Source organism: Sphingosinicella microcystinivorans (genome assembly GCF_003634215.1).
GTDB classification, from domain to species: Bacteria; Pseudomonadota; Alphaproteobacteria; order Sphingomonadales; family Sphingomonadaceae; genus Sphingosinicella; species Sphingosinicella microcystinivorans.
The window spans coordinates 115,343-173,013 of sequence record NZ_RBWX01000008.1 but is presented as its reverse complement, the minus strand read 5'-3'; the positions used below and the strand labels follow the sequence as shown (position 1 = coordinate 173,013).

Sequence of the window (57,671 nt, the reverse complement as noted above, 5' to 3'; positions counted from 1 at the left end):
CCGCCGCTCGCGAATCCAGGTGCCAACCGTGACGCCGAATTCCTCGAACAGGCGGTGGAGATAGCGCGGGCTGAATCGGAATGCCGCCGCGATCGTTGCGGCGGAGAGCGCGGGATCGCCGAGATGGGCCAGGATGTGTTCCTGCACACGGCCGAGCAGCGCGCGCCGGAAGGCGCTGCCCGCGATGCGGTCCGGCTCCGGGCGGAACGCAGCGGCGAGCAGTTCGACCGTCGCGCGCAGCACGGCGGTTCGGTCCTGCGGGTCCACGGTCTCGACCGTTTTGTGGATCTGGCGCAGGTGCGAAAGCAGGATGGAACCGAGCCCGACGCTGCCGTCCACGGAGAGGCCGCACATGTCCTCGATGCCCGGAACGATGGTCGTCGCCATGCGATGCGGGATCAGGATCGAAAGCTGGTGTAGCGCGCGTGTGTTTTCAAACATCGCAGGGCGGGTGCTATCCCACACTGAAATGATATCGGGGCGCACCACCGATTCGTTTCGTCCCTGCTGCAGCAGGCATTCGCCTTCCTCGAAATAGAGAAGGCAGAAATAATCGTCCTCGCCGCGCTTCACGTCGTCGATCGTGCGGAAACCGGCGATGGGGTCGCAGACGACCTGCGTGAACACGAAATCGTTGATCGCGCGGCGGCGGACCTTCGCGCCGTAACGTTCCTTGTCCGCACCCGCGAGGCTCCAGTGGAAATGCGTTCGGTCCAGCACCTCCTGAAAGCCAGGGAGCTGCCGTGGCGGCGGCAGCGACGCAGAACTCCACCGCTCTTCGCTCAGAAGCATATGTCCGACCCTCCCCGACTTGGCAGGCTATGCCTGTCCGTTGCGCGATGCAATCGGCATGGTACGCGGGTTCGCGCTCACCCAAGAGTTGCTTCCTTCCCGCGCAAGTCGCTTGCGGGCTTTCCGGGAATCCGCCGCTTTCCCGCGTGCAATCCGGTTCACAGCCAGCCAAATTTTGCGGCACTCAGGTGCATGATCGAAGCGCGGTACGCCGCCTAAAAGAAAGGTATGAACATGGCGCTCCCATGCAGGGCGCCCGCATAACCTTGAGGGGGAGTTTTTATGAAAAGCCGTTTCCGTTCGTCGCTTCATGCCGCCGTTGCCGTCTCCGCGCTTGCGGCGAGCGCTCCGGCGCTGGGGCAGGAGACAGATGCGGCCACCCCGACCGGCGGCATCGAAGAGATCGTCGTCACCGCCCAGAAACGCGCGCAGAACCTTCAGGACGTGCCGGTTTCGGTGACGGCGTTCAATGACACGGCGATCCGCGAGGCGGGTTTCACCAATAGCCTTTCGATCGGCGATCAGGTGCCCAACCTCGAAATCAAGACGTTCGGCGGCGTGCCGAACATCTTCATCCGCGGCGTCGGCAACAACGATTTCAACGCCTCCTCGATCGGCCCGATCAGCATCTACCGCGACGATGTGGTCGTGGCGTCCACGGGCAGTCAGATCTTCTCGCTGTTCGATCTCGAACGCATCGAGGTTGTGCGCGGTCCGCAGGGGACGCTGTTCGGCAAGAACACGACAGGCGGCGCGATCCAGTTCTTCTCGAAGCTGCCGGGCGACGAATTCGAAGGCAACGCCCGCTTCGGCTATGGGCGCTTCGATCTGTTCGAAGCCGAAGCCGCCGCCAGCCTCCCGCTCGGCGAAGGCCTGTCGCTGCGCGTCGCGGGCGTCGTCCGCCGCCGCGACGGGGAGAAGACGAACCTCTACACCGGCGACGCCACGATCAACGTCGATGAAGCCGCCGCGCGCGCGATTCTGCGCTGGCACCCAAGTGCCGACACTGACGTGCGTCTCTCCATCGGCGGTGGTCGCGATCGCAGCGACTATCTTGAAAACAAGCCCCTCGGCACGATCAACGGCGCGGATCTTTTCGGCTATACCGACCCCTATGCGGATGACGCCAACTTATTGAATTTCAATGGGCAGTCACGCAATCACAGCGACAACCTGTTCATCAATCTCAACATCACGCAGAGTATCGGTGATCTCACTTTCAAATCGATCACCGGCTACGACAAGAGTGACGTCGACAACCGAGTCGACGTCGACGGCGGCCCGTTCCGCATCGATGAGATCACCTTCCTCACCGACGCCAAGCAGTTTACCCAGGAATTCCAGCTCGCCTACGACAGCGGGCCCCTCAACGCGATCGGTGGGCTCTTCTACTTCCAGGAAAATCTGGATGCCGACAGCAATGCCGACCTCCTCGGCGAACTCAGCTTCGCCGACGGCGCACTCCCGCTCATCACGCGCGCAACGCGCAAGAACAAGGCGTACGCGATCTTCGGCCAGGCGACGTATGAGGTCGCTCCCGCGTTCCGCGTTACGCTCGGTGGGCGCTACACGATCGACAAGGTTCGCGTGACGCATCAGGCCGACCTCGTGCCAGGCTTCTTCGACGCAGACATCCCGGACGGCGCGCCCGTGCCGCTGGTGCCGTTCGCGCGGTTGAAGGATACGTTCAAATCGTTCTCATGGCGCGTTTCCGCCGACTATAACGTCACCGATGACGTGCTCGCCTACGCGAGCATCGACAAGGGTTTCAAGGCGGGTGGGTTCAACATCGGCATCATCACCAGCGTCGCCGAACGCACGCAGGTCGATCCCGAATATCTGACCTCCTACGAGATCGGCATCAAGAGCACGCTGTTCGACCGCCGCCTGCGGCTCAACCTGTCGGCGTTCTACTATGATTACACCGATCTGCAGGTGCTCTCGGTGAACCGGCAGGCGGGTAGCACGGTGCCGACGCTCGGGCTCGACAACGCGGCGGACGCGGAGATCAAGGGCATCGAGCTGGAAGCGACGGCGCTGCCGACCGACTGGCTCGATCTTGGTCTCAACCTCGGTATCCTTGATGCGAAGTATAAGAACTATCTGTCCGGGGCGATTGATCCGGAGACGGGGGAGCCGCGGGATTTCTCGGGCAATCGGCTTCCCGGCGCGCCGAAGTTAACGCTTTCCACCTTTGCGCAGATAACGATCCCGGTGGGTGATTTCGAAACGCGCTGGCGCGCCGAATACAACTACACGGGCAAGAAATATTACAACAACGCGCAGAGCGATCTCATCAGCTCGGGCGAGGGCTACGGCCTGCTCAACCTCCGCGCCACGCTCGCCGATCGGGCGAAAGGGTGGGAGCTTGCGGCCTGGGCCAAGAACGTGACCGGCAAGGCCTATATCGTCGACGCAACGGATACGAGCGGCTTCGGTTTCGTGCCGCGCTACTACGGCGAGCGCGCCACCTACGGCGTCGAACTGTCCCTCCGCTTCTGACAACCGGGAAAGGGTAATCCAAAGCCATGATCGACGAACACCTGATCACGCCCTCCGAAATGAAGTGGGCGCCGATGACCGAGGGGATCGATGTCTGCCTCCTCTATTCGAGCGCTGAAACTGGCCGCTGGACCGTGCTGTTCCGTGCCCAGCCGGGCAGCTTCTTCGGGCCGCATCGGCACCTCGGCGCTGGCGAATACTACGTGATCAAGGGGCGTATGTGCTACCGGATGGGTGAAGCCGCGGCCGGGACATACGGCTACGAACCGCTCGATGTGGTGCATGATTACACCAACTTCCCGGAGTACACCGAGCTGCTGTTCACCAACTTTGGTCCAATTGCTTTTCTGGACGATAAGGGTGATGTGGCATCCATTCTCGATCACAAACTGCTCGAGGACATGACCGCAACAGCCGTTTGAGACCATGAGCCGAACTTACAGCGACGCCTACGCCCAAAGTGTCTCCGATCCCGAAGCCTTCTGGCTGAAGGCCGCAGAAGCGCTGGATTGGGACACGCCGCCACCGCAGGGCTGGACGGGGCAGGGCTGGTTCGCGGGCGGGCGGCTCAACACGTGCCACAACGCGGTCGATCGCCACGTGGCGGCGGGGCGCGGCGACGATGTCGCGGTCATCTACGAAAGCCCGGTGACGGGTACGCGCCGCAGCACAAGCTATGCCGAGCTTCAGGATTCGGTCGCGCGCACGGCGGGTATGCTTGCCGCGCACGGCGTGGCGAAGGGCGACCGCGTCGTCATCTACATGCCGATGATCCCCGAAACGCTGTTTGCCATGCTGGCGTGCGCGCGGATCGGCGCGGTGCATTCGGTGGTGTTCGGCGGCTTCGCGGCGCCAGAGCTTGCCAAGCGCATCGACGATGCGAAGCCGAAGCTGCTGCTGACGGCCTCGTGCGGCATCGAAGGGCAGAAGGTCGTTCCCTACAAGCCGCTTGTTGACCACGCGCTCGAACTTGCCGCGCACGATGTGGAGCATGTCGTGCTCCTGCAGCGCCCGCAGGTTGAGGCGCCTATGCAGGCTGGGCGCGATCTCGACTGGTCGAGTGAATATGCCAAGGCGGCGCCGGTTGCCTGCGTTTCCGTGGATGCGGCGGACCCGCTCTATATTCTTTACACCTCGGGCACGACGGGCGTTCCCAAGGGCGTCGTACGCCAGAACGGCGGCCATGCCGTCGCGCTCGCATGGAGCATGGTGAACATCTACGGGATGAAGCCGGGCGAGGTGTTCTGGGCGGCGTCGGACGTAGGCTGGGTCGTCGGACACAGTTACATTGTTTACGGGCCGCTGATCGCCGGCTGCACGACGGTTCTGTTCGAAGGCAAGCCCGTGGGCACGCCCGACGCGGGCACGTTCTGGCGGACGATCGAGGCGCACGGGGTCGACGTGTTCTTCACAGCGCCGACAGCGATCCGCGCGATCCGCAAGGAAGACCCCGAAGGCCGCTTCATCCGCGAAACCGGCACCGGCCGCCTGCGCGCGCTGTTCCTGGCCGGTGAACGCGCCGATCCCGATACGGTGCATTGGGCGGAGACGCAGCTTGCGATGCCGGTGATCGATCACTGGTGGCAAACCGAACTCGGCTGGCCCGCTGCTGCGACCTGCCTTGGCCTAGGCGACACGCGGCGGCAGGCGGGCAGCGCCGGTTTTCCGGTGCCCGGCTTCACTTTCGCGGTGCTCGACGATCACGGCGATCCGGTAGCGCCCGGCGGTACGGGTCATGTCGTGATCGCCGCGCCGCTGCCGCCCGGTTGCTATTCGACGCTGTGGAACAACGAGACCGGTTTCCGGCGCGCATTCGAAACCTTTGCGGGCTATTATGAAACGGGCGATGCCGGGCACATCGACGAAGGCGGTTTCGTCAACATCATGGGCCGCACGGACGACCTGATCAACGTCGCCGGGCACCGGCTTTCCACCGGGCAGATCGAACAGATCATCGCCACGCATCCTGCCGTGGCCGAATGTGCCGTCATCGGCGCCGATGACGCCGTAAAGGGCATGGTGCCGGTCGCCTTCGCGGTTCTGAAAGCCGGACGGCAGGACGACGGCAATCTCGCGCACGAGATCATCACGCTGGTACGCGAGGAACTCGGTCCGGTCGCGGCGTTGAAGAATGTCCACATCGTCGCCGCGCTGCCCAAGACACGGTCCGGCAAGATCCTGCGCGCCGTGATCCGCCGCCTTGCAAACGGCGAGGACGTCCCCGTGCCGCCGACGATCGAAAACCCGGACACGATCGAGATCATCAAGCGCGAACTTCGCGGAGAATAACAACAAGGACCACGATCAGTCGCCGGACGTTTCGGCAGGCGGTGCGTCAACTTTATGCCTGCGCGCCGCCCGCCGACGGACGTTCATATGGCGTGTCAGCCGGCCCGGTTGACGAGTGGAAACGCAACGTGTCTCAGCAGCCAGTTGGCGGCACTGCTCGCCGGTAGCGGCTTTGCATCCTCCACCCGAAAATTTATCGCATCCTTACCCACGCCGAGCGCAAGTTTCGCGAGCTCGCGCGCAGCGGAAATGCCGAGGGTGTGGCCGAGGCCGTTGCAGCCGGTCGCGGCAAAGGCATTGTCGGCAAGGCGCAGAAGTCGCGGGGCACCGTCCGGTGTGATCGTAAATTTGCCCGCCCATATTCGCTTGAATTCCGGCGGGGATAACTGAGGAAACGCCTTTGCGATCCGGGGCGCGCATATCTTCAAGGCCTTGCGCATTTCAAGATCGCCGGGCCCGATCAGGAAGCTGATGGCGAGGCATCCTTCCGCATCGATCGCGGGGCTGAACACGGCCTTGTCGTCCAGGTCCGCGACCGGAACGCGGCCCGGCAGGGTCGACGTCCCCTTGTCGGGCAGGGGATCGGTGGCGATGACGCCGCAATGTACAGTGTAGGCGGCTTTGCGGAGTACGGGAAACAGTGCATCGGCATAGCCGCCGGCGGCGACAAGAAGTGTTCGGCTCCTCACGGCGCCCTGTGTGGTTTGGATGCGCCACACTTCGCCGTCCTTCACGGCACTGACCGCGCGTGAATTTCCGAACACTTGCACCCCTTCGCGCACGGCTGCCGCGGCAAGGCCGCGAGACAGAGCGAGCGGATTGACGAGGCCGCCGTTCGGGAGCCACACGCCGCCCGCATAGTTCGGCGAGGTCACATGGCGTGCGAGTTCGGTGCAGTCGATTGCTTCGAAGACACCGCCGAACTCGCTCCACTCTTCAAAGGTTTCGCGATGTTTCGCCAGTGAGGCTTCGGTTCGGGCCAAATAAAGATAGCCCCGGCGCGCGTCGCACGCGATGCCATGCCTGTCGATCAGGTCGAACAGCCACCGCCCCGAATCCGCGACCATCCTGTTCATGCGCGCGCCCATGTCGTCGCCGTAGGCGGCAACGATCTGACGCGGCGTTTTCTTTGCGCCCCAGAACAGAGGTGCGACATGCCCGGCGTTGCGCCCGGACGCGGCCCAGCCGGGGGCTTCGGCATCAAGAACCACGACGCTGCGCCCCGCGGCGGCAAGCTCCAGTGCCATGATGAGCCCGGAATAGCCCGCGCCGATGATCGTGCAGTCGACCGCTATCGTGCCTTCGAGGGCAGGGCAGGGCGGTGCTGCCGGTGCAGTGCGGCTCCAGTGGCTCGTGGAGATGGGTTCGTGGCCGAGGGGCGTTTGTATACTGTTCACGCCGCGAACCCGTCTGCGAGTGAACCCTGCATGGTCGCCCTCCCTTGGCCTCTACAGGCTTGCCGTTTGGCGCATCGACCGTCGAGCAGGTCTTCTGGAGCAGATAAACGTTCAGCGCCGCCGGAAACTGGAAGTCCTGGAAGGACTGCCAGCCCTGCGCATTGAAATCGACGCGCGCTTTTTCAGTCAACCTGTCCGAAAGATCGTGTGCGTACTGCGCGCCCAGGTTCAGCGAGCGCGGAGGCCTGGACGGCTATCTTGCGCGCGTCACCACCGCACAAGCCGTGGAACCAACACCCTGCCGAGCAGGGCGCTGATGATAACGGGCGCGCTGTGCCATAGCCCGACATGATAGATCGTGTTCGACGAACAATGAAATGCGAACGCGAAAATCCCGATACACCCCGACGCAACTCCCACGAGAAGTCCCGCGCGTTCGGGTGAGGTCGGCGCACCCCGCCGCAACCAGAATACCAGAACTACGGCTGTGAGCAGCCCGAGGCCGACACCCGCAAAGATACAATCCATCTCGTGAACGGATATCAGTGAGCCGGGAGGGGCTTCGGTCCCCGACACGAGGATGATGATCGCGGACAGAGGCAGCAAACAGGTGGCTGCGGCCACCCAACGCCATCCGAAGTGCCGGCTCCCGACCTGCGGATTCCCCATCGCGATCACCGTTGCCGCGCAGGCGACACCCAGGATCAGGAACAGGCCGTTGGCGATCAGGAACAGGGTTTCGAAGTGCCCTGCGGAAATGTCTCCCCGGAACCCGAAAATGACCGCGACGATGGCCAGCGTGGCGGCCGCCGCTGCTGCTGTCAGGCCCAGCCCATAGCGTCGGCGCAGGACGCGTGCCGGACGCAGGTCATCCACCAGCGAAGCGATGAGCGTGTCGGTATCAGGATCCATGGTTATTCCGCTTCCTCGATCAGGGCGCTGAGTTTCCTGAGACCCCTGTGTACATTGACCTTGACGAGCGCCTCGCTCTGGCCTGACCGCGAAGCGGCTTCCGCCACGGAGAGCCCCTCGATCCTGACCAGCTCTATCACCTGCGCCTGGGAAGGTGGCAGACAGGCCAGCAGGCCGTCGAGGCTGAGCCTTGCCGCGACACTCTCCTGACCGCCGGCGACGGACACGTCTTCATCGAGTCCGACTTCGGCGGCGCGATATACCCTCCGAAGATGATCGACCCAGCGATATCGTGCGATCGCTGCAAGCCAGGGCAGGAACGGACGCGAGGGATCGTAACTTGCCAGCTTGCCGTGCATCGACATCAGCGTTTCCTGCACGAGATCGTCAAGATGGCAAGGCGCGGTGCGCCGCGCGAAATAGCGGCCGAGCCAGGCCGAGCAAGCCTTCAGGAGCGCAGCGTAAGCCGGGCGATCACCCCGCTGCGCCAGCGCCATCAGGCGCGACAGGCTGGCGTCGTCCGCCTTCACCGCGCGCGTCGGCTGAAAAGCGCGTCAAGCGACAGCACGCCGCCGCCCCTCGCGATGAGGACGAGCGCGAGCGCGGCCCACAGGGAATGCACCGGCCACCAAGCTTCCGGGTAGACGAACAGCTGGATCACCATCGTCATGCCGAGCAGCCCGAGCGCGGACAGGCGAACACCGAGGCCGACAACGAGCAGCACGGGAAAGATATGCTCGGCCGATGCCGCCGCAATGGCCGCAAGATCGGATGGCAGCGGGACGCGGGTATATTCCTCACGAAACAGATAATAGGTCGCATCGCTGATCGAAAACCAGCTTCCGTCTTCAATTTTCGCGCGCCCGGATCGCCAGAATACGCCGGCAAGCGCGAAACGCGCGAGCAGCAGCGGCGCCGCTTCCGCCGCGCGGCTGGAGAGCAGGGCCGTGACCCGCTCCCAGCCTGTGTGAAGCGCGACCATGGGTTTACGCCTTGGGCGTCAGCGAGCCGCTGCCCTTTGGTGTCTTGATCGTCAGGCACGTTCCCGCCTTCACCAGCTTCCATGCATTTCCCTGATAATCGACGCTCGACGTGCCTGCGCAGCTCGTGCCGGGTCCGGCGGCGCAATCGTTCTGGCCGGCTTTCGCGACGCCATAGCACTTTTCCATCGCGGGCTTCTTCGTTTCCGCCTGCGCAGCATTCGTCATTCCGGCCGTCACGGCTGCTGCAAGCAAGGTTGCGAGCAGGGGGGTAAGGGTTTCGCGTGCCATCAACTTGTCTCCCATAAGGGTTGAAATCAGCGCCGCCTTCCATGTGGCGGTCTGACTGCAAGTTCGGGCAAAGCGCGCCGAGCGTTACACCCGACCAAAAATAAAAAATTGGCGGGCGCCACTGTAACCTTTCGGAGCGGGCGCGCGAATGAACGATAGCCAATCCGGCGCACCTCATTGGGAGATTTGTCTGATGTCCATCGCACTGAAGGGGGCCGGCATCGCATCGGCTGCCGCCCTGTTCGCTCTTTCAACGCTGGCCTCCGCCGCGACCGCGCCTACCGGCAGCAGCGGCGCGGCCGTCTCGGGCGCCGACATGGTGCACTGCTACGGTGTCAACAGCTGCAAAGGCAGCGCTGACTGCAAAACCACAGTGCACGAATGCAAGGGCCACAACAGCTGCAAGGGCCAGGGCTTCAAGGCAATGAAGGCCGACCAGTGCCTGAGCAAGGGCGGCACGATCGGCGATATCGGCTGACGCGCCCTCCGGGGCGATCCGGCGCACGCCCCCCGCGACCGGATCGCCCCATCCTCTTTGTTTCAGGACGCCCATCGTGACGACAATCCAACCCTTCAATGGCTTTGGCCTCGGTCTTCGCAGGGATCACTACGCGGATTATATGGCCGGGGCCGTTCCGGTCGATTTCGTCGAGATCATTTCCGAGAACTTCATGGTGGACGGCGGCCGCCCGCTCTTCACGCTCGATGCCATTCGCGAGCGCTATCCGGTGGCGATGCACGGCGTATCGATGTCGATCGGGTCGACCGAAGGCCTCGACGCTGAATATCTTGCGCGCCTCAAACGGTTGGCCGACCGGGTGAAGCCCCTCTGGGTGTCCGATCACCTGTGCTGGACTGGCGTGAACGGCCGCAACACGCACGACCTGTTGCCGCTGCCCTACACTGAAGAGGCGCTGGACGTCGTGTGCCGCAACATTCTGCATGCGCAGGACGTGCTTGAACGTCCACTGCTGTTCGAAAACCCGTCCAGCTATGTCGCCTTCGACGCCGGTATGACGGAGTGGCAGTTTCTCGATGCGATGTACGAACGCACCGGCTGCTTCCTGCTGCTCGACGTCAACAATATCTACGTCAGCAGCGTCAATCACGGATTCGATCCGATCGCGTATCTCGAAGGGATTCCCGCCGCCACGGTACGCCAGATCCATCTTGCGGGTCATAGCGAGGGCCAGGACATACTGATCGACACGCACGACACGCCGGTGTGCGCCGACGTGTGGGCGCTCTATCAGCTTGCCTGCGCACGCTTCCCCTCGCTTGCCACCATGATCGAGCGCGATGATGCGATACCGCCGATAGACGTGCTGCTGAGCGAACTCGATATCGCGCGCCGGCTTTCAGGGCACGACGCGCGGTACGCCGCGTGACTCTGATCGATCTCCAACGGCGTTTCTACGCCGCCGTGACGGGCGCCGGGGAGGTGACGTTCGAGGATTGGGATCCGGCCCAGCGAGCGGGTCTTGCGGTCTACCGGAATGCTTATCGGTCGCGGCTGATCGAGTGCCTGCGCACGAGTTTTGAAAAGACGTGGACGTGGATCGGAGACGAGAGTTTCGATGCCGCCGCGGCGCATCACCTCATTGTAAAGCCGCCGCGAAGCTGGACGCTCGATGACGCCGGCGCGGGTTTCGATGAAACACTGGAACAGCTCTTTCCCAACGACCCCGAGGTCGCGGAGCTGGCCTGGCTCGAATGGCAAATGCAGCAGGTCTTCACCGCCGCTGACGAGCCGGTCCTCGATGCGGCAGGCTTTGCCGCGCTCTCGAACGACTTCACGGAGGAGGCATGGACCTCACTCCGCCTTTCATTTGTGAGCGGAATGCGTTCAAGGCGGATACAGACCGATTGCGGGGCGATCTGGGCCGCAATCACCGCCGAGGAGAACCTGTCAGCCGATGTTCTGTTGAATGAACCGCGGACCCTCCTTGTCTGGCGACAGGGAATTGCTCCACGGTTTCGACTACTGACGGCTGAGGAGGCCGCCGGTTTTCAGCTGATGGGGAACGGCGGCACTTTCGGCGATATGTGCGAGGCGTTCGTCCAGCGGCTTGGTGCTCGCGGCATCGAGGAGGCCGGACGTACACTCGGCTTTTGGATCGCACAGGGGATCGTCAGTCGCATGCCCGCAGCTCCTGCACCCCAGCCACCTCTCTGATCGCGCCACTTCCGCACGCGGCCCGATGGCTATAGCCCGTGGCTATGGTGAATAGCGGATTTTGAGGAAGCCAGCATCTGTCCGGGCTCTAGAATGTTCTGGCGAATGTCCGGGGCAGGGGAAATGGGACAGCGATGAACATGGGCGGAAACAAACAGCGGCTGCGCGTCTTGGGCGCGATCCTTTCGGTGGTCCTGGTCGGCGCGTTGCCCGCGTCGTCGCTCGTTGCAAACCCTGCATACGATGTCGTTATCCGCGGCGGGCGGGTCATCGATCCCGAAAGTGGCCTCGATGCGGTTCGGAACGTGGCGATTGCCGATGGGCGTGTTGTGGCCGTGTCAGCGGAAAAGCTTGCAGGCCGTATCACGATCAACGCTGACGGGCTGGTCGTGGCGCCTGGCTTCATCGACGTCCACTCGCACGGCATGACCATTCCGAACGGGTGGCTTCAAGCCTTCGATGGTGTCACGACCGCGCTGGAACTCGAAACCGGCGCGTGGCCGGTCGCGAACGCTTATCGTACTGCTGCACACGAGGGGCGACCGATCAATTACGGGTATTCGGTTGCATGGTCGGGAATCCGGCAGGAGCTGATGGGCGCCCGTGCGAAGGATCTTGCGACGGATGCGGAAATCGGAACGATTCTGCATCGGGTATCCGAAGGTCTCGATGCCGGTGGCCTCGGCGTCGGGACGCCGGTTGGCTATTCCACCCAAACCAATAGAACCGAATACTGGGAGGTTGCGTCCCTTGCGGCAAAGCGCGGCGTGCCGGTATTCACCCATGTTCGCACCAAGAACGGGCGCGACCCGGACAGTGCGCTCGAAGCGTTCGGGGAAGTGATCGCCACGGCCGCCACGACCGGCGCGCACATGCATCTTTGCCATATCAACAGCTCGGGCCTGCGCGACATTCCGCGTCTCACCGGCATGATTGCCAAGGCGCGCGCCTATGGCATTCCCGTGACAAGCGAGGCCTACCCCTGGGGCGCGGGCTCGACGTCCATCGGCGCCCCATTTCTTGCACCTGAAAATCTGCCTCTGCTCGATATTGGGCCGCAAAACATAGAGGTCATCGCCACCGGCGAGCGCCCCGCAACGAACGCGCGTCTTGCGGAACTGCGCAAAGCAAATCCACAGGAACGGATCATCGTCCATTATCTGAACGAGGCAATCGATGCGGAGCGAAAGCTGATCGAGCAGGCGCTTGTTCCCGAAGACGGGATCATCGCAAGTGACGCGGTCCGCTATTCCGTGAAGGATCGGATTCTGACCGAAGCGGTCTGGCCGCTGCCGGCGGGTGTTGCGGGTCATCCCCGTTCTGCCGCGACGTTCACGAAGGTTCTTGGCGAATATGTTCGTGACCGGCATCTGCTCAGCCTTGCCGATGCAATCCGCCGTTCGACGCTTCTCCCAGCGCAGCTTCTGGAGCCCGTTGCGCCCGGCATGAAACGCAAGGGGCGTATCGGTGTCGGCATGGATGCGGATATCGTTGTCTTTGACCCCGCGACGGTGGGCGCGGCCGCGACCTATGAAAAGCCTGCTGAACCTGCAAAGGGAATGCGCCAGGTTCTGGTGGGCGGAACATTCGTTATCCGGGACGGCAAGCTGATCGCGTCGGCCCGTCCCGGCCAGGCAATTCGCGGAGGAACAGCCCAATGAAGACAATAGCCGCCGTGCTTTCGGTTTCGATGACAGCCGTTCCAGCGCTGGCGCGGCCGAGCGACAGTATCGATGCGATCTTCGCACGCTACTCCGGGGAGACTGTTCCGGGATGCGCGGTCAGCGCAGAGAAGGACGGCAAGACCGTTCTGGAGCGCGCCTACGGTATGGCGAATATCGAGGATCGCGTTCGCGCGCAGCCCGGCAGCATTTACGAGGCCGGGTCGGTCTCCAAACAGTTCACGGCAGCGGCGATCGTTCTGTTGGCGCGGGACGGCAAGCTGGCGCTTTCGGATGATATCCGCAAATACCTGCCGGAGATGCCCGATTATGGCACGCCGATTACGATAGAGCACCTGATCCAGCACACGAGCGGCCTCAGGGACTGGGGATCGATCGGCGCCATCGAAGGCTGGCCGCGCAACAGTCGCAGCGCCAACAACGATGATGTGCTGGCCACGGCTATGCGTCAAAAAGGGCTGAATTATGCGCCCGGCACCCATTACAGCTATTCCAACACCAACTTCAATCTGGCCGCGATCATCGTGACCCGCGTGAGCGGCCAGAGTTTTGCCGCGTTCACCAAGGCGCGTATCTTCGATCCTCTGGGGATGACGAGCACGCAGTGGCGCGAACGCTATCGGACTCTGGTTCCGGGTCGGGCCACGGCCTATGCGCGCGAAGGCGATTCCTATGTAATCGATCAGCCGATAGAGGATGCGCACGGCAATGGCGGCCTGCTGACAACGGTGAAGGATCTGCTCGCCTGGAATGCCGCGCTGGATACGGATCGGCTGGGAGCGGGCTTCCGCACGGCGATGGAGCGCACGGGCGTTCTTACGGACGGCACGCGGATCGTCTATGCATCGGGGCTGCGTGTCACGAAGCATCGCGGGGTCAGGGAGGTCGCCCATTCGGGAGCGACAGGTGGCTACCGGGCATGGCTCGCGCGCTATCCGGCCCAGCACCTCTCAATTGCCCTTTTGTGCAACGCCGGCGATGTCGATTCAGTCGCGATCGGCCAGAGCGTTGCCGAACATTATCTCTCTGACTTGACTCCCGTTCCCGTCCATAAACCCTCGGGCAAGCTACCTGAAGGCCTGTACGTAAGTGAGGTCACTGGCGCACCGATCACGATTGCCGCGCGTGCGGACAGAACTTTGTGGGTTGATGATACTGCACTCGATCCCGTCGGACCTGGCCGTTGGAGCCTGTCCGGCACGGATTTCGTGTTCGGGCGGGACAACGATCTCGTGGTTGAGGCCAATGGTGAAAAGCTGCGCTACCGGCGTGCGGAGCCGATCGAGACCGTCGATCCCGCACCCTTTGTTGGCGAATACTGCGGCGACGACAATCCATTCTGCATGGTGGTTCGCCGTACGACAGAAGGCGGGCTGGCGATTGCGACAACGGGACGGCCCGGCCTTGCAGCGCAGCCGTTGAAGCCGGTGTCCACAGACCTCTTCACCAGCAAGTATGCGACCATCCGCTTCCTGCGCGATGCGTCTGGAAAGGTGAGCGGCCTGACTTATGGTGATAGCCGTGCGTGGGCCGTGGAATTCACGCGCGCACCATGAACGGGAGTGGCTGCTATTGCTGTTGTAGCGGCGCTTCTGCCCAGCCAAGCGGGTGCGCGCGCGTATAGAGCCTGAGGTACAGGCGGCCGGCGGCGATGTCGGCACGGGCGCGAGTGTCGAGTTGCAGATCACCGCTCGCCTTTCGCTGGCCGGGCCGCAGCAGGTTGGCGATGATGGCGCCGGGCTTCCCGTCTTCGGTGCGTTGCAGCGTAAGCGCGACAGGCTCGTCGCTTCCGAGACGATCTAGACGGGCGGTATAGCGCAGCGTGGCGTTTAGCGGGTCGTAGATGAAGGCAACATCGGCGCGCGGTCCCTCTGCCGGAGTTTGCACCTTGAAACGCGATGGTGCCGGTGCCTTTCCATTCGCAAGCGGAGGCGTGCTGAACGGCGGCGTGCGCGGGTGGGCAGCCTGTTCCCAGCCATAGGCGAGGTTCAGCAGTTTCGCCTCCTCAAACGGCTTGCCCAGCAAGTCGAGCCCAACGGGAAGCGCATTGATGCTGAGCCCGAGCGGAACCGAGAGAGCCGGGAGACCGGTGACTGCGCTTATCGTGCAGGTGCCCACGCCGAACATCTCGGCGCCCCGAAGCGGCGGCGGCTGCAGGGATGTGGGATAGGCAAGCGCATCGACACCCGCCGCCGCCATCGCATCCAGAATCACGCGTCGCGCAACGGCCCGTTTGGCCAGAGCCTCGGCGTAGGCCTTTTCGTCTTGTGTCGCGGCTGCGCTGCGCTGTTTTACCCTTGCATCCACGGCTTCGTGAACGAGGCCCTTGCCAGCGATGTCCGAGGCCGAGGTGATCGGTGCGCCCGGGTGCCGCGCAAGATAGGCGGCAAAGTCGCGCGCGAATTCATACGCAATCACGCTCGCCGCCCTCATCGTGGGCTCGAAATCCGGAATCGTGACATCGATGATCTCGGCGCCTTCCGCCTTCATGGCTTCAAGCGCTGCGAGCGTCTTGTCGCGCATGGCCGCGTCCATCTTCTCGGGTGCTAACAGGGTCTGTAGAACCCCGATGCGTGCGCCCTTCAATCCTCCCGGCTTTAGCCCCTCCCGATAGGCGGGAGCGGGCCTTTCAGCCATCGCCTTCGTGATGGGATCATCCGGATCGGCGCCGACGGTGGCATCGAGCATGATCGCGAGATCGGTGACCGTTCGCGCGAGCGGCCCGGCTTCATCCTGTGTCGATGAAAGGGGGACGACGCCTGATCGGCTCGAAAGCCCGGCCGTTCCACGTATCCCGAACAGGCTCTGATAGGCCGCCGGGATGCGGATCGACCCGCAGGTATCGCTTCCCATGCCCGCTGCCGCAAAACTCGCGCCGATGCTTGCACCCGTGCCACCGCTCGATCCCCCGGGGGTGCGGCGGGGATCATAGGGGTTGCGGGTTTCGCCGCTCAGCGAAGAGACGGTGATCACGCTCATGGCAAGTTCGTGCATCGTCGTTTTGCCGAGAATGATCGCGCCCGCATCGCGCAGGCGGCGCACCTGAAAGGCGTCGGCGGTGGCTTTGTAGGTGGCGAGCGCCAGCGTGCCATCCGATGTAGGAAGGCCGGCGACGGCGAAATTGTCCTTGATCAGTACGGGTATGCCGTGAAGGGGACCGCGGGGACCTTTTTCGGTGCGTTCGCGATCCAGGCGGGAAGCGTCTTCCAGTGCGTCAGGGTTGAGCGTGATCACCGCATTCAGCCGGGGGCCTTGCTGATCATAGGCCGCAATGCGTGCAAGGTAGGCCTCTACGAGTTGCCGGGACGTGACCTTGCCCGTGGTCATGGCCTCCTGCAATTCCGGGATCGACTTTTCGAAAACGAAGCGATCCGTTACTGCCTCGGCAGGCAGCGTCGTCCCCAGCAGCAAAAGACCGGCGCAGGTAAGCGCCTTCAGATTGGCGATCGTCAAGTTGCAGGTCCCCCTTTTGGTGACGCCCGAAAGGCGCTTGACGATACCGCGCCCCGCCCGCTTGTCACGCCCCGACGCCCATGCTTATTGGCCAGGTGGATCGACGATCGCGGATTTCATCAGGCGGCTGAATTCATCGAATGGTTCCAGATCCGATGGCTGCGGATTGCCGAGAAACAGGGCGCGCCACCAGAAGATTGCCAGAAACCGGGCGACCTCGTCTTCCGACTTGAAAGTTTGAGCCAGCGACGGTTTCCTGATCACATAAATATCCGTCAGAAACGACTTCACGCATCCGTTCAGGAGCTCCGCAAGGGCGCGGGCGAATTCAGGTTGCATCTTGTTCGCGGAAAAACGCAGGAGAATGTCCTCGGCGATCAGTTCCGTCCACATCTGGTCGCGCTTGTAGAGAATCTCGGCAAGGCCCGGCTCGTCGTCCGCGAGTTGTGCGATGCTGCGCATAAGCCCCGGGTGCTGCGAATAGGCCATTGTCTGGCCCTTTGTGGTTTCGAAGATGATCCCGAAGAGCTCGTCGATCGCAACGCTCTTACTGCGATATTCGGCAACAAGCGAATCGTGGGGGAAGAGATCCTGGATGACCTCGCGGACGATGCTCTGCTTGTCTTTGAAATAGTAATAGAAGGTCGCAATGTTGAACTTCGCGGCACGGACGATGTCCGCGAGCGTCAGATCGCGGTAGCTCTTGCTTTCAAGGAGTTTTGCGGTCGCCTTCTTGAACTTCTCGCGCGCGATCTTGCCGCGCTCCGTGCTGGGAGGTTCGGGGTGCGTCTTGCGTGCGTTTTTGCGCTTCTTGCGCTGGGCGAGGGGCGGTGTTGCCGTCGTGGTGCCCGTTTTTCCCATAATCGCCTGTTCTGCCTTAAAGCTCGTGATCGCCGGGCGTGGCCCGTTCCGGCGCCTGCCTCAATACGCAACGTGCCGCCAAAATCAAAATAAGCGCGTAGCGGCCGGGGGCCGTCCTTTCGGCTCTAGTATGGCTTGTTTTATGACGTCGCTCTTAGCGTGTGCGGTGGTATTTTCCATATAATATATTGAAAAATCATGAAAAATTCATGTCTTTGATTGATTCAAAAAATCAAGTATAAACTTGAAATCAAGTATAAACTTGATTCGATAGATGATGGTACGCGATCCACAGAGATCGCAGCGAAAGGGGGGTTAAACGTATGCAGAAGCTGAAAATGGGTGTGTGCGGGACGCTGCTGGCAACGAGTATGCTAGGTATGCCTGTCGTATCGGCGTATGCTGCGGAAGCAGCGGCCAATCAGGACGACGTGCTGATTGTCACCGCCCGCAAGCGCGAGGAAACGCTGCTCGAGGTGCCGATGTCCATCGCGGCATTTTCCGAAAAGTTTCTCGAAGATTTGCGCGTCAACAGTCTTGAGGATGCCCTGCAGTATGCGGCGAACGTCGATTTCGACGATTTCCAGAACGATTCCTTCTCGGGCAGCATCGCCATTCGCGGCGTCGTGCGTCTTACCGACGTGGAAGAGCCGGGATACGGCCTCTATAAGGATGGCGTCTATATCGGGTCGTCCGTCGTCGGCCTCGACGAATTCACCGATCTCGCACGTCTCGAAATCCTGAAGGGGCCGCAGGGCGGTCTTTATGGCCGAAACGCGATCGGCGGGGCGATCAACGTCATCACCAATCAACCGGTGAACAAGATCGAAGGGCGCTTCGCGGTTACCGCGGCGAACTTCGATCGGCAGGAATATCGCGGCACGATCAACGTGCCGATCATCGCGGACAAGTTCTTCGTCCGGATCAACGGATTCCTTATCGATCAGGACGGTGGCAAGGCCGTCTCGTCGGTGACTGGCGACCAGCTCGATGCCGTGCATTCAGCGGGGCTGCGCGGTCAGGCCAAGCTGCTGATAAACGATGATGTCGACGTGACGTGGACGGCCGAATGGCTCGATGCGGATCAGCCTGCGGCGATCATCCTCAGCTCCCGAACGACGCCTCCCGGCGAAAATGAAGGCGCGCTCGTCTATTCAAGCGAGCACGGCGTCAAGCGTGATGTCCTTCATCTCTATCAGACGCTTAACTGGCGTGTTGGGGAGGGGACATTCACCAATATTGTCAGCTTCCGGTCGATGGACGTCGATTCACGCACCGGGTTTGCGCCCTTCGTGGGAACCGGCGGTGCTGTTCGCCAGAGCGAGCAGGACAACTGGTTCGTTGAAGCGCGGTACGTATCCGACCGCGGCGAAGATTTCGACTATGTGGTCGGCCTCAATTACATAAATGAGTCCAACGATTTCTATCGTATCCTCAACCTCCCCATCGGTGTGGTGCCCGACAACCCTCCGGCGCTGCCGCCGAACTTCATCAATCTCGGCACACTGTCTCCGATCACCTCGGCGACCACCGATACGCGGTCGTGGGCGGGCTTTGTCGAAGCGACATGGCATGTGTCGGACAAGATCGATCTCACCGGCTCCGCACGCTACACGAACGAGCGCAAGACCTACGATTTCTTCGTGGAGACACCGAGCGCGATACCGTTCTTTGGAACCGGCGCGGATATCGGCGTTGGGGCACCCATCTTCTTCCCGGGCTTCCAGCTTCAGGGCGCGCCCTGGTTCATGGATCGCAACGTGAAGAAGAGCTGGAACAACTTCTCGCCGCAGGGAACGCTTTCCTATCGTCCGGACGACAAGAACAACATTTATGCCCGCATCGCCACGGGCTTCAAGGCGGGCGGCTTCAACAACGAGGCGAGCCGGGCGGAGGATATTCCGTTCGATCCGGAAAAGTCGCTGACCTACGAGCTCGGCTACAAGGGGCTGTGGCTGGATGATCTGCTGCAGGTGAATCTTTCGGCCTTCGTGACGAAGCGCAAGGACGCTGCGATTCTGGTTGCCGACCCGGCTCCGATCTTCCAGTTCCTCGGCGTCTCGATTGTCGCGAACGGCGGCAAGACGATCACCAAGGGCGTGGAATTCGATTTCCTCGCGAAGCCGATCAAGGGCCTCGAGCTCTATGGCGCGCTCGGTTATCTGAATGCCAAGTTCGATGGTTCGCAGCTGATCAGCGGTGTGAACGTGGACGGGAATTTCGTACCGCAGACCGCGAAATGGTCGTACAGCACGGTCGCGACCTATCGTACGCCCGTGTCCGATGCACTCGGGCTCTTCACGCAGGCTTCGTATTCGTCGAAATCGGGCGGGTACGAGCGGCCAGACAACGCGCTTCGGCTTGAACATGCGGATCTCGTCAATTTCCGGCTTGGTATCGAAGCGGATGCGTGGCGGATCACGGGGTATGTCGACAACGTATTCGACGACCGTGTGAAGCTCTCCCAGCGCACGAACGGCATGTACATCCTGAGCGCGCCGCGGCGCTTCGGCGTGCAGCTTGAGTACAGCTGGTAAAGCCGTCGGCGCTCTTGCCTCAAGAAAGGTGGGAGCGCCGCGCTTTCTCTACACGTGGTCATTGTCCAGGGATTGTAATCCAGTGTCTAAAGTAGCGGCGCCGCCTCGATCGCCGAGGTCCGAACAACTGTATCGCGAAGCGATCGAAGTCATGCCGGGTGGGTCGAGCCGGGCAACGATCTTCTACGCACCCTATCCGCTATATGCGGCTTCGGCACAGGGATGCAGGGTCACGGATGTCGACGGCGTGGAACGCATCGACTTCGTCAACAACATGTCTTCGCTCATTCATGGTCACAACCATCCGGTCGTGAACGCGGCAGTAAAGGCGCAGCTCGATCGACTGACGGCCGTTGCGATGCCGACGGAGAGCGAGATCGCGCTGGCGCAGGAGCTTTGCCAACGGCTTGCCTCGGTCGATCGAGTCGTCTTCACGAATTCCGGAACGGAAGCCGTGATGATGGCGATCCGTGCCGCGAGGGCCTATTCGGGACGCAGCGCCGTCGCCAAGGCGGAGGGGGCCTATCATGGCGCCTATGATTTCGCCGAAGTGAGCGTCAATTCCTCTCCCGAGACGTGGGGACGCGCCGAGGCCCCAAGCGCAGTGAGCGCGACGGAAGGCATTCCCGGCTATGTGAACGAAGACGTGATCGTCATTCCCTATAACGATCTGGAGGCGACCGAGGCGCTGATCGAGGCAAACAGGGATCGCCTTGCCTGCATCGTCATCGATCCCGTCGTCTCGCGCGCAGGGCTGATCCGTGGCCGTCCGGAATATCTGGCGCGGCTGCGGGAGCTGTGCGACGCCTACGGCATCGTCCTTATCTTTGACGAGGTGCTGAGCTTCCGCCTCGGTTACAACGGTGCGCAGGGCCAGTCCGGCATCCGCCCGGATCTTACGGCGCTCGGCAAGATCATCGGCGGCGGTTTCCCTGTCGGCGCGGTCGCGGGCAGCGCCAAAGTGATGTCTGTCTTCGATGTGCGGATGCCGCATGTGAAGATCCATCATGGCGGCACCTACAATGCCAATCCGATCACCATGACGGCGGGCCTAAAGACGCTCGAGTTGCTTCCTCCCGCTGCCTATGCGCGCCTGGACGCGCTTGGGTGCCGCACGAAGACGGTGCTGACGGAAGCGCTCGCCGAGGCCAAGCTACATGGCTTCGTTCGTGCGGATGGGTCACTCCTCAGCATCTTTTTCGGCGGGCAGGACTCCGACCGATTCCGTGAGCTGCCCCGGAGTGATCGTCAGACCGCGATGCAGCGATACCTGCACAGTGCGCTTCTTGATGAAGGCATCATTTCGACGCCATTTTCGGCCTTCATTCTGTCCACGGCGATGACCGAAGCAGATATCGACAGCCTCGGCGAGGCCGCGGCGCGTTGCTTCGGGGCGCTGAAGCGCCAGTTTGGTTGAACCGGAACAGACAGGAGAGACACGTGCTCATCGCAAGAATTCTCGCCGTATCCCTGCTGATTTCGACAGCCGCGGCTGCCGAGCCCAGTGCGCTTGATGAGGCTACGATCGGAGAGGTGCAGGCGCGTCTCGACAAAGCGATCACTGAGCATGCACTTCCCGGCGCGACCGCCGCGATTGTCACGGATGATGGGCAGCGTGTCTCGTTCTCGACCGGATTCGCAGACAAAGAGATCGACCGCGCGATGACGCCTGAGACGCGGATGATGTCGGGAAGCATCGGGAAGATGTTCGCCGCGGCAGTGGCCGTCAGCCTCGTCAAGGACGGCGTTCTCGAACTCGATGCGCCCATTTCGAAATGGCTTGGCGAGACGTCTGAATATTCGGCGCTGCCGAATTACCGGAAAATCACTGTCAGGATGCTGCTCAATCACTCGTCCGGGCTTGTCGACCATGTGTATATCGATGGCTTCTGGGATGCTGCCAAGGCGCGCATAAAGGAACCCGATTTCGCATTCACGCCGCCTGAAATGATCGCGTTCGGCTATGGGTCGAAGCCTTTTTTCGAACCGGGCAAAGGGTTTCACTACACAGATCTTGGATATCTTCTGCTGGGCCTGGTGATCGAAAAGGCGGGCGGGAAAAGCTATTACACGCTTCTTCAGGAGCGGTTTCTTTATCCGCTCGGGCTGGAATTTACCGGCCCGTCCGATGGACGCATCTTCAATGGGCTGGCACAGGGCTATCTGGCCGGCACGAATCCGCTTCTTGGTGACGTGGGCACGACGCTTTCCGATGGTGTCTTCCGGATCAACACACGTTCGGAATGGACCGGCGGCGGGCTTGTCACCAACGCAGGCGATCTTGCCGAATGGGCCTGGGATGTTTTCGAGGGGCGTACGCGCCTCGGCAGCGAATATGCCCGTGCGATGGTTTCCAATCCGGTCGAAGCCGGCAAGCGCGGCAGGTACGGCTTCGGCGTTTATGTGTTCGATACGGAATTCGGTCCACTGTACGCGCACGGCGGTTGGTTCATGGGTTACAAGTCATATGTCGGCTATTTCCCGAACTGTCATGTTTCCGCGTCGATCCAGATCAATTCGGAAGAGATCGGCGGCAAGACCGGCGTTGTCTTCCGGGATGTCTTTATGCCTGCGCTCAAGGCCAAGGGTTGCGCGCCAAAGAACGAGAAGAAGTGAATGCTTGCCCATTGTGAACACTGGGACAGGCATTCGCGGCGGTGCCCTTCATGGTAGCGCGCACGGCCCGAAAACCGCCGAAATTTCATCCTTATCTCGGCAAGGACATTTGCTGGCTGCTCGATATGCAGGCGCAGGAGCGCGGCGATCGCACGTTCCTGATCTGGCAACCGCCGGAAGACGACGCCGTTCGCTGGACCTATCGGGAATTTGCCGAGCGCGTCGACGCGGTTACGCGAAGCCTGATAATGCGGGGTGTACGCGAGGCTGATCCCGTCCTCATACACCTCGACAATTGTCCGGAATTTCTGTTCGCGTGGTTCGCCTGCGCAAAGATCGGCGCTGTTGCCGTCACCACAAACACGCGTTCATCAGCCGATGAGCTTTCGTATTTCATTGACCACGCGCGCGTGCGCTTCGCAGTGACGCAGCAGTCGCTCTTGCCGCTCGTCGAGGGGTGCGGCCCCGAGCTGGGATGGATCGCGTGTGTCGGACTGGATGCGGCCCAGCACGGCGCGTTTCCCTTCGAAGATCTGTATGCGCCGGAAGTGGGAGTTCTGCTACCTTACCATGATCCGCTGACCCCGGTCAGCGTGCAATATACATCGGGGACGACTTCGCGTCCCAAGGGTGTTGTGTGGACGCACGCCAACGCGCTGTGGGCTGCGCAGATCAACGCCCGGCACTGTGAACTCCGCGAAACCGATGTCGGCCTCATCATCCTGCCGCTCTTCCACACCAACGCGCTCGGCTATTCGGTACTCGGCACGCTCTGGGCGGGTGGATCGGTTGTGTTGACGCCGAAGTTTTCGCGACGCCGCTTCTGGGATATCAGCACACGGAACGGGTGTACCTGGGCATCTCTGTTCCCCTTCGTTGCAACTGCGCTTCAAGATGTGGAAACGCCCGAACATTGTTTCCGCTTCTGGGCGATCGGTCTTGCCGATGTGCCGGCGTTCGAAGAGAAATTCCGGCTGAAAATCGCCGGATGGTGGGGGATGACCGAAACCGTCAGCCATCCCATTCAGTCCTACCTGCATTTGCGGGGTATGCCCGGCGCCATGGGCGTTCCGGCACCCGAATATGAAATCGACGTTCGCGGCGAGGATGGCAATTCCGTCGAGCCGACGGAGGACGGTGCAGCGGGCCGCCTCTTCATTCGCGGTGTGCCGGGTATCTCCTTGTTTCTCGAATATCTGAACGATCCCGAGGCGACCGACGGCTGTTTCGATGCAAACGGCTGGATGGACACCGGCGACATCGTGAACGTGAGAAGCGATGGTCAGCTCATTTTCGGTGATCGTGCAAAGGATATGCTGAAGGTCGGCGGCGAGAATGTCGCCGCTTCCGAAATCGAGCGCGTGGTCGTTGCCATGGACGAGGTGGCCGAAGCCGCGGTGGTCGGTAAGGCGCATGATTTCCTTGGCGAGGTTCCGGTGGTGTTCGTCATCCCTTCCGGTTCCGTCGTTTCAGGGCTCGAGGAGAAGGTTCGCGCACGCTGCGAGAGCTTGCTCGCGGATTTCAAGGTCCCCCGCGAGGTGATCCTGACCGACGCGCTGCCGCGCTCGCTGATGAACAAGGTCGCGAAAAAGGAACTGCGCGAACGCCTCGAAGGGCTGTGATTTTCGAACTTTTGAAGAAAAGGCAATGAGTATGAGTGGAAATGCACAAATCGTCGGTGTGGCGATTACACCGTTCAGCAAGCCGAGTGCAGGTGAGATTTATTTCGATATCGGTGCGCGCGCGGCGCAGGCTGCGCTGAAGGATGCGGGCCTCGACTACGCTGACGTTCAGCAGGCCTATGTCGGCTACATGTACGGCGATACCTGCTCTGGCCAGCGCGCGCTCTATGAGCTGGCGCTGAGCGGCATTCCCATCATCAATGTGAACAATGCCTGCGCCACCGGGTCCACGGCGCTCTATCTTGCAAGGCAGGCGGTCGAGACAGGTGTGGCCGATTGCGTGCTTGCGCTGGGTTTCGAACAGATGGTGCCAGGTGCCCTGGGCGCAGTGTTCAACGACCGTCCCTCGGCCATGGAGAAGTTTCTGGAAACCGTCACGGCACTCCAGGGCCATGAGGTGTCGGGTGTCCCGACGGCGGCGCTCTTCGGGTCTGCTGCCCACGACCACATGGCGAAGTACGGAACGAAGCCGGAGGCCTTCGGGCAGATCGCCGTGAAGGCACGACGCCACGCGCACCGCAATCCCAATGCCGTGTTTCGGGACGAGCTCAGCCTCGAACAGGTGATGGAGTCGCCGATGGTCTATGCGCCGCTCACGCGCTACCAGTGCTGTCCGCCCACGACGGGCGCTGCCGCGGCCGTTGTCTGTTCTGAACGCTTTGCCCGCAAGCACGGGCTTGCCGGGGTGGAAATCCTCGCACAGTCGATGACCACCGATTTGCCGGGCGTTTTCGACGCGAAGAGCGGTATGAGCCTTGTCGGCTATGAGATGGCAGCGAAGGCAGCGCGAAACGTCTATGAAGCATCCGGCGTCGATGTTGCCGATATCGATGTCGTCGAACTCCACGACTGTTTCACGGCGAATGAACTGGTGGCATATGAAGCGCTTGGCCTCACCGCTCCGGGGACTGCGGAAAAGTTCATCGCGGACGGGGACAACACGTACGGCGGCAAATATGTCACCAACCCGTCCGGTGGTCTCCTTTCGAAAGGGCATCCGATCGGAGCGACGGGCCTTGCCCAATGCGCCGAACTGGTCTGGCAGCTTCGCGGCAATGCCGGCGCCCGGCAGGTGGAAAGCGCCCGGCTTGCGCTGCAGCACAATCTCGGCATTGGCGGAGCATGTGTCGTCACGCTTTATGGGAAAGCCTGACCGGGCATGAATGGGCGTGCATCCTGCCGATCATCGGCGGGATGAGACCGAGGGGGAGGGCACGCGGTGCGATTATCGTATCCACGTCTCATGGGGTATGCGCTCGGAGCTTTCGGCACCGGGGTCTTTGCGACCGTGCCGACAGTGCTCCTCCTCTATTTCTGCACGGAAAATCTCAAGATGGCGCCCGCTCTGGGGGCAACCGTCGTGTTGCTGCCGAAGCTGTGGGCGCTGGTCTGGGATCCGGCAGTCGGTCTCTGGTCGGACCGCGCGCAGACGGCGATCGGCCGCCGCCGTCCCTTCCTGCTTGCCGGAAGCGTCGGCGTGCCGCTCACCTTCCTGGCCTTGTTCGCATGGCCTTATCCGCTGGGGAACGCGGCATTTCCCTGGGTGGCGCTCATCTATTTCCTTCTGACGAACGCCTATTCGCTGTTCGCGGTGCCGTTTACAGCTGTTCCCGCCGAGATCAGCGAGGACGCGGCCGAGCGGGAGCGTGTCGCGGCATGGCGCATTGGCTGTGCGATGATCGGGACGCTCATCGGCGCCGGTCTTGCGCCGATACTGGTACGAGCCGGCGGCAGTGGCCGCGAGGGGTATCTCTTCATGGCCGTGGTGGTCTCCCTGATCTGCTGCGCCGGGATGTTCGCGGCGTTCTTCGCGACCCCCTCGGCAACAGGCACCAGAACCGCACAGGCCTCAACTTTGCGTCAGGTGATCCCGATCCTCCGCGCCGAGCGGCCTTTCCGCAAGCTGGCCATGGCCTATGTTCTTCAGCTCACGGGTGTCGGGATCGTATCGGCACTCACGCCCTACTGGATCGTGCAAGTGGCCGGGCGGACGGAGGACGGTGTCGGCACCGCGCTTGGTGTCATGCTCAGCGTGACGATTATCTCGACCCCGTTGTGGGCGCTGGTCGTCCGCCGTTTTGGCGCGCGCAGGGGCATCTCCGCTGCGGCGCTTCTCTTCGGCGCCGCAACGCTTGGCTTCCTTGCCGTGCCGCCGGTTCCGGTTCTGCCGAGCCTGCTGCTCTATGCGCTGATCGGCTTTCCATTCGCGGGCCTGCAGGTCGGTCCGTTTGCGCTTGCAGCGCATCTGACACACGCCGCGGGAGAGGCGCGGGGCGGCAATCGTGCCGGCCTTTTTACCGGGGTCTGGACAGCGAGCGAAAAACTCGGACTGGCGCTGGGGCCAGGTGTCGCCGGCCTTGGGCTCGCGGTGGTTGGCTTCCAGTCGGGATTGCCCGTACAGTCCCAGGAGGCGCTGCGGGGGCTCTCGGTGCTGCTTGCGGCAGCGCCGAGCGTGTTCGTCTGGGCCAGCCTTGCGCTTGTCAGAAAATGAAGACTGAAGGCAGAACGATGAACGACACGCCCGTAACCCTGATTGCAGCTTTCACGATCCACGATACGGAGACTTACGCACTGTATGCGAAGGGCTTCTTCCCGCTGCTCAAGAAGCACGGCGGCAGCTTCATTACTTTCGATGATGCGGCGGTTACGCTGGAAGGAACGCATCCCGGCGCACGCCTGGTGATGTTCCGCTTCCCCAGCGAGACGGCGGCGCGGCGTTGGTACAATGATCCGGAATACCAGAAGCTCTCCGAACATCGCCGCGCATCCACGGATGCGAATTTCCTCACCATGGTGCACGAAACCTTGCCGCAACCCTGACTATACGGCGGAAACCCTGGCGCAAGCCTCTCCGCCTCCATCGCCGGCGCCCAATGAATTGATCGATTGGCCCCGAAGCGCTTATAAAGCATCGGCTGGACTGCGGAGGCAGCGGCGAGGTGGAGATGCTGTATCCAGTCGCTGCTCAGAAAGGCGACGGATAAGGGGAGGTATCCGATGGCAAGCTTGGCCAGAGAAACGGACGCGCTGCTGTCCATTCAGGAAGGCATTCTGTCCTGCAAGGACTTTTCCACGCTTGAGCGCGATGTTCTTGCGCCCGCAGCCGCTTTTCTGGACGCCTTGACGAGCTGCTTCATGCAATTCTGGGTCAGCCCTGCCGGGGAAATTCGCTTCGGGCGAACGGCAGCCCACAATGTGCCCGAACGTGCGCATGAAGGCTATCTCGCGCATCATTTTCGCGAAGACCCTGCGATGAAAGCCGCCAGCCGGAGTTTGCGCAGTACGCCGCATGTGTTCTGCACTTCGGAAATATCGGATTACGCGCAGCTTACCAACAGCACCTTCTATAACGATTTTTTCCGGCCGAACTGCATTCACCATGTCATGGTCATGGCGCAGAAGCCGCAGAGCGGCGAGGGTGATACGCTGATCTTCGGTTTTCATCGGCCCAGAGGAGACCGCCCGTTCACGGATATTGAAAAGCGCCGCCTGCAGAAGCTGGCCTCTGCTCTTGGTTGCTCGGCGCGGCTTCTATGTCTGCAGGATGGCTTCGTCATTCGCGAGCGCGCCATCGCCGAATATGACTCGGCCTTTCCGGGGCACGGCCTTGTGTTCCTCGACGAGCACATGACCGTGACATACGGAAACCGGACCGGGCTCGCCCACATGGCGATGCAGGATGTCGGCGGGCGGATACGGCTGGACGCACTCTCCCGCGCTTGCCTGAGAACGCTGCGGATCGGCAATTATGCCGATGCCGTTTCCGTTGATATCTCCAAAGCGGATGGCATTGTCGCGTCCGTCCGCACCCGCCGCAGCCCCGACGGTCGCCCATTCTTTATCGTGCACACCAATCGGCGGAACGACGAGGCCATGTTCGCGATCCGCTGCCGCGAATACCAGCTCAGCCCGCGCGAAGTGGATATCACGCGGGCGCTTGCCGCGGGGCTTTCCAACACCGAGATCGCGGAGCGGCTGTTCATCAGCCCCCGCACGGTGGAGAACCATCTGCGTTCGATTTACGCCAAGGCGGGCGTGAACCGCCGAACCCAGCTGCTCAGTCAGCTGAACGAGCTGGAATAGCGCAGAGCCAGTCGATCGTTCGTGCCAGCGCATCGCGGCCGGAAGCGAGGGCGCCGGCAAACGACAGGAAACCATGGATCGCGCCCCCGAAATGGAGGTTGCGTGAGGGTACGCCGGCTTCCGAAAGTCTGCGGTGATAGGCCTGAGCCTCGCCGCACAGCAGATCATGACCTGCCGTCACGATCAGGGCCTGCGGCAGACCTCCAAGGCTCTCCGCGAGCATCGGTGAGACAAACGGGTTGCGCGTTTCCGCGGCGTCCGTGAGATACATGCCGCGAAGCCAGTCGAGATCCTGCTGGCCGAGAAAATACTCGCCGCCGCCATACTGCTTGCGGGAGACATAAGGGGCGGACGTGGTGAAATCCACGCAAGGATAGATCAGGATCTGTGCATCGATGCGCGGTCCATGATTGTCGCGCACGTGAAGCGTGAGCGCCGCAGCGAGATTGGCGCCGGCACTGTCGCCCATCACGACAAGGGATTGGCCGGAAAGGCACTGCGCCTCACACCACGCCAGCGCGGCAATGCAGTCGTTGAAACCCGCCGGAAACGGGTGCTCGGGTGCGAGCCGATATTCGACCGAAACGACCGTGGCATCCGCGCCCGATGCGATTGTCCGCGCGATTGCATCATGCGTCTCGATGCTGCCCATGGCCCAGCCGCCACCGTGGATCAGCAGCACCATCGGCCCCTTGACGTTCCGGTCGGGACGGTAAATTCGGATCGCTACCTCCGCGCCGCCTCCGGCAATCGTCAGGTCCTCGCTTGCGACGAGCGGTGCCTCGGGAGAGAGCTGGGCGGTGGCTGCTGCAAGTTGCTGACGTGCGTCGGCAATCGAAAGGCTCCACAGCGGCGGCGCCCCTGATGCTTGCATCGAATCCAGAAGCGCCGCCACATCGGAATCGAGTCCGGTCATCGTGCGCTCCCCCTAGAAGCGCTTCTTCGCCGAAAGTCCCCATTCGCGCGGCCGCCCGTAATAGCCTTCAGTATGGCCGAAACTGGATTCTGCCGAAATGCCGCCGCCCAGATATGTCTTGTTGGTCAAGTTGGTGACGAAGGCCGCGATCTCCAGTCCAAGATCGTCGTTTGAATAGGTGATCCGCGTATTGATCAGCGCGAAGCCGTCCTGCACGAGCGTTTCCACATTGGTGGGATCGAGATAGGTGCGGCTCTTGTATGTCAGGTCGCCACGGAACGCGATGCTGCTGCTGGTGCTCACCGGCACCGTGTAAACGATGCTGGCATTGCCCGTCCATTTCGGGACGAACGGCTGATGCGTATCGAGTGTGATATCGCTCACCCCCGCTGCGAGGCTGGTGTACTTGAAATCCGTATAGCCAAGCCCCGCGGAAAGCTGAAGGGCGGGGACCGGCTGCGCCTGCAATTCCAGCTCGAACCCCTTCACCTCCGCGTCGCCGGCATTCCCAAGGTCGAGCACGAGAACGCCGGCCTCGTTGGCCTTGACACGTGAAAGCTGGATGTCGGTGTAATCGTTCCAATACGCAGCGGCGTTGAAGCGCAGCATGCGTCCCAGAAGATCGGATTTGAAGCCGACTTCGTAGGCGGTCACCTCTTCGGGATTGAACGGCACCGGCGGGGTATTGTCCACTGTCGGGCGGCCGTTGAAGCCGCCGCTCTTGAACCCGCGCGATACCGATGCGTACGCCATGAACTGCGGCGAGAAGCGATAGTCGATCGATGCCATCGGCGTGAAAGAATCCCAGCTCTTTCCAACTGTCGTCAGCGGGATGATCGGCACGCCCGAAGCAACGCGGACGTGTCGCAGCGTATAGTCCTTGCTTTCATGCGTATAACGCGCGCCGACCGTGAGATTCAGGTTATCGGCAAGTGTGTAGGTCGCCTGCCCGAAAGCGGCGTAGCTTTTGATGCGAATCTTGTTGAAAATATCGAAATCGAGATCGAGCGCGACGTTCACAGGATTGCCCGCGCCGCCGGGCGCTGTTGGCGCTTCCGGAGGAGATCCGTCAATCGGTCCCGGAAGCGATTCGAATACATTGAAAAATCCGGATGCGAGGATGACGTTGTTGGTATCGCGCCCGTATTCGTTGAAATAGAAGCCGCCAACGACCCATTTCAAACGCTCGTCCGCCGATGTGCCGACAAGCTGGAGTTCCTGGCTGAACTGGTGCTGCCGTTGCCGATTGTCGGTGGCGACGTAGTCCATGGGTCCGCCGTCGCCGTCGCGGCCGAAATGCGCTTTCATGCGGCGGTAAGCGGTAACCGATTTGAGAGCGATCGTATCGCTCATATCCCAATTGAGCGTTCCCGAAAGGCCCCACATGTCGAGATCGTTGCGGTTGGGCCCCGTTCCATACGTGGTGAATGGATCTGGCGAGATCAAATCCGTCGACATCGGTATCGGCGATGCCACGAAGATGTTCCACAAGGTCGCGACGACGGAGAGGTCCTGATCGAACGAAAGCAGCTTTTCGGGCACGGCTTGCTGCCGCCAGCGCGAATAGTCCGCTGCGATATCGACCGTAACGTCGCTCGAAGGCGTGAACCGCAGGTCGAGCCTTGCGGCCGTCTGCCCGATATCGCCGGGGTGCGAAACTGTCTCGCCGGTGAAATAGTCCACACGCTTGCCGTAACCGTCGCGGTTCTGCGACGAGGCGGAGAGCTTCATCGCCACCTGATCGGGGACGAGCGCGGTTTCAAATGATCCGCGCAGGTCGATGCGGTTGAAGCGGCCTGTCGTCACCTCGATGAAACCGCGCGTCTCACCGGTGGGCTTGGCCGAGGTGACGTTGACAGCGCCGCCGATCGTATTCTTGCCGAACAATGTGCCCTGGGGTCCGCGAAGCACCTCGACACGCTCGACATCGAGAAGGTCGAATGTGCTGCCCACGGAGCGGGGATAGTAGATGCCGTCCACGTAGACGCCGACGCCGGGGTCCACGGTGAACAGGAATTCGCTCTGCCCGACGCCGCGGATGAACACGGAAAGGTTTGCCCCGCCACCGCTGCCCCCGGCGGCCGTGTACATGGAAACATTGGGGACGAAGCCCGCCACGTCGGCAAGCGCGTTCGCGCCGCGCGCCGTCAAATCTTCACCGCCGAGTGCGGTTATGGCGATCGGCGTGTCCTGCAGCCGCTCCTCGCGCTTGCGCGCCACCACGACGATTTCGGCGAGACCGGCTGATTCATCGGCTTCCGGCCCGGTTTGTGCCAAGGCAATCGATGGCGCTGTCAGCCCGCCGAGAATGGAGGCTCCAAGGCAAAGCGAAAATATGCGGCGAGCAGCGAAAGAGCGTGCAGTCATCGAACAATATCCTCCCCCAAAACGTCCTTGCCGGGCCTATGCTCTGCTGGCGATTGTCGGCTTCGGACACACTCAGCTTCATGAAGCCGGGCCATCCGAGGAACAATGACGAGAGACACTCAATTTTCCGGCCGGGCGATATGGCTGAAAGCACGCGCGCGACCACGCTGCCCGCGTCCGGATCGGGGAGGGGAAATGGAGTGAATGCTGCTATGGTGGCGGGAAGCCGCAACCTATGCGAATGGACGCTAGGCAGCGGTCAAACGGCGCAAGGCAATCGTGAAGCTGGTGATCCGATAGCCCAATCCTGTCTCTTCGCCCAAGCCAGTCGTAAATTCAGCAGCCCGGAAATGCGCTGTTTTCCGGGTGTCAGAGAGAGGGGTGTCGATCGGCCCTAGCTCTGACCCCGTCTCGCGGCCTCGATCTTCGCGATGTCGATCTTCTGCATCGTCATCATGGCTTCGAACACACGCCGTGCAGCCTCCCTGTCCGGGCCGGTGAACGCCTCGTTGAGCACGCGCGGCGTGATCTGCCAGGAAAAGCCCCAGCGGTCCTTGCACCAGCCGCAAGCGCTTTCCGCGCCGCCGTTGCCGACGATCGCGTTCCAGTAACGATCGGTCTCTTCCTGATCTTCCGTTTCGATCATGAACGAAACGGCCTCGTCCGGCTTGAACGCAGGACCGCCATTGAGCCCGATAAATGCTTGCCCAAGGAGCGTGAACTCCACTGTCAGTTCATCGCCTTCCTTGCCCGAGGGGAAATCGGCAGGCGCGGCGGCCGATTTGTCGACATGGCTGTCAGGGAAGATGCTCGCGTAGAACTCTGCAGCCTTGCGGGCTTCGCCGTGATCGAACCACAGGCAGTTGATGATCTTGCTCGCCATATAAGTCTCCGGCTGTTCTTATCTCTCTGCGAGGAACGGTTGGGGCAGGCTCAGCGTCGACCGCCGACCAGGCCGAAAGGCGCTCCCTGGGGATCGATGCAGTTCATCGAGAACTCGCCGCCGGGGATCTCGTCCGGGCCGCTTACGATCCGACCGCCGCCATCCTCGACTGCGGCCTTTGCGGCGTCAATATCCCCGACGCGGAAGTACTGGTTCCAGCGTGGCGGTCCCATTTCCGCGCTGCCCGGCATAATCGCGCCGATCACCGTGCCGTGACGGATGAACTGGTATTTGCCCATCGGGCCCATATCCAGCTCCCCATCCTGCTTCCAGGCGAACAGATCACCATAGAACGCCCACGCGGCGGCCGGGTTCGAAGTCTGAAGCTCGTTCCACGCGCAGTGCCCAACCCGCGGAACATCGTCAGCGAAGGCTAGGCTTTTGCCGGTCCCTTGCGCCTTCATGATATAGAACGGCGCGCCCTGCGGGTCAGCGACCATCGCGATCCGTCCGACCATCGGAACGTCCATCGCGGGCATCAGCGTCCGCCCGCCCTGTGCTGCGAGCCTGGCAGCCGTGGCATCGACATCGTCGACCGCGATGTAGCCAAGCCACGTCGGCGTAGCGCCGTGGTCCGCCATCTCCTTGGTGATCTCCATCAGCCCTCCGACGCTGTTCGCGCCGGCGTTGATGATCCGGTAGTCCATGTCGGATTGGCCGCTATCGACGAAGTTCCAGCCGAGGACGCCCGCGTAGAACGTCTGCGCAGCCGGCACGTCGCTGGTCAGCAGTTCGTACCATATGTAGTCGCCCGGTTTGTTGGTGGCGGGCGTCTCCAGCGCCATGATCGGAGCGAACCCGCCGAAGATCATTCTTTTGCCGTCGAAGGGCATGGGGTTCTTTTCCGGGTTCATCCGGTCGTCTGTTTTCATCAGCGTGTCCATTTGGGCGTAGGCGGCGTCGCGCGTGGCTTTGTCGGGCCATTCGATCCACGAGAACACGACCGTCTCGTCCTCCTTCGCCTGAACGGCGCGGCGAAAATCCGTCAGCTTGCCGTCGGGAACGTCGTCGCCCCAGCATTCAAGGATTCGAAGCGCGCCCAGGTCCATGAAGGCGCTGTCACCCCGCCTGGCATGGTCGATAAATTTCCGCTTGTCCGCAGTGGGCACCGCGAGCACGAAACCGTCTACATAGGTCATGCCTCTATCCTTCCCTCGTGCAATTCCGACTCGATGTTGACAACATGCCCAACAAATTAAATAAAACAACTGTGAAGTTAGCAAATATAACTCAATTGCCCAAAAGTGCCAAAAAACGCGCCTATCGCGACGCCTGCGGCATGGCGCACGGCCTGGAACTGCTCGGCGATCGCTGGGCTTTGTTCGTGGTGCGCGAGCTTATGCTCGGTCCGCGACGCTTCGGTGACTTGCGCGCCGACCTGCCCGGAATCAGCGCCAATGTGCTTACCCAGCGCCTCTCTGAGCTGGAAACGAGTGGGGTCGTCGTGCGGAGCAAGCTGCCTCCGCCGGCCAGCGTACAGGTCTATGGTCTCACGGAATGGGGCTATGAGGCGGAGCCGATCGTGCAGGAACTCGGTCGTTGGGCAACGCGCTCGCCTGCGCACGACCCGACACTCCCGATCAGCGGCGTTTCGATCCTCCTGTCGTTCCGCACGATGATCGACAGGCATCGCATCGGGAGCCTGGAGCTTACGATCGGTTTCCGGTTCGGCGAGGACGAATATAGCGCCAGCGTCGATCGTAGCGGCATTCATGTCGAACGGTGCGCCGCGGCAGGCGACATCATTTTCAGCGGTCGGCCCTCCGCGCTGGCCGCGTTCGTTTATGGCGGTGCATCGCTGGACGCGCTCGCCGATGAAGGCGTACTCGTTCTTCACGGCGATTCGGCGCTTGCCGCCCGATTTGCGGACCTTTTCGTCCTGCCGCCCAAGTTCGATCCCGTGGCGATAAGGCCCTAGACCCGCTCCACTGAGTGGGCAGGGGTCGGGTGCGAGTGCAGCCAGGTGCGTTCGCTCAGATGCCTCGAGCCCCTTTCAAGCCAATTCGAAAACAAAAAAGCTCTGGCAGCGGGCAGCAATCCGCTTCCAATCGGCCCGGCTTATAAAGCGGGCCATTTGCCTACTCCTGCCAAAGCCGCGGCCCCGGCCGGAGGGCGGGGGTGGGCGGCAGGAACGGGAAGACGCGGGCCCCATGAGGCGGCCTGCACCCGAAGGGCTGGAACGAAGAGGAAGACCTGCCGCAGGCGGGTTGCAGGCCGGCGCGGCCCGCCCAAGTCCTGTGACGCCCGCTCCCGATCCTCAGGACGACACAAACGACATCACCCCGCCCGCGAGGGCGGGGTGGCTATCCGCTTCAACAAAGTCCGTATCAACATACATCCGCGCCGCCGGAAAGGGCGGCGCGGGCATAAAGCTTCAGGCCTTCTTCTTGCCCCGGCCCGACGCGGTGCGCTTGGTGCCGAGACCGATCTTCTTCGCCAGTTCCTGGCGCTGCAGCGCATAGTTCGGCGCGACCATCGGATAGTCGGCGGGAAGGCCCCACTTCGCGCGGTATTCGTCGGGGGTCAGGTTGTAGTGCGTCATCAGATGGCGCTTCAGCATCTTCAGCTTCTTGCCGTCTTCAAGACAGGTGATGAAGTCAGGCTTCACTGAGACGCGGATGGAAACGGCCGGTTCCTGCTTCGGCTTTTCCGGCCCCATGGCGCCGCCCACGTTGGCGAGCGCAGCGTAGACGTTCTGGATGAGCGTCGGCAGGTCGGAGACCGCGACCGTATTGTTCGCGACATGCGAAGAGACGATGTCGGCGGTAAGCGCCAGGACATCCTGATGCGTGTTCTGTTCCGTCATGAAGTAAGACCCCGTTGGTTTTGCGTCCTGCTTCATTGCCGGACTTGCGCGCTGCCCTACACGAACGCGCATGAACGCGAAATTGCTGAAACGACATCCGGTTCCATGCTTTTATACTTTTGACGCAAAGTGATTCGTATCCACCTTTGCTCTGTGGAACCTCCTGAGACGGTAAATCGCGGCCAGCTTCAAAAATATCTTTGCGTCAATAAGCGTCAATTGGTGTTCACCAGCGTCCGTGTGTTTCCAGAACGTACTATTCGCCCGTCTGGCGCCGTTTTGGCACTCTTGACGCACGCGCCAATTCTGGACTTCCTGATCTTGGTTAGGGGGAAGCTGACAACCGCTTAAGGAAGGACCAGCCATGTCCCATGACCATATCCTGCGCTTGCACACTGTCCTCGACCGCACTGGGCTCAGCCGCTCGACGCTCTACCGGAAAATGCAAAGCGGCACGTTCCCGCGCCAGGTCCGGATCTCCACGCGCTGCACCGGCTGGCGCGAGTCCGCCGTCAGCGCATGGATGAAGAACCCGATGTTCTTCCATGTCGACGATCTGCCGGCGGAGTAGGCCGAAGCCTTGCTGGACAACATGGGGGCGTGCCCGCTATCGCCGCGGCATGGCAATCATCGCAACGATCATGAACACGGCCACAGGCCAGCCCATTCAGAAGATGACCTTCGGCCGCATGCCCAAGCCGTGGGCGACATTCAACCTCGAAACCGGAGAGCGGGTCACGGCAGACCGCGTGCATGTCGGCAAGCCTGCGCCGGGCAAGTTCATCGCACCCGTTGAAGTGTGGGTCACGCCGAAATCAGACTGAGCGAAATACTCAGCCCACGCTTTTGAGCTTGTGAATGGGGATCACCGCTCCGCCGACCTTCAGGCGGTCAAGGTAGTCACTCCACCATTGAGCCATTTCGACGCGCTCGTCCCAGTGTTGGCCTCTTGCGTAGGTTCCGCGCACGGCATTGCTGTGTCCGTGGGCCAATGCGCGTTCGATGGCGTCAGGATGCCATTTCCCGCTCTCGTTTAGCAGGGTGCTTGCAGTCGCCCTGAAGCCATGGGCGGTTACAACGTCCTTTGGAAATCCCATACGCCGGAAGGCGAGGTTGATGGCGTTCTCGCACATCGGCTTGAGATGGCTGCGTTCACCGGGAAACAACCAGTCCATCCAACCCGTGTGACGGCGCAGCTCCTGCAAAAGCGTAATGGACTGCCACGACAGCGGAACGCTGTGCGGTCGCCGGAGCTTGGTGCGGTCTGCTGGAATTCGCCATACAGCCTCTTCCCAATCGACCTCATCCCATTTCGCATATCTGAGTTCGCCCGGTCGGACGAAAACATGAGGGAGAAGCTGCATTGCGATTTTGACGATGGGGCCGCCGCCGTATTCGTCGATCGCTCTTAGAAGTTCCCCAAGGCCTGCGGGATCGAGAATGGCCGCACGATGCTTCACGATCGGCGACATCAAGGCATCGCCTATAAGCGCCGCAGGATCTGTCTTGCACAGGGACATGGCAACGCCATGCCGGAAAACGCGGCTCGCAAAGGCCCGCGTCCTCATGGCGGTTTCTCTTTTCCCGGCCCTCTCGATCGTCTTGAGCGCGGCCAGCAATTCCGCAGGCTCGATATCGGCAATTGGGCGGGCACCGATTGCGCCTGTCAGATGCGAGAGAAACCAACGCGCCTTCTCGATGGTGGCTTCCGCCTTGCGGTTGCCGACGAACTTCACCTCAATGAAATCCTCGGCCACTGATTGGAAACTGTTGCCGGCACTAAGCTTGGCTGTAATTTTCTTCTTCTTTCGTTCCTGAAGCGGATCTTTCCCGCTCCGAACGGCACGTCGCGCCTGATCCCTCAGATCGCGGGCCTGAGCCAAACTGACCTCGGGCCAAGGGCCGAACGACAGCCGCTTTTCGGTCCCGTGCACGCGATACTTGAAGAACCAGAGCTTTCCGCCGCTCGGGCGGACCTCCAGATACAGGCCTTTTTCGTCCGATTTTCGATAGAGGGTATCGAGTGTCGGAAACGCACGGATTTCTGCGGCTCTCAAGCACATTTGGGGGCAACGCCTTTTCAGCAATCGCGTTGCCCCCAAAATTGCCCCCGGATTTCTGCGATCCAGTGGAATTTCGTGGAACAAAGCGAGACCGCTCAAAGGAGAAGATTCCTTCGTAGCCCGCAGAAAATCAAGGTTTTAGAACGTTTTGGGAAGAAGGGGTGGTGCCGCTTAGGTGACTCGAACACCTGACCCCATCATTACGAATGATGTGCTCTACCGGCTGAGCTAAAGCGGCTAATCCCGGAAACGGCGGACCCCTTAACAGTGCGCGCGAGTCAAGACAAGCACCAAGCTGCATGCCGCTTCACGCGGCGATGCCGGTGGTGAAGCTGTGCACGGCCTGTTGGAGGGCTGCGAGCTCGTCGTCAACGCTGCGGAACGAGGTTTCCACCATGTCCATTTCGGAGGCCATCGCCTCGGTTGTTTGACGGATGCGAGCAATGGCATGGGACATGGCGTCGGCCGAAAGCGCGGTTTCGTCGACCGAACCGCTGATCGTGGTGACGGTGGCGGCCTGGCTGTCCATCGCGGTGCGGATGCTATCGGCGGAGACGCGAACACCATCCACGGTGCGCCGGATGGCGCCGTTGGCGTTCACGGTGTTGCGCGTCGCTTCCTGAATAGCGGCGATCTTGGCCGCGATCTCGTCGGTGGCGCGGGCGGTCTGGCCCGCCAGCGATTTCACTTCGGAGGCGACGACGGCAAATCCGCGGCCGCTTTCGCCTGCGCGCGCCGCCTCGATCGTAGCGTTGAGCGCGAGGAGGTTGGTTTGCCCGGCGATGTCTCGGATCAGGCTGACGATGGATTCGATGGCCTGCCCGTGGCTTTCGAGCATGGAAACGGTGGTCGCGGCTGCGTCGGCCTGCGCCGTCGCCTCGTTGGCGATGCCGGTGGTGGCATCGACATCGCGGCGGGTTTCCTCGATGACGCGAATGAGACTTGCGGCGGTCTCGGCGGCTTGACGCATCGCGATGGCGGACTGCTCGGCGGCGGACGAAACCTCGGCGGCGCTGCCCAGCATTTCACGCGAGCGCCGCGCCGCGGCCTGCGAACGCTCGCGCAGCGCGCGGCTTTGCGCGCCGGCGCGCTCGACGACGGCGGCGATATCCTGACGGAAGCGATTGGCCTGCTCGCGCAGCAGCGTATCGATCCGTGTACGCTCGATGTCGTGAAGCGCCGCAGTCAGCACGCTCGCTTCATAAGAGGCGAGGCGCATCAGGGCTGTCGTAGCGCGCAGGAGCTGGGCGGGGTCGGGCGCAAGTGTGCTGGTCAGGTACCTCAGCACAGCCTCGTCGCTCGCCTGATAGCTTGCCAGCACGACATGGTAGGGAATGCCGTGTCGATCCATGGCGCGCGCGGCGGCGACCAGCCGCTCTCCGAATGCCGGACCAAAAGGGTCACACCATTTCTCGCGTGCATAAGCCACGCCTTCGGCGAACTTGCGGCCTTCGGTGTCCGCATGTGCATGGCCGGGGGCGAGCCGGGCAAAATGATCGAGATAGGTGCGAACGAAAGCTTCGATCTGAGGCTCCACATGCGGCCAGAACTCGGCGAGCGTTGCAACAAGTGTCCCATCGGGATCAACGGCCTGTCGCCGGTCCGCAACGTTGAGATGCGGTGTCGACGGTGCCGATACGATCACGCCGGCCCCGCCCGATTTCGCCCAGTCCTGTATAGCCCGTGTCACCCGTTGTGCCCCTGATTCACGTGATGGGCGGACGCTAGCGGAGATTTCTTAACGAGGCTTTGACCATGCAGCCGATGGGGTCGGCGAAACAGGCTGTTAACCATTATTCAACGGCTTTGCGGGCATGGTCCGCACCATTCGGCACAGCGGGGCGAATTGGGTTCGAAAATGAGCGACATGAGCGAAGACTTTCTCGATCTTTCCGAACCGGATTTCGAGGCACCGCCGATTTTCTCCGATCAGGACGAACGGCGGATGCACGTGCGCGCCTACAACTACTGGGCGTCGCTGCTGCGTGGTCGCGAGTTTCCGAGCGTTACCGATCTTGATCCTGCGAGCCTTGACGATTTCGGTCCGCACTCGATCCTGCTCGATTTCACGGAAGACCGCGAGAACCCGCGCCTTCGCTACATCGGCACGCTGCTGCGCGAGGAATGTGGGCTTTCGAGCGCCGATATCGCGCTCGACCATGTGCCGAGCCGCTCGCTCGTATCGCGGCTTACCGACCATTTTTTCGAGATCATCGCCAATCGCGCGCCGATCGGCTTCGAGGCCGAGTTCGTTTCGCAGCGCGGTAACAACACGCTGTATCGCGGCATTCTGATGCCGCTCTCGTCGGACGATGACAGCATCGATTTCATTTACGGCGTGATCAACTGGAAGGAACTGGCGGGGGCCGAGTTCGAGGCGCAGCTGGCGTTCGAGGCGCACGAAGCCGAGGGCGAAGAGCCGGTCGTCGCGTCGAAGGTTGAAGCCGGGGTTGTCGAACTGGAGCCGGGCGACCTTGCGGGACGCCTTGCGGTTGCGCGCGCCAATGCGGCTGCGGTGCATACAGCGGATCAGCGTTCGCGGGCGGCGCTCTATCGGGCGCTTGGCAATGCTTATGATTTCCACCTGGCATCCGAGGAGGATCCTGCAGGGTTCACGGCTCTGCTCGCGGAGGCTGGGCTGAAGGTTCAGGCGCGGGCGCCGTTGACGGCGGTGGCGAAGCTGGTGTTCGGTGCGGATTACGACAAGACCCGGCTTACCGAATTCGCCTCCGCGCTGGGCGCGGCGGTGCGGGCCGGGATTCCGGCAGGCGGATTTATTGCTTTTGTTGTCAGTGCCGAGGGCGGGCTCAAGGGGCTGGTGCAGCGGGAGCGGGCGGCGAAGGCGAAGTCGGCTGCGGTGACGAAAACAACCGAGACGGTGCGTACCCGGTTGCGCGCGACCGAGCCGCTTGCGCATATCGACATGCAGTCTGACGAAGAGTTCGTGCTGCTTGTGGCAAAAAAGAGCGAATCAGGCGGAATCGATGTGCTGGAAGCCGTTCCGCACACCCAAAATCTACTCGAAGTGGCCCTGAAACGTCTCGCCGCGCGCTAAACTTGCCTCGAAGGAGGCAAAATCGCATAAGGTCATTTCATTCTCTATCCGGAGTGTTGAGATGGCGACCGCCGCGGCGACCAATGAAGCGCCGAAACCTAAAGTTTCCCGTACCCTTCTGAAATCACTGGAAAAAGCTCTCTTCGACCACGCGCTTCCGGGCGAAACCGAAGATTTGGGCAAGGAGGCCGCGAGCGCCATCGTCGATTTCGCGGCGGGGCTGTTCGACGCCCGGACCCCGGGCACGCCAGTTATCGAGATCGCCTCGTCCGACGGCGAACCGGGCCGCCGCCGCACCTGGATCGGCATCCTGAACGACGACATGCCGTTCCTCGTCGACTCCGTTTCCGCAGCGCTGACCCGCAGCGGCATCACCATCCACCGGCTGCTGCACCCGATTCTGGCTGTCGAGCGCGACAAGGCCGGCAAGCTGAAAGCCCTCGCGCCCGCACGCGGCGAGGCCGACGGCGGGCTTCGCGAATCCTTCATCTACGTCGAGGCCGACCGCGTCGGCGCGCGCGGCCGCACGGCGCTTGCCGAAGATCTGACGCGCGTGCTCGCCGAGGTGCGCGTCGCGGTCGAGGACTGGCGTGAAATGCTCACACGGCTCGGCGATGCCCGCGCTGAACTCGGCCGGTCTTCGATCCCGGTGCCCGCCGACGACGTGATGGAGGCGAAAGCCTTCCTCGACTGGCTGGGACAGGACAATTTTACGCTGCTCGGCGCTTGCGACTATGAATTCGGCCGCGCGCTCACGGATGCGAAGGCCGAGCCGAAGGCGGGCGAAGGGCTTGGGCTGCTGCGCGACCCTGGGTTCCCGCTATGGCGCGGGGCCGAAGGCTTCGAAGTGCTGCCGCCGGCGCTACGCACCTACATGGCGACGCCCGATCCGCTGCTCGTGACCAAGGCGAACACGGTGTCCTCGGTACACCGGAGCGCGTTCTACGACGTCGTCAGCGTCAAGCGGTACAACGACAAGGGCAAGGTGATCGGCGAACGCCGCTTCGCGGGCCTGTTCACCTCTTCCGCGCTTGCGGCCTCGCCGAAATCAATTCCGATCGTGCGCCGCAAGCTGGAGCGCGTGGAGGCGGCGCTTGGCTTCGATCCGCGCAGCCACACCGGCAAGGCGCTCGCGCACATCATCGATACGTTCCCGCGCGAAGACCTGTTCCTCGTCGACGCCGAACGCCTGACCGGCATGGCGCTCGGGATGCTGTCGCTGCTCGAACGCCCGCGCCCGAAGCTGTTCTCGCGGCTCGATCCGTTCGGCCGCTTCGTGTCGGTGATCGTCTACGTGCCGCGCGACGCCTATCACAGCGGCATCCGCGAGCGTGTCGGCGCGATGCTGGAGGATGCCTTCCAGGCCCGGCTTTCGCGCTATGACGTGGAACTGCGCGCTGAAGGCCTGGCGCGCGTCCAATATTATCTCGGCACGACGCCGGGGCAGGTGCCCGATGTGGATGAGGCTGCGCTCGACGCGCGGCTGACCTCTCTCGTGCGCGGCTGGGAAGAGGCGCTGGAAACGGCGCTTTCCGAACGCGTGGGTGCGACCCGCGCAGCGCGCCTCGCGCTCAGCCACGGACGCAGCTTCACGGCATCGTACCGGGAGCAGTTCAGCGCTGACGAAGCCGCTGAGGACGTGATGCGCCTCACCACGCTCGAAACCGGCGACGACCGCGACGTGTTCATCTATCGCCGCCCCGGCGACGCGGAAAACCGGCTGCGCATCAAGATCTACAGGCTCGGCGAGATCATCCCGCTTTCGGAGGTGGTCCCGGCGCTCGAGAACTTCGGCTTCCGCGTGATCGAGGAATATCCCTTCGACCTCGCGGGCGGACGGCTTGGCTGGATCCATGATTTCATGGTGGAAAGCGGCCGCGGCGAAGCCATCGACATGGCGTTCGTGAAGGAGCGCGCAGAGCCTGCGCTGCGTTCAGTGCTGAAGAGCGAGCAGGAAAACGACGTGTTCAACGCGCTCGTCGTCGGCGCGGCGCTGCCGATCGGCAACGTTGTGTGGCTCCGCGCCTATTTCCGCTACATGCGGCAGACAGGCGTCTCTTACAGCCAGCAGACGGTGGTGGACGCGCTGCGCGCGCACGGCGCGATTACGGCGGCGCTCGTCGATCTGTTCCGCGCACGTTTCACGCCCGGCGTGAAGGCGCGTGAGGCGGCGATGAACGAAGCCCGAGCGCGCATCGACGGCGGCCTTGCCGATGTGTCCGCCATCGACGAGGACCGCATCATCAGCCTGTACCGCGACATCATCACGGCAACGCTCAGGACCAATGCGTTCGTGGACGGCGGCCCGGAAGCGCTGGCGTTCAAGCTCGATTCCCATGCGGTGCCGGGCCTGCCGCCGCCCGTTCCTTACCGTGAGATCTGGGTCTATTCCCCCCGCGTTGAAGGCATCCACCTGCGCGGCGGCCGCATCGCGCGCGGCGGCCTGCGCTGGTCCGACCGCCGCGACGATTTCCGCACCGAGGTGCTGGGCCTCGTAAAGGCGCAGATGGTGAAGAACGCGGTGATCGTTCCCACCGGCTCCAAGGGCGGATTCTATCCTAAGCAGCTGCCGCCCGCATCGAACCGCGAGGCGTGGCTTGCCGAAGGGCAGGAGGCGTACCGCATCTATATTCGTGCGTTGCTTTCGGTGACGGACAATATCGTGGAGGGCAAGGACGTGCCCCCTGCCGGCATCGTCTGCCACGACGCGCCCGATCCCTATCTCGTCGTCGCCGCCGACAAGGGAACGGCGACCTTTTCCGACATCGCCAATGCAATCAGCGTCGATCACGGCTTCTGGCTAGGGGATGCGTTCGCGAGCGGCGGCGCCAACGGCTATGACCACAAGGCGATGGGCATCACCGCCAAGGGCGCGTGGATTTCAGTACAGCGGCATTTCCGCGAACTGGGCACCGATGTACAGAAAGACCCGATCCGCGTGATCGGTGTCGGCGACATGTCCGGCGACGTGTTCGGCAATGGCATGTTGCTTTCAAAGACGCTGAAGGTGGTCGCGGCGTTCGACCACCGACACATCTTCCTCGATCCCGAACCCGATCCGGCGAAAAGCTGGAAGGAACGCGACCGGCTGTTCAAGCTGCCGCGCTCGTCGTGGGACGACTATGACAAGAAACTGATTTCAAAGGGCGGCGGGGTTTTCCCGCGCAGCCAGAAATCCATCGCGCTCTCCCCCGAGATGCAGGTGATGCTGGATGTGGACGCGAAGACGCTTTCGCCCGGCGAACTGATCCACGCGATCCTGAAGAGCCGTGCCGATCTCTGCTGGTTCGGCGGCATCGGCACATACGTGAAGGCGGCGACGGAATCGAATGCAGACGTCGGCGACCGCGCCAATGATCCGGTGCGGGTGAATGCCGAGGAGATGCGCGTGCGCGTGATCGGCGAGGGCGCGAACCTCGGCGTTACGCAGGAAGGCCGTATCGCGTTCGCGCGGGCCCACGGCCGCATCAACACCGACTTCATCGACAATTCGGCGGGTGTCGATTGTTCGGACAACGAGGTGAACATCAAGATCGCGCTGCAGCCTGCGCTCGCTTCGGGCAAGATGAGCATGGCCGCGCGCAACACGCTGCTGGAATCGATGACCGACGATGTTTCGCAGCTCGTGCTGCGCGACAACGTGATGCAGACGCAGGCGATTTCGGTCGCCGAGAGCGGCGGCAGCGGTGCGCTGCCTGCCTTTCAGCGCGTCATCCAGCTTCTTGAAGCGAGCGGGCGGCTGGACCGCGTGGTCGAGAACCTGCCGAGCGACGAGCAGCTGACACAGCGCGCGCTTGCCGGGGGCGGGCTCGAACGGCCGGAACTCGCCGTGCTGCTCGCCTATGCGAAGATGGCGCTGTACGACACGATCGTCGAAAGCCCGCTGCCCGACGATCCACTGCTCGTGCAGGATCTTGAAATGGCGTTCCCGCCTGCAGTCCTGAAGGCGTTCAAGGCGGGCGTGACCGGCCATCGGCTGCGCCGCGAGATCATCGCCACGAAGATTGCGAACCAGATCGTCAATCGCGGTGGCATTACCCTCGCGTTCGAGCTTTCGGAAGAGCAGGGCACCAGCCTTGCGCATGTCGCTTCGGCGTTCGTGATGGCGCGCGAGCTGTTCGACCTCCGAGATCTGTGGCGAACGATCGATGCGGCGGCTGTGGATGCGCGCACGCACATCGTGCTGCACGCGAAATCGATCCGCGGTCTTCGCGCCCAGATGGCCGATGCGCTGCGCGCTTCCGCACCGGGGGATCAGCCCTCCGCCTGCATCGCGGCGTGGAAATCGGGTATCCAGCGGCTTGCGAAGCAGCTCGACAAGCTGCTGCGGCCAGAACCGCGCGCGCAGGTTGAGCGGTTGCGGCAGGAGCTGCTGCGCGACGGCGCGCCGCCGGACATCACCGAGCGTCTCGTCGAACTCGAAGGTCTGGATGGATCTATCGGCAATGCCCGGCTCGCATCAGAGCTCGGCGTCACCGAACGCGCCATTGCCGAAGCCTATACGCGCGTCGGCGAGATGCTCGGCCTCGATTGGGCGAAGGGCGTCACCGCGCAGCTTTCGCCGTCCGACCCGTGGGAGCGTCTGCTCGTCGCAGGCCTGCTGCGCGATTTCGAGCAGCTGCGCATCGATCTCATCAAGCGCCAGACCAAGAAGGGCGGCGACCCCGTGAAGGCGATCGAGGCGTGGAGCGCGGCCAATCCGCTGGTGATCCAGCGCATGGCGGATGCGACGGCGCGGGCGCGCAAGTCCGGTGTCGTCACCACTGCGATGCTCGCGCATCTGGGCAGCCAGGCACGTGCGCTCCTGATGAGCTGAGCCAAAAGTTCAGGCACTGTTCACGCCGCGCGGGGTTGGGTAAGGGGAAGGACGTCGCTCAACAGCGGGCGACGGCGGAAAGGAACGTGATGATTCGTCTGGCACTGGTTGCAGCGATTGGAATGGCGAGCGCCGTGTCCGGTACGGCGCTGGCGCAGGCCGCCCAGCCGAACAGCAAGCCGCCTGTCACCGACAGCGGTGTTCTGAAGCGCGTACCTCTCGACCAGTGGATGCCGGAAAGCTGCCCGAACCCCGAACGCCGTGGTGAGATCGTGGTCTGCGGCCGGCCCGATGAGGAACCGACGGTGGAAACGCCGCCAGAGCCGGGCGAGCCGGGCACCGACGTGCCGAGCGAGCGGCTGAAGCTCACCGAGCCGGGCAATGTGGCGCCGAGCAGCGCATGCAGCGCGGTCGGCCCTGCCGGCGATGTCGGATGCAGCCGGAACGAATACGATCAGTGGCGTCGTGAGCGCGAGCTGCAGAAGGCGCGCGATAAGGTTCCGAAGCCGAAGTAAGGCAGCCTCTAAAAATCCAGCTTGTCGTAGTGTGCGGGCGGTGCGAGGCCGTCCATGCGCTCTGAAAGCAGCGCGCGGAATGTCGGGCGGGATTTGATCGCCGAGTACCACTGCTTCGCGGTTGCGTGGCCGTGCCAATCGAGCGCTGAGAGATAATCGATCACCGAAAGATGTGCCGCGGCTGCGATATCGGCGAGGCCGAAGGTTGTGCCGGAAAGCCAGCGGCGGTGATCGAGCAAGTATTCGATGTAGCCAAGGTGGTGTTCGAGATTTCGGCCTGCGGTGCGGAGTGCGCCGCCGTCGGGCGCGGCGCGCTGAACTATACGCTTGAACATGCGCTCGGCGAGCAGGATGTGGCCGACTTCCGCATAGAATTTCTGATCGAACCACACGCACAGGCGGCGTACTTCGGCGCGGTCGGCGGCGCTTGCGCCGAGCAGGGGCATCCGCTCGATGGTTTCTTCGAAATATTCGCAGATCGCCGTGCTGTCGATGAGCGCGGCACCGCGATCGCCGACGAGAACCGGGGTCTGCCCGGCCGGATTCAGATCGACGAATTCATCGCGCCGCGCCCACGGCAGTTCGGGGACGAGTTCGACTTCGACGCCCTTCTCGGCAAGCGCAAGGCGGACCTTCCGGGAGAACGGGCAGAGCGGATATTGGTAGAGGCGCCACATGGTTAAACCCGGTGTAGGCAGAACCCTGCGACGCTGCAACCTTACTCCGCGGCGACCACGCTTTCGGCATCCTCCAGCGGGTGCTTGAGGCGGCTCACCATCTCTTTCGGACAGACCTGCACGAAGCGGGGGAGCGTACTTTCCCAGTCCTCGAGGATCGACAGCGCCCATGCGGAATCGGTCTCGCGGTGGTGGGCCTCGATCGCGGCGCGGAGTATGCCTTCCCAATAGGCCGCGCGCACCGGCTGCCACGTCACGCTGTCCGGATTGACGCGCGTGTCGAAGTCTCCCGCCGTGTCGTAGACGAACGCCATGCCGCCGGTCATCCCTGCGCCGAAATTGTCGCCTACGGGACCAAGGATCACCGCCATGCCGCCGGTCATGTATTCGCAGCCGTTGGCGCCGCAGCCCTCGACGACGACCTCCGCGCCCGAATTTCGGACGGCGAAGCGCTCGCCCGCCTGACCGGCCGCGTAAAGGCGTCCTGAGGTGGCGCCGTAGAGCACGGTGTTGCCGATGATCGTGTTCTCGTTCGACTTGAGCGGCGAGGAGACGAGCGGGCGGACGACGATCGTGGCACCCGAAAGCCCCTTGCCGACATAGTCGTTCGCGTCGCCGAACACTTCGAGCTTCAGGCCCTGCACCGCGAACGCGCCGAGCGACTGGCCCGCCGCGCCGCGCAGGCGGACGTGGACGTGGCCGGGCGCGAGGCCGTTCATGCCGTATTTCCGCGTGATCGCCGAGGAGAAGCGCGTGCCGACGGCACGGTGCGTGTTTCGCACGCTGTAGGTCAGCTGCATCTTCTCGCCGCGATCGAACACGGCCTTCGCATCGACGAGCATCTGCGCGTCGAGGCTGTCGGGCACCTCGTTGCGGCGCGTCTTCAGGTTGAAGCGGCGCTCGCTGTCGGGCGCATCCACCTTGGCGAGAATGGGGTTGAGATCGAGGTCGTCGAGATGCTCGGCGCCGCGGCTGACCTGGCGGAGCAGCTCGGTGCGGCCGACGACCTCGTCGAGGCTGCGGAAGCCGAGGCCGGCGAGGATGTCGCGGACCTCCTCGGCGATGAAGCTCATCAGGTTGATGACCTTCTCGGGGCTTCCGGCGAATTTCTGCCGCAGCTTGTCATCCTGCGTGCAGACGCCGACGGGGCAGGTGTTCGAATGGCACTGGCGCACCATGATGCAGCCCATCGCGACGAGGCTCAAAGTGCCGATGCCGAACTCCTCGGCGCCGAGGATGGCGGCGATGACGACGTCGCGGCCGGTCTTGAGGCCGCCGTCGGTGCGGAGCTTCACGCGGCCTCGCAAGCTGTTGAGCGTCAGCACCTGATTGACCTCTGTAAGGCCCATTTCCCACGGCGTGCCCGCGTATTTGATCGAGGTCTGCGGAGACGCGCCGGTGCCCCCGACGTTGCCCGAGACGAGGATCACGTCCGCGTGTGCCTTCGCGACGCCCGCCGCGATCGTGCCGATGCCCGCTTCGGAGACGAGCTTCACGCAGACGCGCGCATCGGGGTTGATCTGCTTCAGGTCGTAGATGAGCTGCGCGAGATCCTCGATCGAGTAGATGTCGTGGTGCGGCGGGGGGGAGATGAGCATGACGCCGGGCGTCGAGTGCCGGAGGCGCGCGATCATCTCTGTGACCTTGAAGCCGGGGAGCTGCCCGCCCTCGCCGGGCTTGGCACCCTGCGCGACCTTGATCTCGATCTCTTCGCAGGCGTTCAGATATTCGGCGGTGACACCGAAACGGCCGGACGCAATCTGCTTGATGACCGAGTTCGCATTGTCGCCGTTGGGATAGGGTTTGTAGCGCGAGCGATCCTCGCCGCCTTCGCCCGAAACCGCCTTGGCGCCGATGCGGTTCATCGCGATCGACAGCGTCTCGTGCGCCTCCGGCGAGAGCGCACCCAAGGACATGCCGGGCGTGACGAAGCGCTTCCGGATCTCGGCGATCGACTGCACCTCTTCCACCGGCACCGGCGGATTGACGTGATTGAATTCCAGCAGATCGCGCAGATAGATCGGCGGCAGATCGCGCACGCCGCGGCTGAACTGCAGATAGGTGGAATAGGAGTCGCTGGCGACCGCCTGCTGCAGCAGGTGGATGAGGTTCGCCTGATAGGCGTGCGGCTCGCCGTTCGCGCGGTAGCGATAGAGACCGCCGACGGGAAGCGCGGTCACCTCTTCGTCGTATGCAAGCGCGTGCCGATCGCCCGCGCTCACATGCAGCGACGAGAAACCCTCGCCCGAGATCTTCGCGGGCATACCGGGGAAGAAATCGGCGACGAGCGCGCGCGACAGGCCGACGGCTTCGAAATTATAGCCGCCGCGATAGGACGAGATGACGCTGATGCCCATCTTGCCCATGATCTTCAGAAGACCATCCTCGATCGCCTTGCGGAACCGGTTCACGCACGTGGTGAGGTCCAGATCGCCGAACAGGCCCTTGGCATGGCGCGCCGCGATCGATTCCTGCGCGAGCCACGCGTTCACCGTGGTGGCGCCGACGCCGATGAGCACCGCGAAATAATGCGTGTCCATGCACTCGGCGGAGCGCACGTTGATGCTGGCGAACGAACGCAGGCCCTTGCGGACGAGATGCGTGTGCACGCCCGCCGCCGCGAGGATCATGGTGATCCCGGTGCGGGTCTTCGAAACATTCTCGTCGGTCAGGAAAAGCTGGCTCTTGCCGGACCGCACGAGATGTTCGGCCTCTGCGCGTACGCGCGCAATCGCTTCGCGGAGCGCGGTGGCGCCGCCCGTTACGTCGTACGTGCAATCGATGATCGCCGCTTGGTCGCCGAAGTGCGCGAGGAGTCGCGCCCAATCCCGGTTCGAAAGCACGGGCGATTCCATCACCATCACGCCCTGCTGCTTTGCATCCTTGTCGAGGATGTTCGCATAGTTCGAGAAGCGCGTCTTCAGGCTCATCACGCGCGTCTCGCGAAGCGAGTCGATCGGCGGGTTCGTGACCTGACTGAAATTCTGCCGGAAGAAATGCGACAGGCAGCGCGGGTTTTCGGAAATGACGGCGAGCGGAGTGTCGTCGCCCATCGAGCCGATGGCTTCCTTCGCATCCTCCACCATGGGGGCGAGGATGAGCTCCATGTCTTCCATGGTGAGGCCTGCCGCGACCTGGCGGCGACGAAGCTCGTCGGCATCGAGCGTCTGCCCCGGCTCCGGCGCGTCCGCGCCCGGCACATCGGCGAAGTCGCGGAAGCCCTTCACCAGCGCAGCGTAATCCGCCTCGCCCGCGATGCGGTCCTTGATCCCCTTGTCGTCGTAGTAGCGCGCCTCATCGAGATCGACGGCGATCATCTGGCCCGGCCCGAGCCGGCCCTTCTCGACCACGGTCGCCTCGGGCACCACGACCATGCCGGTCTCCGATCCGACGATCAGCAGATTGTCGCTGGTGCGCGTGAAACGCATCGGACGCAGCGCGTTGCGATCGACGGCGGCGGCGACCCAGCGCCCATCCGTCATGGCGAGCGCGGCGGGGCCGTCCCACGGCTCCATCACGCTTGCGAAGAAGGCGTACATGTCGCGGTGCGCCTGCGCGAGCGTGGTATCCTTGTTCCAGGCCTCCGGCACCAGCATCAACTTCGCTGTCGGCGCGTCGCGACCCGAACGCACCATCACCTCGAACGTCGCGTCGAGCGCGGCAGTGTCTGATGCGCCTGCCGGGATCACCGGTTTGATGTCGCCCGACAGATCGCCGAACGCCTGCGCGGCCATCTTGATCTCGTGGCTCTTCATCAGGTTCTTGTTGCCGCGAACCGTGTTGATCTCACCGTTGTGCGCAAGGCAGCGGAACGGCTGCGCGAGCCACCAGGTGGGGAACGTGTTCGTCGAATAGCGCTGGTGATAGATCGCGAAGCGGCTGACGAACTTTTCGTCCTGCAGATCGGGATAGAAGACGGAGAGCGCTTCCGCGAGGAACAGCCCCTTGTAGATGATCGAGCGCGATGACAGCGAGCAGATGTAGAAATCGCGGATCTGCGCTTCGATGATCTTCTTTTCGATGCGGCGGCGGATCAGATACAGATCCTTTTCGAACGCATCCTGATTTTCATAATGCTCGCCGGGCTGCGGACCCTTGATCATGATCTGCTCGATCTCGGGACGCGTCAGTTTCGCCTTGTCGCCGATCACCGACGTGTCGACGGGCACCTGCCGCCAGCCATAGATCTCGTAACCGAAATCGATGATTTCGGATTCCACGATGCTGCGGCAGGTTTCCTGCTCGGCAAGGTTGGTGCGCGGCAGGAACACCTGCCCCACGGCGAGCAGGCGATCGATCCGGTGCCTGTGGCCCGCATGCTCGATGTGCTTCGAGAAGAAGGCGATGGGCAGCTCGACATGGATGCCCGCGCCGTCACCGGTCTTGCCGTCCGCATCCACAGCGCCGCGATGCCAGACCGCCTTCAGCGCATCAATGCCAAGCGCCACGACGCGCCGCGACGGCTTGCCATCGGTCGCCGCGATGAGCCCGACGCCGCAGGCATCGGATTCCATATCCGGGCGATACATACCCTCGCGGGCGATGCGTTCACGTTCGGCGGAGTTGGTCATTTCATTTCATCCAGCATTTCGCGCTGCGCGCGGGCAAATCCGTTCGAGACTGCTGCCATTCCAGCAGTCATTCCGGCGCGTTCGCCGATGGCTTTCATGCTCGCTTGAGTCTGTTTCTCGGCGGCGACGAATTTCTGTCCCGCCGGGCTTTTCAGGAAGGTGATTGCGGCGTCGAGTTCGCCGGGCGACAGCGCGTTCCGATAGGCGGATGTGAAATCGGCGATCATCGCGGGATAGGTCTTGCGCAGTTCGGCGAGGAATTCCTCGGACAATATCTTCTGCAGTCGATCCCGTCCGCCGCGCCCGTTTTCGATGAGATTGCGAACGGTGCCGCTGGTGCCCTGGTCGGTCTCGAGCTGCGCGACGACCTGCGTGCCGAACATCGGCGCGAGCGTACTGAAAACCTCGTCGAGTTTGGCCTCCACACCCATCAGCGTGACGAGCTGTGCCGCGCGGTCGGGCTCTGCCGCGTGGGCAGGGGGCGCGGCGAGCATCAACGCCGTCGCGAGTGCGAAGAGGCGCGTCTTCATGCGGCGGCTTTCTTGGCGGATGCGCCCGCGCGCGCGGCGAGATACGTGTGCATCGTCTTCGCGACGTCGCGACCGTCGCGGATCGCCCAGACGACGAGGCTGGCGCCGCGCACGATGTCTCCGGCGGCGAACACGCCGTCCACGCTCGTCATCATCGTCTTGTGGTCGGTGCGCAGCGTGCCCCAGCGCGTGACGGTGAGATCAGGCGCGCCGAACATCTGGGGAAGGTCTTCGGGATCGAAGCCGAGCGCCTTGATGACGAGATCGGCCTCGACACGGAAATCGCCGCCTTCGATCACTTCTGGGGCGCGGCGGCCCGAGCCATCCGGCGCGCCGAGGCGCATCTGCTGCGCACGCACGCCCGCGACCGCGCCGCCCTTGTCGTCGAACGCCTGCGGCGCCGAGAGCCAGACGAACTCGACGCCTTCTTCTTCAGCGTTCGCGACCTCGCGCTGCGAGCCCGGCATGTTGGCGCGGTCCCGCCGGTAGAGGCACTTCACCGAAGCCGCGCCCTGGCGGACGGCGGTGCGTACGCAGTCCATCGCCGTGTCGCCGCCGCCGATGACGACGACGTGCTTGCCTTCCGCGTTCAGCGCGCCGCTTTCGAAGGCGGGCACGCTGTCGCCGAAGCTCTTGCGGTTCGACGCGATCAGATAATCGAGCGCGGGGATGACGCCGCCCGCGCCGACGCCGGGCGCCTTGATGTCGCGCGCCTTGTAGACGCCGGTGGCGACGAGCAGCGCATCGTGCTTCGCGCGGAGCGCGGCGAGCGTCATGTCGCGGCCGACCTCGAAATTGTAGTGGAAGACGATGCCGCCTTCTTCGAGCCGCGCGAGGCGGCGCATCACGACTTCCTTTTCCAGCTTGAAGCCGGGGATGCCGTAGGTGAGGAGCCCGCCGCCGCGATCGTGGCGATCGTAGACGTGCACCGTGTAGCCGCGGCGGCGCAGATATTCGGCGGCAGTGACGCCCGCAGGCCCTGCGCCGATGATGCCGACGGATTGGCCCGAACGGTCGCTGAGCGGACGCAGCGGGCGGACCCAGCCTTCCTTCCACGCGGTGTCCGTGATGAACTTTTCAACCGAGCCGATGGTGACGGCGCCGTGGCCCGACTGCTCGATCACGCAATTGCCCTCGCACAGGCGATCCTGCGGGCAGATGCGGCCGCACACTTCGGGCATGGTCGAGGTGGCTTCGGAAAGCTCGTACGCTTCCTGAAGCCGGCCTTCCGCGGTGAGGCGAAGCCAGTCCGGGATGTTGTTGTGGAGCGGGCAGTGGACCTGACAGAAGGGCACGCCGCACTGAGAGCAGCGCGAAGCCTGCTCCTCGGCCTTGGCAAGGATGTAGGTGCGGTTGATTTCGAGGAAGTCGTCGTCGCGCTCGGCTGCGGAGCGCTTTTCCGGGAACGCCTGCGCGAGCCCGACGAACTTCAGCATATCCTTTTCGGCCACCCGATTTCCCCTTGCGGTTCCGGCGCGGCTTTTACGGTCGCAAACGGCGCTTGTCACGCAATTTTCGACATATGGGTAAGTAGTATTGACATAAATAAAGGTGAAAATGTCCTCAGTGTGCTGTATAGGCGGATTTTGGTGGTTTTAAAATGACCGTATCGGCCCTAACTCATGTGGGGACGGCGCGAATCGGCTGTGCTATCCACCCCGCGACCTTGTCGCCGGAGAGCCCATGTCGTTTCTGCAACTGCTCATCATCGCCATCGTTCAGGGCGTTACCGAATTCCTGCCCATCTCGTCGTCCGGGCATTTGATTCTCATCCCCAAGCTCACCGATTTCCCGGACCAGGGGCCGATGATCGACGTTGCGGTGCATGTCGGTACGCTCGCCGCGATCATCGTTTACTTCTGGCGCGATGCGCTGGGGCTGGTGCGCGGCGGACTCTCCAACGTCGGCATCGGGCAGGCACCGGCGGAGCGGAAACTCTTCTGGTGGATCGTGATCGGCACGATCCCGGCGGTGGCGGTCGGCTTCTTTCTGAAGAGCGGCGGCTATCTTGAAGGCTTTCGTTCCACGCACCTCGTGGCGATCAATCTCATCGTCTACGGCCTGCTGTTGTGGGCGGCGGACCGCTGGGGCAAGCAGGTGAAGGCCTATGAAGACCTGACGCTGAAGGACGCGGTGCTGGTCGGCCTCGCGCAGGCGCTCGCGCTCATTCCGGGCACCAGCCGCTCCGGTGTCACCATGACGATGGCGCGCCTCCTCGGCTATGCGCGGCCCGAAGCGGCGCGGTTCTCGTTCCTGCTTTCGATGCCCGCGATCGCCGGGGCGGGGCTGCTCGCCGCGCTCGACCTCGCCGATGCATCGGCCGGGATGCAGCGCGATGCCTTGATTGCGGGCGTGCTCACCTTCTTCGCGGCGGTGGCGACTATGGCGTTCCTGATGCGCTTCCTGCGCCGCGGATCGATGCTGGTGTTCGTCGTTTACCGCGTGGCGCTGGGCGTCGTGCTGCTCGCGTTCTTCTAGGACTCAGGCGACGCTGAAACGCCCGTGCGGGCGAAACCGCACGAGCCAGCCGGGGGCAACCGCCGCCATCGGCGTCGCGTCCACGCCGAGCGCGGAGAGGCCGGGGGCGCCTTCAGGCACCACGTTGTCGCTCTGCAGCATCGTCCACTGGTCGCTGGTGAGCGGCGCGCCGGGCAGCCAGCCGGTAAGGCGCGCGAGCAGGCCCGCGGCGGCATCCGGCACGTCCACGAACGTCGGGTTGCGACCGGTGGTTTCGGCAAGCCATTCGAGAAGCGCGCGCATCGTCAGCACGTCCGGCCCGCCGAGCGAAACCGTCTTGCCCGCATGCAGGGCGGGCTCACACACAGCCGCCGCGATGGCGCGCGCCACATCGACGACATAGACCGGCTGGAACTTCGTCTTCGGCGCCACAACCGGCACCACGGGCAGGCCGAGCATTCCGGCAAAGCGGTTCAGGAAGGCGTCCTCAGGGCCGAAGATCACCGACGGACGCAGGATTGTCGCCTTCGGGAAGGCATCGCGCACGGCGGCCTCTCCAAGCGCTTTGCTGCGGCCGTAACCGGACTCGCTCTCCGCATCCGCGCCAAGCGCAGAGACATGCACCAGCGCGGTAACGCCCGCGTCCGCCGCTGCCTTCGCAATCGCGCCGGCGCCTTTCACGTGCACCGCTTCGAAGCCGCCGTGCGAATCGGAAAGCGTGCCGATGAGATTGACGACCGCATCCGCGCCCTCAACCGCGCGGGCAAGCGAGGCTGCGTTCCCAAGGTCCGTGCGGACGAAATCGAGCTGGCCGAGCGCCGCAAGCGGACGCACGTGCAAGGCAAGGTGCGGATCGCGCGTCGCCACCCGCAGCCGCGCGCCCGTCTTCGCCAGCGCCTGCACCACATAGCGCCCCACGAAGCCCGAACCGCCGAAGATCGTAATCAGCTTCGCCACACCCATTATCCTTCCGGCCACTCAATCGTTCCCGCGCCGCATATTCCATACGGAGGCCCATTGACAAGCACGGGGACGGACCGTAACCCGCATCGCCTCGCGAAGGCGAGAGTATCCGACCCTGTGCCCAGGTGGCGGAATTGGTAGACGCGCTAGCTTCAGGTGCTAGTGCCGGTAACGGCGTGAAGGTTCGAGTCCTTTCCTGGGCACCAAAATCCGTCGATGGACGTTCATTTTCGTCCGCCAAGCGACTGGATTTTATCAACTATTTTTGCTATATTGTCCGCAGGCAATCTGGCAAATTCACCCGATACGACGACGATACCATGGCATTATTCGTGGTATCGAGTTGCCCTCCGGAAGGAGGTGCCATGCGACTCTCAGTGCTGGCGATCCGCACGTGAAAACCCGCGAGAGAGCGTACAGGCTTGGCGACGGGTACGGTCTCTATCTGCTCGTAAAGCCGAGCGGTACGCGGCTCTAGTCGACGGACTACACGCACAGGGGGCGGCAGAAGGCGCTCTCGTTCGGCGAATGGCCTTTGCTCGGCCTCGCCGAGGCGCGGGAGAAGCGAGACGAAGCGTGTCGCTGCCTTGCGGCCGGGCTGGACCCGTCCGAGGAGCGCAAGCTTGAACAGATGCGTGCCGAGGTTGTGGCCAGCAACACGTTCCGGGCCATTGCTGAAGAATGGTACGTCAAGAACGAGCGCGAGGGGCTATTCGCCGTCACGCTCGCGAAGCTCTGCGTCACAGATCTACTAATTGTAGAGGAAGAGGAGCATGCCGAGCAGCACGAGCACGATGAACCCCGTGCCGTACTTCATCATCGCAAGAAAACCCGTGTAGGTTTTCGCGTGATCCTTCATCGCCTTGTCGGTGTACGTGCTGTTCTGCGCCATCTCAAACGTCCCCCAATCCGGACCCAATTCCGCTCGTTCATACCAACACACAGCCAAGTGTGAAGCGAAACGTATCCTAAAGTGCAATTTTATATTTGGCTTTTCGGAATGGTCACAAGCAGGCCGTTCAGCGCCCCGGTGATTTTGATTTGGCACGACAGACGGCTGCTCTCACGCACGTCGATGGCGAATTCGAGGGTGGGGACCGAATGGAAGGGTTAAGTCCCTGAATGTATTCAGCCGATTTAGTTGTCACTCACCAAAATACCACGTTTCGTACCACGTCTATATTTTCCTATTAATCAAATACTTATTTGTTTCGATCGTGCGCGCGAGGATATCAGTATTAACACCGTTTATCAAGGTTTTGGAAACCGAACCCACGTGCTCGTTCCAGTGCTAGGCGGCGTGGACGAATTGGTTGACGCGGTCCGTCGGTATTGGTTCATGGCTGCCATTTGGAGGCGGGTTTGAGCCGGGGCGCTCTAAGCGAAGCTGAATGGCATGTTCTGAAGGATTTGCTGCCGATTGATGCGGCCAACCGGGGACGCGGACAGCAGCCATTACAGCATCGATAGCACCACGGTTCGCGCCCATGTCTCGGTAGCGGGCGGAAAAGGGGGACTCATCGACGCGCTCTTGGCCGCTCGCGGGGCGGGTTCACCAGTAAGCTTCACTGGCTGGCTGACGCCCGAGGACGACCGCTCGCGTTCCACCTAACGGTCGGCGAAGCGGCGGACTGCAAGGCTTATGGCGCGCTAATCGCCCTGCCGGAGCAGTCGCCGAAGGCACTTCTCGCCGCCAAGGGCTACGATGCCGAGGCCATCTGCGCTGATTCGCTGAGCCGCAACATCCAGGCTGTAATCCCGGGCCGATCAAACCGCCGGGGAAAGATCGAACATGACCTGGCGCTCTACAAACAGCACAAACGCATCGAGCGCATGTTCGGACGCCTGAAAATCAACCGCGCTATCGCAACTCGGTACGATCAGCTCGCCGAAAGCTTGATGAGCATGGTCCATATTGCCACCGCCAGGTACTGGCTCAAATTCGTCCACGCCGCCTAAATGGAGCATCGCCAATGAGGGCGTGCAAGGTTCGCGGTAAGGCGCATTCTGGCAGCGAACGTCAGATTGTGTTGAAAATCGATTCAAAGCCTATTGCCGCGTGCAACCCTTGCGCGTTCCCTTCGGACACTCAGCTGGGGCAGATCACGCTGTGGGCGGAGCATCGACGAAATACGCTTGATTGCGCGCCGAGAGAATTTCCTCCCGCGCAATGTGGATGAAGCCTCGCACCGCAATATCACGCTCCGCCCCCCGGTTACCTGAGTGAGCTACCGCGATTGCTGCTCCTGTGCCCATGGCGTCGAGCGGGATGCAACGTATCGGTCTACCAATCGGCGACAAATCGCCAGGTGGTCGAATGTGAAGAATTGAAAACGCATCTGAACTCGACACGAGAGAGCGGATGACGTTGCTTGAGCGGCTCCGCATCGCCACCTCCGGTAGCGGCTGAGCGGCGTCGAAGTAACCTAGGATGCGGTCAGATGCATAACGGCTATCGAACAGCACAAACGGAAAGGCCGCCAGATCGGCCTGGCGCACGACCACCTTGCCAGCCAGCGGGTGGCCTGCTCGCACGACGGCGTATGGGTGGACTGCACGGAGCGATACCGCTGTGCCGGTCGTGCCATGTGGGTCGAGGGCAAAGGTGAGCACTGCATGTACCTCACGGCTTGCCAGCAACTCACGCGTTTCATGTATGTCACATTCTCGCAGCGACACACGGAGGTACGGATAATCTCGGCTCAGGCGATCGAGGATCGCTGGGAGGAAATAAGAGGC

At 62.6% G+C, this 57,671-nt stretch carries 46 protein-coding genes, 2 tRNA genes and 1 pseudogene (2 of these 49 running past the window's edge); 26 read left to right on the top strand and 23 right to left on the bottom strand.

Annotated features, from left to right (window positions below; translation table 11 throughout):
- Window positions 1-792, bottom strand: the 5' portion of a protein-coding gene (locus tag DFR51_RS09755) for a helix-turn-helix domain-containing protein (RefSeq protein ID WP_121050432.1). 201 nt of this gene lie to the left of the window's left edge; only the first 792 of its 993 coding nucleotides appear in the window; the start codon lies at window positions 790-792; the stop codon falls past the left edge of the window.
- A 282-nt stretch (window positions 793-1,074) separates the two neighbouring features.
- Here DFR51_RS09755 and DFR51_RS09750 point away from each other — a divergent pair, with 282 nt between their 5' ends.
- The 3 genes from DFR51_RS09750 to DFR51_RS09740 are packed head-to-tail and all read left to right on the top strand — an operon-like array spanning window position 1,075 to window position 5,583.
- Window positions 1,075-3,294 (top strand): TonB-dependent receptor, encoded by a 2,220-nt coding sequence (locus tag DFR51_RS09750; protein WP_121050430.1) that lies wholly within the window; start codon window positions 1,075-1,077, stop codon window positions 3,292-3,294.
- Between the two features lie 26 nt (window positions 3,295-3,320).
- Window positions 3,321-3,716 carry a 2,4'-dihydroxyacetophenone dioxygenase family protein gene (locus DFR51_RS09745; RefSeq protein ID WP_121050427.1) on the top strand — a complete coding sequence of 132 codons (396 nt, stop codon included), beginning with the start codon at window positions 3,321-3,323 and terminating at the stop codon, window positions 3,714-3,716.
- A gap of 4 nt (window positions 3,717-3,720) precedes the next feature.
- Window positions 3,721-5,583, top strand: a complete 1,863-nt coding sequence (locus tag DFR51_RS09740) for an AMP-binding protein (protein WP_121050424.1) — start codon at window positions 3,721-3,723, stop codon at window positions 5,581-5,583.
- 95 nt (window positions 5,584-5,678) lie between these two features.
- Here DFR51_RS09740 and DFR51_RS09735 read toward each other — a convergent pair whose 3' ends face one another.
- The 5 genes from DFR51_RS09735 to DFR51_RS09715 form a co-directional block, all read right to left on the bottom strand.
- Window positions 5,679-6,980 (bottom strand): NAD(P)/FAD-dependent oxidoreductase, encoded by a 1,302-nt coding sequence (locus DFR51_RS09735; protein WP_121050421.1) that lies wholly within the window; start codon window positions 6,978-6,980, stop codon window positions 5,679-5,681.
- 267 nt (window positions 6,981-7,247) lie between these two features.
- On the bottom strand, window positions 7,248-7,892 hold the full coding sequence (locus DFR51_RS09730; protein WP_121050418.1) for an NrsF family protein: 645 nt from the start codon (window positions 7,890-7,892) through the stop codon (window positions 7,248-7,250).
- Between the two features lie 2 nt (window positions 7,893-7,894).
- Window positions 7,895-8,422, bottom strand: a complete 528-nt coding sequence (locus DFR51_RS09725; protein ID WP_121050415.1) for a sigma-70 family RNA polymerase sigma factor — start codon at window positions 8,420-8,422, stop codon at window positions 7,895-7,897.
- A complete protein-coding gene (locus DFR51_RS09720) occupies window positions 8,419-8,874 on the bottom strand; it encodes a DoxX family protein (RefSeq protein WP_121050412.1) in 456 nt (151 codons plus the stop codon). The genes DFR51_RS09725 and DFR51_RS09720 overlap by 4 nt, the downstream gene beginning before the upstream one ends.
- Before the next feature lie 4 nt (window positions 8,875-8,878).
- Window positions 8,879-9,100 (bottom strand): BufA1 family periplasmic bufferin-type metallophore, encoded by a 222-nt coding sequence (locus DFR51_RS09715; protein ID WP_420853162.1) that lies wholly within the window; start codon window positions 9,098-9,100, stop codon window positions 8,879-8,881.
- Window positions 9,101-9,356: 256 nt separating this feature from the next.
- On the opposite strand from DFR51_RS09715, the gene bufA2 reads away from it, so the two are divergent.
- The 5 genes from bufA2 to DFR51_RS09690 all read left to right on the top strand — a co-directional run bounded on the left by bufA2 (window position 9,357) and on the right by DFR51_RS09690 (window position 14,577).
- Window positions 9,357-9,641, top strand: a complete 285-nt coding sequence (gene bufA2 / locus DFR51_RS09710; protein WP_121050409.1) for a BufA2 family periplasmic bufferin-type metallophore — start codon at window positions 9,357-9,359, stop codon at window positions 9,639-9,641.
- Window positions 9,642-9,726: 85 nt separating this feature from the next.
- Window positions 9,727-10,551, top strand: a complete 825-nt coding sequence (gene bufB / locus DFR51_RS09705) for an MNIO family bufferin maturase (RefSeq protein WP_197723722.1) — start codon at window positions 9,727-9,729, stop codon at window positions 10,549-10,551.
- Window positions 10,548-11,339, top strand: a complete 792-nt coding sequence (locus tag DFR51_RS09700) for an HvfC/BufC N-terminal domain-containing protein (RefSeq protein WP_121050403.1) — start codon at window positions 10,548-10,550, stop codon at window positions 11,337-11,339. Before bufB ends, DFR51_RS09700 begins: the two co-directional genes overlap by 4 nt.
- 134 nt (window positions 11,340-11,473) lie before the next feature.
- Window positions 11,474-13,000 carry an amidohydrolase family protein gene (locus DFR51_RS09695; RefSeq protein ID WP_121050400.1) on the top strand — a complete coding sequence of 509 codons (1,527 nt, stop codon included), beginning with the start codon at window positions 11,474-11,476 and terminating at the stop codon, window positions 12,998-13,000.
- A complete protein-coding gene (locus DFR51_RS09690) occupies window positions 12,997-14,577 on the top strand; it encodes a serine hydrolase domain-containing protein (RefSeq protein ID WP_121050397.1) in 1,581 nt (526 codons plus the stop codon). Before DFR51_RS09695 ends, DFR51_RS09690 begins: the two co-directional genes overlap by 4 nt.
- A 13-nt stretch (window positions 14,578-14,590) precedes the next feature.
- On the opposite strand, the gene DFR51_RS09685 is transcribed toward DFR51_RS09690, so the two are convergent.
- Window positions 14,591-16,474: an amidase gene (locus DFR51_RS09685; protein WP_197723669.1), complete on the bottom strand. Its 1,884-nt coding sequence runs from the start codon at window positions 16,472-16,474 to the stop codon at window positions 14,591-14,593.
- 84 nt (window positions 16,475-16,558) lie between these two features.
- Window positions 16,559-17,335, bottom strand: a complete 777-nt coding sequence (locus tag DFR51_RS09680; RefSeq protein WP_121050394.1) for a TetR/AcrR family transcriptional regulator — start codon at window positions 17,333-17,335, stop codon at window positions 16,559-16,561.
- Between the two features lie 323 nt (window positions 17,336-17,658).
- On the opposite strand from DFR51_RS09680, the gene DFR51_RS09675 reads away from it, so the two are divergent.
- The 8 genes from DFR51_RS09675 to DFR51_RS19155 all read left to right on the top strand — a co-directional run bounded on the left by DFR51_RS09675 (window position 17,659) and on the right by DFR51_RS19155 (window position 28,253).
- On the top strand, window positions 17,659-19,872 hold the full coding sequence (locus DFR51_RS09675; RefSeq protein ID WP_121050391.1) for a TonB-dependent receptor: 2,214 nt from the start codon (window positions 17,659-17,661) through the stop codon (window positions 19,870-19,872).
- 151 nt (window positions 19,873-20,023) lie between these two features.
- A complete protein-coding gene (locus tag DFR51_RS09670; protein ID WP_121050388.1) occupies window positions 20,024-21,289 on the top strand; it encodes an aspartate aminotransferase family protein in 1,266 nt (421 codons plus the stop codon).
- 23 nt (window positions 21,290-21,312) lie between these two features.
- The gene (locus DFR51_RS09665) at window positions 21,313-22,488 is read left to right on the top strand and encodes a serine hydrolase domain-containing protein (protein ID WP_160119035.1); all 1,176 of its coding nucleotides are present in this window, start codon (window positions 21,313-21,315) and stop codon (window positions 22,486-22,488) included.
- A gap of 50 nt (window positions 22,489-22,538) precedes the next feature.
- On the top strand, window positions 22,539-24,110 hold the full coding sequence (locus tag DFR51_RS09660; protein ID WP_121050380.1) for an AMP-binding protein: 1,572 nt from the start codon (window positions 22,539-22,541) through the stop codon (window positions 24,108-24,110).
- A 31-nt stretch (window positions 24,111-24,141) separates the two neighbouring features.
- Window positions 24,142-25,323 carry a lipid-transfer protein gene (locus DFR51_RS09655; protein WP_197723721.1) on the top strand — a complete coding sequence of 394 codons (1,182 nt, stop codon included), beginning with the start codon at window positions 24,142-24,144 and terminating at the stop codon, window positions 25,321-25,323.
- A gap of 66 nt (window positions 25,324-25,389) precedes the next feature.
- Window positions 25,390-26,661 (top strand): MFS transporter, encoded by a 1,272-nt coding sequence (locus DFR51_RS09650; RefSeq protein ID WP_126494453.1) that lies wholly within the window; start codon window positions 25,390-25,392, stop codon window positions 26,659-26,661.
- 17 nt (window positions 26,662-26,678) lie between these two features.
- Window positions 26,679-26,990 (top strand): DUF1330 domain-containing protein, encoded by a 312-nt coding sequence (locus DFR51_RS09645; protein ID WP_121051517.1) that lies wholly within the window; start codon window positions 26,679-26,681, stop codon window positions 26,988-26,990.
- Window positions 26,991-27,167: 177 nt separating this feature from the next.
- On the top strand, window positions 27,168-28,253 hold the full coding sequence (locus DFR51_RS19155) for a helix-turn-helix transcriptional regulator (protein WP_197723668.1): 1,086 nt from the start codon (window positions 27,168-27,170) through the stop codon (window positions 28,251-28,253).
- Here DFR51_RS19155 and DFR51_RS09635 read toward each other — a convergent pair.
- The 4 genes from DFR51_RS09635 to DFR51_RS09620 all read right to left on the bottom strand — a co-directional run bounded on the left by DFR51_RS09635 (window position 28,228) and on the right by DFR51_RS09620 (window position 33,618).
- On the bottom strand, window positions 28,228-29,169 hold the full coding sequence (locus DFR51_RS09635) for an alpha/beta hydrolase (protein WP_121050371.1): 942 nt from the start codon (window positions 29,167-29,169) through the stop codon (window positions 28,228-28,230). The genes DFR51_RS19155 and DFR51_RS09635 overlap by 26 nt on opposite strands.
- A gap of 12 nt (window positions 29,170-29,181) precedes the next feature.
- Window positions 29,182-31,536: a TonB-dependent receptor gene (locus DFR51_RS09630; RefSeq protein WP_121050368.1), complete on the bottom strand. Its 2,355-nt coding sequence runs from the start codon at window positions 31,534-31,536 to the stop codon at window positions 29,182-29,184.
- 394 nt (window positions 31,537-31,930) lie between these two features.
- Window positions 31,931-32,419, bottom strand: a complete 489-nt coding sequence (locus DFR51_RS09625) for a VOC family protein (RefSeq protein ID WP_121050365.1) — start codon at window positions 32,417-32,419, stop codon at window positions 31,931-31,933.
- Between the two features lie 50 nt (window positions 32,420-32,469).
- A complete protein-coding gene (locus tag DFR51_RS09620; protein WP_476749577.1) occupies window positions 32,470-33,618 on the bottom strand; it encodes a DUF1428 family protein in 1,149 nt (382 codons plus the stop codon).
- A gap of 95 nt (window positions 33,619-33,713) precedes the next feature.
- Between DFR51_RS09620 and DFR51_RS09615 the strand changes: the two genes are divergently transcribed.
- Window positions 33,714-34,397, top strand: a complete 684-nt coding sequence (locus DFR51_RS09615; protein WP_243445488.1) for a winged helix-turn-helix transcriptional regulator — start codon at window positions 33,714-33,716, stop codon at window positions 34,395-34,397.
- Between the two features lie 456 nt (window positions 34,398-34,853).
- Here the strand turns inward: DFR51_RS09615 and DFR51_RS09610 are convergent, their stop codons facing one another.
- Window positions 34,854-35,285: a Ros/MucR family transcriptional regulator gene (locus DFR51_RS09610; protein WP_121051511.1), complete on the bottom strand. Its 432-nt coding sequence runs from the start codon at window positions 35,283-35,285 to the stop codon at window positions 34,854-34,856.
- A 364-nt stretch (window positions 35,286-35,649) separates the two neighbouring features.
- Between DFR51_RS09610 and DFR51_RS09605 the strand changes: the two genes are divergently transcribed.
- Together DFR51_RS09605 and DFR51_RS09600 are read left to right on the top strand one after the other, a co-directional pair.
- Window positions 35,650-35,856, top strand: a complete 207-nt coding sequence (locus DFR51_RS09605; protein WP_121050359.1) for a helix-turn-helix transcriptional regulator — start codon at window positions 35,650-35,652, stop codon at window positions 35,854-35,856.
- A 49-nt stretch (window positions 35,857-35,905) separates the two neighbouring features.
- A complete protein-coding gene (locus DFR51_RS09600) occupies window positions 35,906-36,109 on the top strand; it encodes a hypothetical protein (RefSeq protein ID WP_121050356.1) in 204 nt (67 codons plus the stop codon).
- A gap of 9 nt (window positions 36,110-36,118) precedes the next feature.
- Here the strand turns inward: DFR51_RS09600 and DFR51_RS09595 are convergent, their stop codons facing one another.
- From DFR51_RS09595 to DFR51_RS09585, 3 genes are all read right to left on the bottom strand, one after another.
- Window positions 36,119-37,348 carry a tyrosine-type recombinase/integrase gene (locus tag DFR51_RS09595; RefSeq protein ID WP_121050353.1) on the bottom strand — a complete coding sequence of 410 codons (1,230 nt, stop codon included), beginning with the start codon at window positions 37,346-37,348 and terminating at the stop codon, window positions 36,119-36,121.
- A gap of 162 nt (window positions 37,349-37,510) precedes the next feature.
- Window positions 37,511-37,586, bottom strand: a tRNA-Thr gene (locus tag DFR51_RS09590).
- A 69-nt stretch (window positions 37,587-37,655) separates the two neighbouring features.
- On the bottom strand, window positions 37,656-39,038 hold the full coding sequence (locus DFR51_RS09585) for a methyl-accepting chemotaxis protein (protein WP_126494451.1): 1,383 nt from the start codon (window positions 39,036-39,038) through the stop codon (window positions 37,656-37,658).
- 177 nt (window positions 39,039-39,215) lie between these two features.
- Between DFR51_RS09585 and DFR51_RS09580 the strand changes: the two genes are divergently transcribed.
- The 3 genes from DFR51_RS09580 (at window position 39,216) to DFR51_RS09570 (ending at window position 45,734) form a co-directional block, all read left to right on the top strand.
- Window positions 39,216-40,403 carry a PAS domain-containing protein gene (locus DFR51_RS09580; RefSeq protein WP_243446558.1) on the top strand — a complete coding sequence of 396 codons (1,188 nt, stop codon included), beginning with the start codon at window positions 39,216-39,218 and terminating at the stop codon, window positions 40,401-40,403.
- A 61-nt stretch (window positions 40,404-40,464) separates the two neighbouring features.
- Window positions 40,465-45,219, top strand: a complete 4,755-nt coding sequence (locus DFR51_RS09575) for an NAD-glutamate dehydrogenase (protein ID WP_121050346.1) — start codon at window positions 40,465-40,467, stop codon at window positions 45,217-45,219.
- An 86-nt stretch (window positions 45,220-45,305) separates the two neighbouring features.
- Entirely contained in the window at window positions 45,306-45,734 is a 429-nt protein-coding gene (locus tag DFR51_RS09570; protein WP_126494449.1) for a hypothetical protein, read from the top strand.
- A gap of 8 nt (window positions 45,735-45,742) precedes the next feature.
- Here DFR51_RS09570 and DFR51_RS09565 read toward each other — a convergent pair whose 3' ends face one another.
- The 4 genes from DFR51_RS09565 to DFR51_RS09550 are packed head-to-tail and all read right to left on the bottom strand — an operon-like array spanning window position 45,743 to window position 52,963.
- Window positions 45,743-46,411 (bottom strand): glutathione S-transferase family protein, encoded by a 669-nt coding sequence (locus DFR51_RS09565; RefSeq protein ID WP_121050342.1) that lies wholly within the window; start codon window positions 46,409-46,411, stop codon window positions 45,743-45,745.
- Between the two features lie 41 nt (window positions 46,412-46,452).
- Window positions 46,453-50,982, bottom strand: coding sequence for a glutamate synthase large subunit (gltB, locus tag DFR51_RS09560; protein WP_121050340.1), 4,530 nt, complete (start codon window positions 50,980-50,982; stop codon window positions 46,453-46,455).
- Entirely contained in the window at window positions 50,979-51,512 is a 534-nt protein-coding gene (locus tag DFR51_RS09555) for a DUF2059 domain-containing protein (protein WP_121050338.1), read from the bottom strand. The genes gltB and DFR51_RS09555 overlap by 4 nt, the downstream gene beginning before the upstream one ends.
- On the bottom strand, window positions 51,509-52,963 hold the full coding sequence (locus DFR51_RS09550) for an NAD(P)-dependent oxidoreductase (RefSeq protein WP_121050335.1): 1,455 nt from the start codon (window positions 52,961-52,963) through the stop codon (window positions 51,509-51,511). Before DFR51_RS09550 ends, DFR51_RS09555 begins: the two co-directional genes overlap by 4 nt.
- Window positions 52,964-53,195: 232 nt before the next feature.
- Between DFR51_RS09550 and DFR51_RS09545 the strand changes: the two genes are divergently transcribed.
- Entirely contained in the window at window positions 53,196-53,990 is a 795-nt protein-coding gene (locus DFR51_RS09545; RefSeq protein WP_121050332.1) for an undecaprenyl-diphosphate phosphatase, read from the top strand.
- A 3-nt stretch (window positions 53,991-53,993) separates the two neighbouring features.
- On the opposite strand, the gene DFR51_RS09540 is transcribed toward DFR51_RS09545, so the two are convergent.
- Window positions 53,994-54,926, bottom strand: coding sequence for a complex I NDUFA9 subunit family protein (locus tag DFR51_RS09540; protein ID WP_420853135.1), 933 nt, complete (start codon window positions 54,924-54,926; stop codon window positions 53,994-53,996).
- Between the two features lie 125 nt (window positions 54,927-55,051).
- Between DFR51_RS09540 and DFR51_RS09535 the strand changes: the two genes are divergently transcribed.
- Window positions 55,052-55,138: transfer RNA gene (locus DFR51_RS09535), tRNA-Leu, on the top strand.
- 545 nt (window positions 55,139-55,683) lie between these two features.
- On the opposite strand, the gene DFR51_RS09525 is transcribed toward DFR51_RS09535, so the two are convergent.
- Window positions 55,684-55,824 carry an aa3-type cytochrome c oxidase subunit IV gene (locus DFR51_RS09525; protein ID WP_121050326.1) on the bottom strand — a complete coding sequence of 47 codons (141 nt, stop codon included), beginning with the start codon at window positions 55,822-55,824 and terminating at the stop codon, window positions 55,684-55,686.
- 531 nt (window positions 55,825-56,355) lie between these two features.
- On the opposite strand from DFR51_RS09525, the gene DFR51_RS19340 reads away from it, so the two are divergent.
- Window positions 56,356-56,544 carry a hypothetical protein gene (locus DFR51_RS19340; protein ID WP_243446557.1) on the top strand — a complete coding sequence of 63 codons (189 nt, stop codon included), beginning with the start codon at window positions 56,356-56,358 and terminating at the stop codon, window positions 56,542-56,544.
- Window positions 56,487-56,891 (top strand): annotated as a pseudogene (locus DFR51_RS19605) (transposase); the annotation flags it as partial. The gene DFR51_RS19340 and the pseudogene DFR51_RS19605, both read left to right, overlap by 58 nt.
- 144 nt (window positions 56,892-57,035) lie before the next feature.
- On the opposite strand, the gene DFR51_RS09510 reads toward DFR51_RS19605, so the two are convergent.
- Window positions 57,036-57,671, bottom strand: partial view of a LysR family transcriptional regulator gene (locus DFR51_RS09510; protein WP_121050320.1) — the 3' portion only. It continues 339 nt past the right edge of the window; the window shows 636 of its 975 coding nt (coding positions 340-975); its start codon lies beyond the right edge, outside the window; it ends in the stop codon at window positions 57,036-57,038.

Excerpts from the sequence above, each read along its gene's own strand:
- DFR51_RS09595 (WP_121050353.1), bottom strand. The coding sequence starts at position 37,348 with ATGTGCTTGAGAGCCGCAGAAATCCGTGCGTTTCCGACACTCGATACC.
- DFR51_RS09750 (WP_121050430.1), top strand. The coding sequence starts at position 1,075 with ATGAAAAGCCGTTTCCGTTCGTCGCTTCATGCCGCCGTTGCCGTCTCC.
- DFR51_RS09690 (WP_121050397.1), top strand. The coding sequence starts at position 12,997 with ATGAAGACAATAGCCGCCGTGCTTTCGGTTTCGATGACAGCCGTTCCA.
- DFR51_RS09730 (WP_121050418.1), bottom strand. The coding sequence starts at position 7,892 with ATGGATCCTGATACCGACACGCTCATCGCTTCGCTGGTGGATGACCTG.
- gltB (WP_121050340.1), bottom strand. The coding sequence starts at position 50,982 with ATGACCAACTCCGCCGAACGTGAACGCATCGCCCGCGAGGGTATGTAT.
- DFR51_RS09625 (WP_121050365.1), bottom strand. The coding sequence starts at position 32,419 with ATGGCGAGCAAGATCATCAACTGCCTGTGGTTCGATCACGGCGAAGCC.
- DFR51_RS09635 (WP_121050371.1), bottom strand. The coding sequence starts at position 29,169 with ATGACCGGACTCGATTCCGATGTGGCGGCGCTTCTGGATTCGATGCAA.
- DFR51_RS09565 (WP_121050342.1), bottom strand. The coding sequence starts at position 46,411 with ATGTGGCGCCTCTACCAATATCCGCTCTGCCCGTTCTCCCGGAAGGTC.
- DFR51_RS09645 (WP_121051517.1), top strand. The coding sequence starts at position 26,679 with ATGAACGACACGCCCGTAACCCTGATTGCAGCTTTCACGATCCACGAT.
- DFR51_RS09670 (WP_121050388.1), top strand. The coding sequence starts at position 20,024 with ATGCCGGGTGGGTCGAGCCGGGCAACGATCTTCTACGCACCCTATCCG.
- DFR51_RS09720 (WP_121050412.1), bottom strand. The coding sequence starts at position 8,874 with ATGGTCGCGCTTCACACAGGCTGGGAGCGGGTCACGGCCCTGCTCTCC.
- DFR51_RS09605 (WP_121050359.1), top strand. The coding sequence starts at position 35,650 with ATGTCCCATGACCATATCCTGCGCTTGCACACTGTCCTCGACCGCACT.
- DFR51_RS09525 (WP_121050326.1), bottom strand. The coding sequence starts at position 55,824 with ATGGCGCAGAACAGCACGTACACCGACAAGGCGATGAAGGATCACGCG.
- DFR51_RS09600 (WP_121050356.1), top strand. The coding sequence starts at position 35,906 with ATGGCAATCATCGCAACGATCATGAACACGGCCACAGGCCAGCCCATT.
- DFR51_RS09580 (WP_243446558.1), top strand. The coding sequence starts at position 39,216 with ATGAGCGAAGACTTTCTCGATCTTTCCGAACCGGATTTCGAGGCACCG.
- DFR51_RS19155 (WP_197723668.1), top strand. The coding sequence starts at position 27,168 with ATGGCAAGCTTGGCCAGAGAAACGGACGCGCTGCTGTCCATTCAGGAA.
- DFR51_RS09610 (WP_121051511.1), bottom strand. The coding sequence starts at position 35,285 with ATGACGGAACAGAACACGCATCAGGATGTCCTGGCGCTTACCGCCGAC.
- DFR51_RS09680 (WP_121050394.1), bottom strand. The coding sequence starts at position 17,335 with ATGGGAAAAACGGGCACCACGACGGCAACACCGCCCCTCGCCCAGCGC.
- DFR51_RS09675 (WP_121050391.1), top strand. The coding sequence starts at position 17,659 with ATGCAGAAGCTGAAAATGGGTGTGTGCGGGACGCTGCTGGCAACGAGT.
- DFR51_RS09545 (WP_121050332.1), top strand. The coding sequence starts at position 53,196 with ATGTCGTTTCTGCAACTGCTCATCATCGCCATCGTTCAGGGCGTTACC.
- DFR51_RS09655 (WP_197723721.1), top strand. The coding sequence starts at position 24,142 with ATGAGTGGAAATGCACAAATCGTCGGTGTGGCGATTACACCGTTCAGC.
- DFR51_RS09575 (WP_121050346.1), top strand. The coding sequence starts at position 40,465 with ATGGCGACCGCCGCGGCGACCAATGAAGCGCCGAAACCTAAAGTTTCC.
- bufA2 (WP_121050409.1), top strand. The coding sequence starts at position 9,357 with ATGTCCATCGCACTGAAGGGGGCCGGCATCGCATCGGCTGCCGCCCTG.
- DFR51_RS09555 (WP_121050338.1), bottom strand. The coding sequence starts at position 51,512 with ATGAAGACGCGCCTCTTCGCACTCGCGACGGCGTTGATGCTCGCCGCG.
- DFR51_RS09660 (WP_121050380.1), top strand. The coding sequence starts at position 22,539 with ATGGTAGCGCGCACGGCCCGAAAACCGCCGAAATTTCATCCTTATCTC.
- DFR51_RS09715 (WP_420853162.1), bottom strand. The coding sequence starts at position 9,100 with ATGACGAATGCTGCGCAGGCGGAAACGAAGAAGCCCGCGATGGAAAAG.
- DFR51_RS09630 (WP_121050368.1), bottom strand. The coding sequence starts at position 31,536 with ATGACTGCACGCTCTTTCGCTGCTCGCCGCATATTTTCGCTTTGCCTT.
- DFR51_RS09695 (WP_121050400.1), top strand. The coding sequence starts at position 11,474 with ATGAACATGGGCGGAAACAAACAGCGGCTGCGCGTCTTGGGCGCGATC.
- DFR51_RS09620 (WP_476749577.1), bottom strand. The coding sequence starts at position 33,618 with ATGACCTATGTAGACGGTTTCGTGCTCGCGGTGCCCACTGCGGACAAG.
- DFR51_RS09745 (WP_121050427.1), top strand. The coding sequence starts at position 3,321 with ATGATCGACGAACACCTGATCACGCCCTCCGAAATGAAGTGGGCGCCG.
- DFR51_RS09740 (WP_121050424.1), top strand. The coding sequence starts at position 3,721 with ATGAGCCGAACTTACAGCGACGCCTACGCCCAAAGTGTCTCCGATCCC.
- DFR51_RS19340 (WP_243446557.1), top strand. The coding sequence starts at position 56,356 with ATGCGGCCAACCGGGGACGCGGACAGCAGCCATTACAGCATCGATAGC.